Here is a 53,710-nt window from a genome sequence, read left to right as displayed (position 1 = left end):
GCCTTCGGGCAATGTTTCAGGAACATTGTCGATGCCGGAGGTGCCGAAGGGGCCGCAGCGGCAGATGCGGGCAAAACCCATCCACCCGCCCGGCCAGAAGCCGTATTTCTGGATCGCCTCGTCGGTATATTCCGAGCAGGACGGCATGTGCCGGCATTGGCGGCCGATCAGGCCGGAGAGCGTGAGCTGATAGCCCCGGATCGCCACGTGCGCGATCCGGCGGGGAAGATGGCTCATCCTTATCCCTTGGGGGCTGTCCGTCACTTTCGATCCTCGACCCGGCCCACCGTAACGGAAGGCAACTTTAATTCATCCACTCTCACCGGAGTGTCTCACCCTGTAGATGCATCCAATGGGCCTTCCATTCAACCAACGCTATGTGGCGTAACGAAATACCTCCGATACGATACTGCGTATCATAACAAATCGCCCACTCATGCGGTGAGGCGATCGGGGGCACGAGCAATGACCGTTCATATCGGAAAATTCATCTGGGACATCACCTATTCCTGCCCCTTGAGATGCGGCCATTGCTATTCGGAATCCGGACGCCGGCCCGTGCGCACGCTGGATCGCGACAATGCCATGCGTATCGTCGATGTCATCCTTGCGGCCCAGGCGAAAAAGGTATCGATCAGCGGCGGCGAACCCTTGTCGGTCCGTTGGGCGCCCGAGGCCATGAAGCGGATGCACGATGCCGGCATCGCCGTCACGCTGTTCACGAGCGGCTGGTCGGTGACGGAGAGGATGGCCGCCTCCCTCACGGATGCGGTCACGAGCATCGCGGTCAGCATCGATGGCGCCGACGCTTCGATCCATGACACCATCCGCGCCCGTGCGGGCGCCTTCGAGCGCGGAATGAAGGCGCTGGATATCCTTCATCGGGTGAAGGAGGAGCGTAAGGCCGCCGGACAGAGCTGCTTCACCCTCGGGATCGACTACACCCTGACCCGCTCGGGCGCCAGGGAAGAAGATTTGGAGCGTTTCGTGAAGGCGGCGAGCGAGCGCTTCCCGAAGCTCGACTTCATTCGCTTCGGCGCAGTCATCCCATCGGGAATGGCTGCCGAGCGGGAGTTCGAGGCCAATGAGCTTCTCTCGATTCAGGAACTGGTGGATCTCATCGAAGTCGGTCAGCGCTTCAATGCCCGTGAAGGCAACACCATCGACATTTCCGTAACCGATGTCCGCTATTTCCTGCCGCAGCCCGGTGTGAGCGTGGTCGATCTCGACATCCTTCAGATCGAGCCCGACGGGGCGCTGCGCGCCTTCCCGATCTACGAGGCGAAGGTCGGAAACGTGCTGCAGAACTCGCTTGATGTTCTCTGGCCAAAAGTGCGTGAATGGCGCGCCGATCCGTTCGTCATCGAGCAGATGGAATCCGTCCACACCATGGCCGATTGGGCTAGCACGACTCGCATTCTGGATCGGCGCTACGGCTCCACCGACGATCAGGAGCGCATCGCACGACGCGGTCAGCCTGCGCTGGAATTTGAAGCGGAGCTCGAGACGGAACTGGTTTAGACCGGTCCCGAGCGGCTCGCCTCGATCTGATCCAGGGCAGCGACCACCGCGTCGAATGTCAGCAGGATCGAGGCGTGGCGGGCCTTGTAGTCCCGCAGCGGCTCAAGAACCCTCAAGTCCTCCCACTTGCCCTGAGGCGGCTTACCGTTTTCCTTCAGCACGCGGGCTGCCGCCACCCTCACCTCGCGAAGCTCCTCGACCGTCGAGCCGATCACATACTGGCCCATGATGGCGGAGGAAGCCTGGCCGAGGGCGCAGGCCTTCACATCGTGGGCGAAGGCGGTGACGACATTGCCTTCGACCTTCAGATCGACTGTCACCATGGAGCCGCAGAGCTTCGAGCGCGCAGTCGCGGACGCATCCGGCTCGGGCAGCCGTCCGAGGTGGGGGATGTTCGCTGCAAGCTCGAGGATGCGGCGGCTATAGATATCGTTCAGCATTCCGGTCTATGAATGTTACGCATGGGAACGTTCTCCACGTTCTGACCATCCTATATAGAGATCATAACCGAACTCCGCGACAGGGCTGCGTGTTGCCCCAAAACGGAAGACGGAAATGGAAACGCCGGAGGCACCCCGCTTCCGCATAGTACTCGTTGAGAAAAGAGGCTCCACATGAACGATGTGGTTAAGTCCTTGTCCCCGCGTCTGATTCCAGCCGCCGACAAGCCTAATGACCGCCCCTCCCGGGAGGAAGCCGAAGCGGCTGTGCGTACCCTGATCCGTTGGGCGGGCGACGATCCGCAGCGCGAGGGCCTGCTGGAGACTCCCAAGCGCGTCGCCAAGGCGTTCAAGGAATTCTATTCAGGCTATCAGGACGATCCCAAGGACGTCCTGAATAAAATCTTCGCCGAAGTCGAAGGCTATAACGACATCGTGCTCGTGCGCGACATCCCCTTCTACTCCCATTGCGAGCACCACATGGTGCCGTTCTACGGCATGGCCCATATCGCCTATTACCCGACGAAGGGCGTGGTGGGCCTCTCCAAGCTCGCCCGTCTCGTGGAAGTCTATGCCCGCCGTCTCCAGACCCAGGAGACTATGACGGCGCAGATCGCCACCGCCATCGAGCAATTCCTCGAGCCGCGCGGCGTGGCCGTGATGATCGAGGCCGAGCACATGTGCATGTCCATGCGCGGCGTGCAGAAGGCCGGGGCAATGACGATCACCACCCAGTTCACGGGCGCCTTCAACGACGCCGCCGAGCAGGTGCGCTTCCTCACGCTCGTGAGACACGGTAAGGCTTGAGGCGAATCCTCTTGAGCCATTGAGCCTCTCATGTGCGCGTCCTGCCCCAGCATCTTTCCCGCCCCCGGCTCCAAGGCCGATCTTGAAGAAGGGTCGGCCCTCACTCCGCGCTTCGGCGCTGACGGGCTCGTCACCTGCGTGACGACGGATGCGGCGACGGGCGACTTGCTGATGGTCGCACACATGAACGCCGAGGCCCTCGCCAAGACTATCGAGACGGGTGAGGCCTGGTACTGGTCCCGCTCGCGCGGCGAGCTCTGGCATAAGGGCGCGACCAGCGGCCAGATCCAGACCATCGTCGAGATGCGGGTGGATTGCGACCAGGATGCGCTCTGGCTCAAGGTGAATGTCGCCGGCGACGGCGGCTGCTGCCATACGGGCCGCCGCTCGTGCTTCTATCGCAAGGTTGAAACGACAGACGGAAAGCCCGGCCTCGTTCAGGCGTGAAACTCCATGTCATGGCCGGGACAAGGCCGGTGATGACGAAGAGGGTGTCATCCCGGACGAAGCCCAGCGAAGATCCGGGATCGCGTGATGAGAATGGCGCTTGTCACCTCTCCCGAGGGAGAGGTCGGACCGTCAGGTCCGGGTGAGGGGTTACAGCCCTCTCCGGAAAGGTCTCACCCCCTCACCCTCGCTGCGCTCGACCTCTCCCCACCGGGGAGAGGTGATCAGAGCCTTGCTGGTTCAGCCTCTCACCTTGTTGCACCTCCGCGCAAATGAGGGGCTTCCTCATGCCGATGATGGGTTTCCATTCAGAATCGCTTCGCTAAAAGCGGCGGCATGACGAGACGTGATCTTCTTCCGGCGCGGGCGGCCGTCTGCGCCATCTTCTTCGGCAACGGCTTTGCCATCGGCATCTGGGCGGCGCAGCTGCCTCGCTTCAAGGCGGCGCTCAAACTATCGGACGGCGAGCTCAGCCTGGGCCTGCTCGCTTTTTCCATCGGTGCGGTGCTGCTCATGCCGATCGTCGGCTGGGCGATCACGCATGTGGGCAGCAGGATAGCCACTCTCGCCTCCGCTTTCGCATTCACGATCACGCTTTTCCTGATAGGACTTGCGCCCTCCCTTCCCCTTTTCGTTGCCGCCTCGTTTCTGGCCGGCGCCTGCAACGGCACCATGGACATCTCCATGAACACCAACGCCACCGTGGTGGAGAAGGCCTGGGGCGCAGCGATCATGTCATCCTTCCACGCCTTCTTCAGCCTTGGCGGTCTTGTGGGAGCGGCCGTCTCGGGCCTGTTGATCGCCCTCAACCTGTCGATCGTCTCGACCCTGCTCGTCGCCTGCGCCCTCATGGGCTTGCTGTTTCTCGTCGCCGCTTTCGGCATGATGAGCGAGGCTGAGCGGACGGGCGGCGAAGGTCATGGCTTTGCCCTGCCGCGCGGTTCCGTCGTTCTCGTCGCGGTGCTCGCCATGTTCTGCTTCATCGTGGAGGGCGCGATGGTGGATTGGACGGCGATCTATCTGGAGACTGTCACGAAGATCGAGCCCGAGCGGGCCTTCGTCGGTTTTGCCGCCTTTTCGCTCACCATGACCTTCTGCCGTTTCCTGGGCGACGCCGTCGTCCGCCGCCTGGGTCGCGGACGCACCATGCAGCTTGGCGGCCTGCTGGCAGCGGCAGGGCTCTCATTGGCAACCCTCCTGCCGTATCCGGTCACGGCAACCCTTGGCTTTGCCCTCATCGGGCTTGGCCTCGCCAATCTCGTGCCGGTGCTGTTCAGCACGGCGGCGCAGATTCCCGGCGTCGCCCCGAGCGCCGGTGTCGCGATGGTGGCGACGCTCGGCTATGGCGGCTACCTCATGGGGCCGCCGCTGATCGGGTTCGGCGGCGATATCGTCGGGCTTCGCGCCATGCTGGCCCTGCTGATCCTGTTCGCGCTCATCATCAGCATTTTGTCGCAACGGGCCCTGCGCACCTCAAAGGTTCAGTTTTCCGAAACGCGACTCTGAGCATCGGACCCAAAAGTGGAATGCACTTTTGGGATCAATCCGATGCTCGATTTATAAGCTAGCGCATCATTGTAGCGGAAAACCGGGTCCACTTTTCCGCCTGATGCGCTAGGTGAAACTTAAGGGCTCCATTCATGCGGCTTTCACAAGCTTGGCGCATGAATGGCATGAACGGCCTTGGAGTTGAGCGATGTTGTGGGACGGAATTGCCCGGCGCAATGCCGGAGCTGGGGGCGGAGGAGCCGTGGAAGAGATCAAGCCGCCTGTCGAGCGGGACGCTCGTCCGAAGGTGAAGATCGGCCTTGCCCTCGGCGGCGGCGCGGCGCGCGGCTGGTCCCATATCGGCGTGCTCCGCGTTCTCGAAGAGGCGGGCATCGTTCCCGATGTGATCGCAGGCTGCTCCATCGGCGCGGTTGTGGGCGGCTGCTATGCGGCAGGCAAGCTCGACGAGCTCGAAGCCTTCGCTCTCTCGCTCACCAAGCGGCGCGTCATGGGCCTGCTCGATTTTCATTTCAGCGGCGCTGGCCTGATCGCGGGTGGACGCCTGCAGAAGCTTCTCGACCAGGACCTCACCGATCAACGGGTCGAGACGCTGCCCATCAAGTTCTGCACCATCGCTACCGAACTCGTGAGCGGCCACGAAATCTGGCTGACGCGCGGACCGCTCGTGAAGGCCATGCGCGCATCCTATGCCCTGCCCGGCGTGTTCGACCCCGTTCTCATCAAGGGCCGCTGGCTCATGGACGGCGCGCTGGTGAACCCGATCCCGATCACTGCCGCCCGCGCTCTCGGCGCGGACCTCGTGATCTGCGTGAATCTCAACGGCGAAGTGCGCGTGCGCGGCACCGTGATCCAGTCCTACGACGCGGAGCAGAGCGACCAGCAGGAGATCGAGGAAGTCATCGAGGAAGCGCCGCGCAAATGGAGCCTGTTTTCCGCATCGCGCGCCGACAAGCAGCGCAAGCCCAACGCGCCCGGCATGGCGACCGTCATGGTCGATGCCTTCAACATCACGCAGGATCGCATTGCCCGCTCACGTCTTGCCGGCGATCCGCCCGACGTGATGGTCGCGCCCAAGCTCGCGAAGATGGGGCTGTTCGAGTTCCACCGCGCGCAGGAATGCATCGCGCTCGGGCGGCAGGCCACGGAGCGCGCCCTGCCGGATATCCGGGAACTGCTGCAGGAAACGCAGGAAGCCTGATCAGGCCCCACGTGTCATCCCCGCGCAGGCGGGGATCCATCTCCGCTAACAGTGCAGAATAAAGCAGATGGGTTCCGCCGCGCTTTATTCTCTTTCCGTCATGGTTATGGATTCCCGCCTGCGCGGGAATGACAGTGTTGAGGTGCAGGCACCTCATCCCGCACGCACTATCGATGCCGCTCACGCCGTCGCGATATATTCCTTGATCGCCTGGGTCTCGGCCTCGACCTCCTCAACGCGCTGCTTCACCACGTCGCCGATGGAGATGATGCCGACGAGCTGTCCGCCATCGACGACAGGCACGTGACGGAACTTGCGCTGTGTCATCAGCTCCATCAGCTCATTGATGGAATGCCGGCCCGTGCAAGTGACAACCTCCATGGTCATGAAGCGGGAGACGGGCTCATCGAGCGCGCGCGCGCCGCTGGCGGCAATAGCCTTCACAATATCCCGCTCGGAGAGGATGCCTGCCACCGGCTGACGGCCGTCCACCACCACAACGGCACCGATCCTGCGCTCTGACAGAAGCCGGGCCGCTTCACTCAAGGAATGGCTCGCATCGATGGAGACGACGCTGCGTCCCTTCATGGAAAGGATCTGATCGACGTTCATGCTTTTCCTCCCGCTGTGCGGCGCAAAGGCCCGCAGCCTTCGCAACCGCCCGGTTTTCACTCGGGCTCTCCCATGAACGCGGGAATAACCCTACGTCAGTATGAAAGATGATTGAGCGAAACCACGGCACTTTCAAGCCGAGATGCGCCGTCCTCTTGCGGGAATGGGATCGAGCCAGGGAAAAGCGACGAGCCCGATGAGGAAGCCGCCCACATGCGCCTCCCACGCGATATTGCCCTCCATGCCGACCGGCTGGACGAATGCGAAGAAATAGTTGGTGGCGAACCAGATGCCGAGGAAGAGCAGGAACGGCCTGTTGCGGATAAGGTCGGCCAGGGCCTGCCTGGGCCGCTCATGAGGCTGCGCCATCCGTCCCTCCCAATGCCAGCTCGCAGGCGCGAAGATGAACCAGGAGGCCGCTGCCATGAGGCCCGAGACCGCGCCCGAAGCACCGATCATGGGCAGGATCTGCATGGGGTTCATCGCCGCGTAGAGCACTGCGCCGCCGATGGCGGCGAGGGCCGAGAGGAGGAAGAAGCGCTGCGGCCCGCAGCGCCGGACCACCGGGGTTCCGAAAGCCGCCAGCCAGACGCTGTTCAACAGCAGATGCGTCCAGGATCCGTGCAGGAAGGCATAACTCAGCGCGGTCCATGGGCGCCCCTCGCTCAGAAGCTCGCGGGCGAATGCGCCGATGGCGTCCTGCGCCTCTTCCGGTACGCTCTGATGCAGGAGAGCGATGACGTCCTGGCTCTCCACGCCGCCATAGGTCACGGCCCATCGCGCCGGAATCACGGCCCAGTCGATGATGACCTGGAGATCCGCATCCTCCGAGAGGAAGAGCATTCGGAAGGCGTGAATCGCCACCAGGACGAGTATGCTGAGGGTCACGACCGACGGCAGATTGAAAATCGGCTCACGGGGGCCGGATTGACGCAGGGGCATGGACAACTTTTTCATAGGCTGTCAGCATGAGTGAATCAGGGCTGACGCCGGGCGGCGATGATGTCGACTTAGCCTTCTATGTGGTCGCCTGTGCAAGCAAAACCAGATGCTTAGCACGACATGCAAATGCCGTTGAGGAATGCTTTCCTCGACAAGCTTAGCGGTTCAGAATTTTTATTAACCATAATGGAACCGGTTCGACCCGCGACGCGTTAACTCACCTTTTACTTTCCGCTTGAGCCGCAAATGTAACCATGTCAGTTTGGTTAAAAGAACATTAACCGGCTGGTGGGGCATGCGGCAGGATTCTTTCAAAAACGGCTTTTTCAAAGGTTCAAACGGAAAGTTTTCAGTTTCCGTCAATTTTATCAAAGCAGCTTTTATTTCGACCTTGATGGTATTCGCCGGCAGCGCGGTTCAGGCTCAGACCCTGGCGTCCCTGCCCGTGACCAGCAATCCGATCGCCAGCATGGGTGCAGCCAAGCCTCTCGTGGCCTGGTCGAAGTTCTGCGACAGCAACCCCGCCGAGTGCTCCGTCGACGTGACCGAGCCGGAGATCGTCGAGCTGACCCCGCAGGTCTGGAAGACCATCACCTCCGTCAATCAGCGCGTGAATACCTCGATCAAGGCCGTTACGGACCAGGATCACTGGGGTGTTGTCGACATTTGGGGCTTCCCGGATGACGGCCGTGGCGATTGCGAGGACTTCCAGCTCCTCAAGCGCAAGATCCTTGCCGATAGCGGCCTTCCCCGCCGCGCCATGCGCATGACCGTCGTGATCGACGAGCTCGGCGAAGGCCATGCGGTTCTGGTGGTTCGTACCAATCGCGGAGATTACGTGCTCGACAACAAGCACAACTCGGTCCTTCCCTGGACCCGCACCGGCTACGTCTATATCAAGCGCGAGAGCCAGGATCACGTTGGCTGGGTTTCTCTGGGCGGCATCGCCACTTCGCCGACCACCACCGCGAACCGCTAAAACGAACTTGGCGGTTAGGCCGCCAGCTTCCCAAGGAATTCATGCATGAGGCGGGTCATTCGATCCGCCTCATTCCTTTTGCGAAGCGCTTCCAGTTCTCGACATAGCCCCGCGCCGAGCCGCGCAGCTTCTCGATCGCCACCTCGTCCAGCACGCGGATCGCCTTGGCCGGCGCACCCACGATCAGCGAATTGTCCGGAAATTCCTTGCCCTCGGTCACGAGCGCGCCCGCACCCACGAGGCAGTTTCGGCCGATGCGGGCGTGGTTGAGAACCGTCGCTCCCATGCCGATGAGCGAGTTCTCGCCGATGGTGCAGCCATGGAGGATGGCCTTGTGCCCGATGGTGCAGCCCGCCCCGATGGTGAGCGGCGCGCCCATATCCGTGTGAAGCACGGACCCTTCCTGGATGTTCGTGCCCTCGCCGATATCGATCAACTCGTTGTCGCCGCGCAGGACGGCGCCGAACCAGACGCCGACATCCTCGCCCAGCCGCACCTTGCCGATCACATGGGCATCGGGCGCGATCCAATAGCGCCCCTCTTCAGGCAGGATGGGCGCAACATCGTCGAGGCTGTAAATCGGCATCTTTTCAGGTCCGAAAATGAAAACGGCAGAACCGGGAGGTTCTGCCGCGAATGGTGCCGCTTAGTCCTCGAGGTCCGTGTCGAGGATCGCCATGGTGAAGTTGAAGGAGCGGTCTCCGTCCTCGTCGTCGACGAAGAGCACGCCAACGAATTCCTCACCGATGTAAACTTCCGCCGAGTCGGTCTTCTTGGGGCGACCGACAACTCGGATCGAGTGGTTCGCAAAGGTCTGGCGCAGGTAGCGCTCGACTTTCGCCATCTCCGTTTTATCCACTACAGGTCCTTTCTGACTCTTCCGGCCTCAGCCATTGCCATGCCCAGCCAACGCGGGCAAGCGGGGTCGGGTTCTTCTCCCCGTCAGATCCCTTCGGCCTCGGAAAGAACGTGGTTCATGGCCCGCGCCGGCTCATCGCACCCGGCGGTACCGACCACCTTGGCCGGAACGCCCGCTACGGTCGCGTTATGGGGCACAGGCTGCAGCACCACGGAGCCTGCCGCGATTCTCGCGCAATGGCCGACCTCGATATTGCCGAGGATCTTGGCGCCCGCCCCGATCAACACACCATGGCGAATCTTGGGATGGCGGTCGCCCCGCTCCTTGCCGGTGCCGCCCAGCGTCACGTCTTGAAGCATCGACACATTGTCCTCAATCACCGCGGTCGCGCCGACCACGAGGCCGGTGGCATGATCGAGGAAGATGCCGCGCCCGATCCGGGCGGCCGGGTGGATATCGGTCTGGAAGGTGTCCGAGGAGCGGCTCTGGAGGTAGAGCGCGAAATCCTCACGGCCCCGGTTCCAGAGCCAATGGGCCAAACGGTGCGTCTGGATGGCGTGGAAGCCTTTGAAGTAGAGCACAGGCTCGATGGCGCGGGTCACAACCGGATCGCGGTCGAGAACGGCGCTGATATCGGCGCGGAAAGCCTGACCGATGCTCTTGTCCTGCTCCACGGCCTCCAGGAACACCTGCTCGATGATGTCGGCCGGCAAGGCGGCGTGGCCGAGGCGCGAGGCGACCCGATGGATAACCGCCGCCTCGAGGCTCGGCTGATGGAGGATGGCACTGAGAACGAAACCGCCGAGCGCGGGCTCGGCCTGGACGACGGCCTCGGCCTCGCTGCGCAGACGATCCCAGATCGGATCGACTTTGCCGGCAAGAAAATCCGGATTGCCGGACTTCAAGCGGGGTTGCGTCATGATAATCTCCTGCCGGCTCGCGCCATCAACTGCATACATAAGAAGTCCCAGCCCCTTACCATAGACCCCCACACCCATGAATGCCTCTTTTGCGCCGACCAGCCCCAAGCTCACTGCAACCGTCGACGGCCCCGTCGCCACGCTTTCCATCGACAATCCGGCCAAGCGCAATGCCCTCGACCTGGAAATGTGGAGAGCCCTGCCCGGCATCATCGCGGCTCTGGACCAGGACGAGCGCGTGCGGGTGATCGTGCTGCGCGGCGCAGGATCGGAATCCTTCGCCTCCGGCGCCGACATCGCGGAATTCGAAACGGTGCGCGCCAATGCCGAAGGCGGACGCGCCTATGAGGCAATCAACGAGGCGGCGTTCTGGGCCGTCGCCCATTGCTCGAAGCCGGTGATCGCCATGATCCGCGGTTTCTGTCTCGGCGGCGGCTTCGGGCTGGCGCTTTCCTGCGACCTGCGCATCGCATCCGTGAATGCGAGCTTCGGCATTCCCGCCGCGCGGCTCGGTGTCGGCTATCCTCCGGGCGCGATGAAGCTGATCACTGCCGCCGTCGGTGCGCCCGCCGCCAAGGACCTGTTCTACACAGCCCGGCGCATCAATGCCGAGGAGGCGCAGCGCCTCGGCGTGGTGCAACGTGTCGTCACCGATGAGACGCTCGAAGAAACCGTGTTCGCCATTGCGCGGGACATTGCGCAAAACGCGCCTCTGACGATCCGCGCCGCGAAAGCCGCCATCGATGCGAGCATGGGCATCGCGCATCCCGACACCAATCCGGTGGCGCTTGCCGATCAATGCTTCGACAGCGCCGATGCGGTGGAGGGGCGAACAGCGTTTCTCGAAAAGCGGAAGCCCGTTTTTACGGGGCGCTGAATCTCAGCGCCGATAGACGAAATAGCGTCCCTCGGCGACGTTCGTTTGCGATGAGATGTCGGTGCAATTGGGAAGATCGAAGGCGCGGTCTGCCACCAGCAATCCGCCCCGCTGCAGCAGGTTTTCGAGAAGAGGCGAAAGACGTTTCGCCAATTGCCGGTTGGCCTCCTCGTCGCCTGTGCCGATATCGACATGAGCCAAGGCGACGGAGCCTGCGCCGAACCTTTCGGTGAACATCGGCAGGGTCTCGAACACATCGCCCATCATCAGGTATTTCTCGGGCGGAATGCAGTCGGGATGCGCCGCGAGCGCGCGTTCGAACGCGTAGATTTCGCGGTTGGGCAGACGCGAGCGCAGATGATCGTAGGTTCGCCCGTTGCCGAGGCCGACTTCCAGAACCAATCCATGGGCATCGATCTCGCGTGTTGCCCAATCGAGCAGGTCACGCTGCGCCGTCAGCCGCCGGATCACGCTGTCGAGCCTTGTCATCCGCCTCTCCCCTTTCAGGAACAAGTGGGGGAACGAAGCCTCAAATCAACAGAGCATTCCGCATCATCCACCCTTGCGCACGTCATTACCGACCTTGTGCGGGTGACTTTGCTTCAATCATACGCTGACCTCATCCTGAGGAGGTCGCATAAGCGACCGTCTCGAAGGAGGCTCCAGCGCTCTCTGGAACCTCCTTCGAGACGCAGCCCAAGGGCTGCTCCTCAGGATGAGGCTTGAGAGGGATGAAGGACGACCGGTTCGCTCACGGCCTGCGCGCAAGAAACTCCAGCACGCCCTGCTTATGCACCTTGTCGCCGACAGCGAGGTTGTGATCGCGACCCGGAATATCGAGAGCTGTTGCATTCGGCAGAAGCTTCACGAGCTCGGGGCCGGAGCCTGACACGTCATCGTTGGTGCCGACCGACACGAGCGTCGGCAGCGTGATGGATGCAACTTCGTCCCGCGTCAGCGCCTGACGGGAACCGCGAATGCAGGCAGCGAGCGCCTTCAGGTCGCTGCCGGTCTGTTCGGCAAAGGCGCGGAACATGCGCTGCATGGGATCGGTGAGATCGTCCAACGATCGCACCTCCATGGCGTCCGCGATGCCGAGCGGAAGGCCGACACCATCGATCAGGTGAATGCCGAGGCCGCCGAGCAGCGCCGAGCGCATGCGTTGCGGCGCGGCCAGAGCCATATGCGCGGTGATGCGCGCGCCCATGGAATAACCCATCACATCCGTGCGCTCGATGCCGAGATGATCGAGCAGGCGCACGGCATCCTCCGCCATGCGATAGGAATGATAGGCATCAGGATCGTAGAGCTTCTCGCTCTCACCATGCCCGCGATTGTCGAGGGCGATCACGCGATAGCCTTCGCGCGTGAGCGTCTTCACCCACAGCGTGTTGACCCAGTTCACCGCATGGTTCGACGCGAAGCCGTGAATGAGCAGGATCGGTTCGCCCTGCCCCTCGTGAGGAGGCACGTCGATGTAGGCGATGCTGACGCCGTTGGAATTGAAATAGCGCATGGGGATGATGGAGGCTGATGTCGGTTGCCGCGCAACCTAACACCGGCAGGCTCAAATACAATCGCCTTGGGGATGGTGGATGAAGTGGAACGCGTTGACAGCGTCCTCCCGGGGCTGCGCAGCAGAACCCGGGATCGCGCGACGAGAAGGGCGCTTGAACCTCCACTGTCATTCCCGCGCAGGCGGGAATCCATATCCGCTTACGCTGCAGAGTGAGGCGGACGGGAAACTCAGCGCCTTTCCTCCCACTGTCGAGGTTATGGATCCCCGCCTGCGCGGGGATGACAGCGTGAGCGTGGCAGGGAGGTTGCGTATGTTCCGCTTTTGTTCTTGACTTTGGTCCTAAGCTGGGCTATATGTGTTGGTGTCCTGGCTCACCGAGGGGCGCGCTCGCGAGGCGTCGCATGTGTCGGAGCCGGGAACGGTCCCGGTTCGGTCTCGCAAGCCGGGCCGGGAGGCCCATCGTTGCAAGACACGATGTCCGCCTAAAAGAACCGTGCGCGAGGGGCCGTCAGGTTCTTCTCACAATCACAAGCGAACCGGACCGCCTCTCGCGCCTCCCTCAAACCATACCCTCGGAGCCACACGCTCGCGGGGACATTCCCCCATGTCTTTGCCCGCTCGCTCTTTGACATCTCACAAGCCGTGCAAATTCCTGGACAGCAACCATCGCTCGACCACCCTCCGCCCTCATCCTGAGGAGCAGCCGTGAGGCTGCGTCTCGAAGGAGGCTTCAGAGCGCACCGAAACATCCTTCGAGACGGCGCTCACGCGCCTCCTCCAGATGAGGGTGGAGGTTCCAAGGACAGGTATTCCCGAAACCAAGCGCAAAGAATACAGCCCCGCGCAGGGATGAATTTTTGCTCTAGGCGCATCACGCCTCAGTCATTATGGTGCGCGCAAATTTCACGGCTTTAAGAGCGACGGCAATGGCTGACAAAGGCACTCCTCACTTCCACAACGATCCGGGCGTTCCCGTCATTCACGTGGGCTCGAAGGAATTCATGTGCATCGGCGCCAAGCCGCCCTTCGACCATCCGCATATCTTCATCGACATGGGCTATGACACCGAGACGGTCTGCTCCTATTGCTCGACCCTGTTCCGGTACGATCCGTCCCTGAAGGCCGACGAGGCCCGTCCGGCGGAATGCGTCTGGGAACCTGATTTCGCCACTTCCCCATCCTCCCGCTAAGGCCCCGGTGTCGGGTCTCAACATAGCGATTGTCGGCGCCGGCATCGGTGGACTGACGACAGCCTTGAGCTTCGCCCGCCGGGGTCATTCCGTGACCCTGGTCGAGCGGCGCACCGGCTTCAGCGAGGTGGGCGCTGGCCTCCAGCTCTCTCCCAATGCCAGCCGCATCCTGATCAATCTGGGCTTGGGCCCCGCGCTCCGCCGCGTGGCGACGATGCCGGACCGCGTGATCGTGCGCAGCGTCTCCTCCGGCAAGAGAATCGGCGAGATCGCGCAGGGCGCCTATATGCAGCAGCGCTACGGCGCGCCCTATTGGGTCGTTCACCGGGCCGATCTGCAGACCATCCTGCTCGATGCCGTGCGCTCCGAGCCGACGATCCGCATCGTCATGGGCCGCAAGGTCGAGGAAGTGCGCGATGGCGCCGATCATGCCGAGCTGATCTGGACCTCCTCGAACGGCTCGCGGGAAAGCATGAAGGCCGATCTCGTGATCGGCGCCGACGGCGTCTGGTCCAAGGTCAGGCATGTCCTCGGGGACACCTCCCCGCCCGCCTTTCACGGCTATGTCGCCTGGCGCGCGACCTTCGACCGCAAGGCCGCGCCGCAGGAGCTCATCGGCAACGAGACCGGCCTCTGGCTCGGCCCCTCTGGCCACGTGGTCCATTACCCGATCTTCAGCGGCAACCTGATCAACGTGGTCGCCATCGAGAAGACCCGCGAGCCTGTCGAGGGCTGGGCAGCGCCTGGCCGGGCGGAGGATCTGATCGCCCTCTACCGCAATGCGGCCCCTGCCCTCGTCGAACTTCTGAAGAAGCCGCAGGAATGGCTGCGCTGGTCGCTCTTCCGGCATCCCATCAAGCGCCTGTCCCAGGGGCGCATCGCGTTGGTCGGCGATGCCGCTCACCCGGTCCTGCCTTTCCTGGCGCAGGGCGCGGCAATGGCCATCGAGGATGCGGCGACCCTCAACGCCCTCGTGACGCAGCATCCCAACGATCTGATCCGGGCGCTGAAGACTTATGAGGGCCATCGCCTCGAACGCGTCAGCCGGGTGCAGGCCGAGGGGCGCAAGAACGGGCGCATCTACCATTCCGGCGCTCTCGTCGCCTATGGCCGCGACAGGGTCATGCGGCTCATGGGGCCCGAGAACATGTCGAAGCGTTACGACTGGATCTACGGCTTCCGCACATCCGAGTGACATCAGTTGGGGCTGAACCACGCAGCGGACTTGCGCCGCGCGCCGGAGCCCGATAACGCTCAATCCATGCGGACGTGGCGAAACCGGTAGACGCAAGGGACTTAAAATCCCTCGGGCTATGCCCGTGCGGGTTCGACCCCCGCCGTCCGCACCAATTCCGGCCGAAACTCCCCGAAGCGCCGCAAAATTACGTCCCGCGTCATTTCCGACTCTACCCACAATGGCTCGTGTGCTATATTCAATGGTATTAGAGCTGCGCCGTGGTCGGACGTTTTGCGCATCATCGATCACGCCTGAAAATCTGCCCGACAGTGCTTGAATCACCACGTCGGGATTAACCCGCCAGCATCGGACTGGCGTGACCGAGCCTTGAGCGCGACGAGCGGCCGATTCAACGGCTGCAGAGCGCATCAGGCCTGAAACGTAGGGTGCGACGATGACGAACATGCAAGAGCTCAAGCAGCGGATCACCGATACGTGGCGAGACGAGGAAATGTCGTCGTCGGCCTGCTATGGCGTCGATGCCTATGCGCGGCTCTGGCCCTACGTTTTCTTCGTCAATGATTGGGATGTCTGGACCGAGAACGGAAAGGACCTCAAGGCCACAGTCTATTCCTGGCTCAATCGGCAGAACGCAGCGTGGGATTTCTATCACCTGCAGGGCGGCTGGGGTCTCATCGGCTTCAAGGACAAGCATGTTGCCGACCACTTCAAGCTCCGCTGGTCTGGCGCCATCAAGGCTGTCCCCTCCTCTGAAGATGGTTGGAATCCCCATCCCACCAATAGCTGCTTCGCTTACGAATCCGGTGATGAAGAGGCCCAGCCGATCCGCGCACTGAAGCGAGCAAGGCGCTAATTATATTGCCTGGGCAGAATCGCTGCCCTCGCCTGGCGCAGGAAATCTCCATCGACCTGCACTCATTCCTCCGGCGAGATGAGAGGCGAACTGCCTTTTGAGACATGCCGCGCCCCAACTTGCGGCATGTATCCTGGCCAATAGGCCGTTTGGTCTAATTGCCCCTCCTCCATGTCGAGCTTAAACAGAATCCATTCGTAGGGGGTAATTTCAACTCAATTCGATAGTTGTTCTTTAGTGAGACTGTCCGTGATATTTCAAGAACACGGATATTGCCGCGATCAGAGCTGCATCTGATCGCGGCTTTTTCTTTTCTATATCTCAAGCAAACATAAATAATAAGGGCCGCGTCCGCCTTTTTATTGATTGCGGATCACGGCCCTCGACTCATATTGCCCCAACGGCACAGCAAGAACTATCTGATTTGGTCTCCGGCAATCAATGCCGAAAGACCATCGATCAACTCCAAAGGATAAGCCCTTTGGAGGTACTACTTTTGAAATGAACTCCGCCTATGGTCAGATTGATCGAGAATTATTACCTACAACCCACGATCCTTTTATTTTGCCCCTACGGATCGCAACTTCAGCGCCCCTCACGGGGCGCTTTTTCTTTCATGGACATGTTGAACCCAAGGGCATGCACGTCGCGCAGCTGGGCTGCTAAAAGAAAGAACTTGGCGGAAGAGGCAAGCGAAGCCCATCGCTGCTTACCGATTGCTCCAGACTTTGAAGGCCATGATCGAGGTGAAGATCGGCCAGCCGAAGGCAGCGATCATAATATGGTCGAAGCCGACATCTTCTTCAGCGTCGATGGTGCTGGACACAGCCAGGAGCAGGATGACCCCGCAGAGATAGACCGTCAAAACTTCACGCATACTTTTCAGGCCCCCGCCCCGTTTTTCTAAAGCAGAGCTTGTGAAGCAAGGACAAGCGGAAACCAATGCGACGGGCGGTCGCCTCACGTAGCGACACGAGCACCAACTCAGCCGGACGAGCGGCGCGAAAGACTCGTCCTGAGGCAAGTCGGCTACCTCGGACGCGTCAAAAAGACCATTTTTTCCAGAACTTTAAGTGCAACCCAAAGCGCCCTCGACCGTTTTCCGCCTCAAGACGCGTCGTTCAAGGGAGGGAAGAATGCCAAAGCGGCTCCACCAAGCCGATGGATCGCCTTATTCTGCGAACAGGCTTGGTGGCTGGAGCATCGGCTCCAATGGGCTGACTTCGTCAGGTCAAAACGAACTGCTCAAGCAGATCGGCCGTCAGCTTCAGAGCGATTATCAGAGCGTTCTGAACGAGCCTGCACCCGATCGGATCAAGGACCTGCTAAAACGACTCGAAGCCAAGACCCGCTCGCTGGACGAAGATCCTCTTGATGAGGAGCAATAAGCCTCACAATTAGGCCCGCGGGGAGCGCCCTGCGCGTTGTCCGGACCGGGACGGCTGCTTCCGGCTTGCAGGCTCATGAGCTGTCGAGCGCGGAATGAGGTTGTAGAGCACGAAGCCAGCGAGGAGCCCTGCGCCCAGCAAAATCAACGGGTGCGACCGGGCCGTCCTGGCGGCTCCGTATACCGTCTTCTCCATAGAGCGCATGTTCATCGACGGCATCATTGTCGACGGCTCTTTCATAAGACGCTTTGCGCGTCGGAGATTGGCGGTTCTGGTGTGTATTTCCAGATCGTATCCCTCGTCGTCCTCATGGCGATGCAGCGCGATGCTGTTGCGGGCGAATCCGCCGGAGACAAGCCGGTCAACAGCCTGGCTAGCGGCTTTGCGAGAGGGAAACGTTCTGGTGGCAACACTCGTCTGCGACATCAGCAAAATCCTTTCTGCTGACGCCAATTCCTAACATGCGCCAAGGTTCCAGCAGAGGCTGCGCTGCGTTTGGCCAGAACCTCAGTTCTGGCGATAGCGCTGCGCCGCCCTCTCCGCCTCCATCAGCACTTCGAGCGCTCTCCAGGGCTTGGGCATGAAGCGCACGTCTCGCGGCACGTCCTGAAGCCCTTCCTCGGGCGGCAGACCCGACGTCAGAACAGTGCGGACCCACGGCCACTTGATCCGGACGGTGCGTGCAAGATCCACACCGCTCATCAGGCATGGCAGCCTGATGTCGGCGAAGAGAAAGGCGACCTCTTCGCCATGCTGGCGCAGATAGTCCAAGGCTTCCTCCGCACTGGCGGTCTCGACGACGCGCAGATCCGTTTCCTCCAGGAGTGCGGCTGCAAATCCCCTGACGTCGAAATCATCCTCAACGATCAGTGCAATACGACGCGTATCGAGTTTCTGTCCCATGCAGCCCTCTCCTCTGCCTGTTCCGCTCTCAGCAATTCAACAGCTCGACCGTCCTGGCCGGCACATGGCTTACATCCCTGCCCTGCTGCAGGCGGCAGGTTTGCCGAACGCAATCTTTGCTACATCGATTGCCGCCACTTGGCTTACAGGCCCGACTGAAGGCAGCAGCAAGACCCTTCAGGCGGAGCCAGGATGAACTCCGACCAGAAGAGCCATTCATCACAGAACGGTGAGGAAGGCTGTGTGTTTCAGCTTGGCCGCCGAGAAAACCATTAGCGGAGTTTTTCAGCTTGGAGGAACCGGCGGATAAGCTGTAACTTTAATGTCTAAGAGCTGCTTCACAGGCGGGATCCGGGCGTGTTCAAGGAGAGCCAGCTACATCAGGAGTTTCTTGACCTGGAGAAGGCCATGCGGCTCCTCGATATGCAGCTGGCCGACGCTCTTCAGAGAATCCGTCACAGCTCTTCCACCGACATTATCGCGCAAGCCAAGCAGGATGAGACGTTCTTGCTGGGCGAACTCGACCGGCTGATGACCCGGATGCGGGCGATAGAAGGGCAGTTACTCCAGTTTCAGAAGACCGCGACACGCCATTGATGGCTTTAAACAAGGGAAAATGAGTTGCCTTGTGCGGGAGCGCACCTCCTCCCATGAGCCGGAGGTTCATGGTGCGAATACTCTTTAGAGGAACCGCTTAAGGAGAAGAGCCATGGTCTTCCGGCGCTCTCATCTTTCAGGCCTCATGACCTCTCGGGACGCTGAATCCCGTCCGCGCCCACGTATCCCCTTTATAGCGGCTTTTGTCGGCGCACTTGCGTTGATGAATGTCGCGTCGGCCGTGCTTGGGATGATCAAATAAACCACGCTGCCCTCGTGGCAGGGTGCTTGCCGCCATGGGCTGCAGGGCAGCCTTCGACTGCCCTGCAAGCGAGAATAGAGACCGTCGTTAGCGCAGACCCAAAAAGGACAGGATCGCAAGAACGACTACGATAGCGCCGATAATCCAGATAATGTTGTTCATGACGATGTTCTCCTGACGAGGCTTTAACGCTATGCCAACCGCCAGCGTGAGCGTTCGTTCCCTTGACGGGAATGCCGTCAGTGCATCCACCATGTCCCATTGGGATCAATTGCAGATCGTCTCCTCCGACGACGTGGCCCTACCGAGCGGGTCCACCTGTTGCCTCACTCCCGTTCGACAATTTTCACGTCCGACGCCGCGCCCTGTATCGGCATAAACGCGGTTCTCGTAGACGCGTCCTGACTGGTAGCCGGGACCGAACCGATACTCGCCGTAGACAACATCAGCGGAGGCCGAACATGCGGCGAGACCCGAGCCGAAGCCAAGAGCCAGGAGAGGAATAATGAAGGCGCACCTTGTCTGGTGGCGACGAGCAACGATCATCCTTCGGCTCCATCAGTTGCAACGCAAACCAAAGGCGCAATCACCTCGGCGAGAGATCATCCGAACAGCCTGGCAATTTCACGGCACGCTGCGTACGCGTGACCTTTGGAAGTCTGTGGCAAGTGGTCTTTTCAATCGACAAAAAGAAAACCCCGGTGTTTCCACCGGGGTTTCCTCTAACCAATCGGGTTAAACCGATTAGAAGTCGCGCTGAACGCGGATGCGGCCTTCCCAGGTGTCGCCCGAGCGGGTGTCGACGCCACGCGGGTCGAGGTTCGAGTAGAGAACCTCAGCACCGATATCGAGACCGGAAACCGGCGACCAGATCAGGTTGGTACCAACACGCCACTCGTTGAAGTCCGGGCTGACGCCGCCGAAGTAGGCATCGGCAGCTGCGCCGTACTCAATGCGAGCGTACGAACCGAAGACGCTCTGGCGAACGTCCGGGGTCCAGTAGTGACGCAGGCCACCGGCGATCGACCAGCCCTGGGCGGTGTCGATTTCGCCATCGACGTCGTAGAAGGCGTCGACGACAGGACGAACAGCAGTGCCAGCCTGAGCCGACGGGTCAAAGCCGAGGTAGCCGAGAGCGCCGTCAGCGTAGGTGGCAGCGATCCAGAGAGCGTCGCCAGCAGCCAGCATCGGCAGGTTGACGCCGATCTGAGCCGTCACAGCAAAGCCGTACTCGGTGTCCGGAACGACCAGGTCAGCGACACCAGCGACCGGGATAGCAACGCTGCGGATCTGGTGAGCAGCACCGGCGAGCATCGCGGAGCCCCAGGTACCGGAGTAAGCCAGCTGAGCGACGACGTCGGGCGTGCGCTGACCGGCGCGGAGGAAGTCGGGAGCGGCAGTGTCCAGATCGAAGTCGTTACCGGCATAGCGGCCTTCTTCGAGCGACAGCGAGGCCGAGAAGCCGTTGCCGAAGGAGAAGGTGTAGGCGAACAGGTTGACGTTCGGAGCGTCCGAGAAGCGGAGCGTGCCGAAGTGCTCGGTCGGCAGGTCGCCGTTGTCGAAGAACGACAGGGCGCGACCGGCGGTGAGGCCGCCGAACTGCACAAAGGCCTGATCGACGTTGGCCGAGGTGGACGAGAAGCCGTAGGAGCCAGTGTCGCGGGTCATCTCGAAGCGGACGAACGTGCGCAGCAGGCCGTAAGCCGTGGCGGTACGAGCGTCGAGCTGGATGCGGCCACGAGCGCGGAAGCCGATCGAGTTGTCGGCACGGCTCTCGGGCTCTACGTAGAGAGCCTCGGCGCGTGCACGGCCGCCGACGCGGAGGCAGGTTTCCGTGCCGGGGATGTAGAAGAAGCCTGCGCCGTAGGTGGAGCAGACACGAACGTATTCAACAGCAGCAGCCTTCTTTGCGGGAAGATCAGCAGCCTGAGCACCGGCAACGGCGGCGAGACCCGCAACCGAACCGAGAAGAAGGCTCTTAACGAGCTTCATGGTTGTATCTCCAAAATTCTTAAGCCTGAGTCCTGGACCCAGATGCAATCGTGACAATAACGACCGATCCGATTCAGGCAATCATGTCACTCGAAGCACTTGCCTATGTAGCAGCCCGAATGCCCAAGAAATAGGCAATTTGAGGCTCTCAGCAGGTCTTTCCAAAAGGGTGTGTCATATTCTCAACACTATTGGAGAGGGTCGGTTGACAATATCCCCGCTCGTGTTGGCGAAACGACTTTCAAGCCCGAAGGAATGCTTCGAACTCAATCATCAAAAAAGTCCAAATCCTCACTGACACAGCGATAACCAATGGGGCATTGGGGCGTGTCCCGGGTCGGCACGAGGGCAAGTTCAACCCCTTCATTGAACTCACAGAAGCCGCGATCCCGCACGAAGCGATCATAGGTGTAGGTGCCCGTGCTCAAGACCGCCGCGCCTCTCGACAAGATAACCCGCTGCGCCTGGCCGCATGTCATGTTCAGCGTCGAGGGCCGCTGTTGCGCATGGACGCCCGCGCCGCAGCCAAGAAGGGCCAACACCAGAGCAAGTCTTCTCATCATCCGATCCGTCACTGCGCCGCTCTCGGCAAGCGGCCGAGAGAACAACGCGTGAGCAAGATCTTTGTTACGACGGATGGGAGGGATATCCTAAAGAGCTGGCGCTCAGAGCATGGCCTGCAGGCGGCGCGCCATTTCCACGGTAGCGGGATAATCGGTCTTGCCTGAGCCGAGCACCGGAATCCCTGAGACGAGAATGGCCTTGGGCACCCACAATTCGGGATATCCCTGGCTCTGCGCATGGGCGAGAAGTGCATCCCGGTCCGCATCCGGCTTGTCGGTGACGAGCACGATCTGCTCCCCTTTCCTAGGATCAGGCAATGCAACGACCACGTGATTGGAATCGGGCCATAATTGCTGGACTGTCGCCTCGATGGCGGCCAGGGAAACCATCTCGCCGCCGATCTTGGCGAAGCGTTTGGCGCGCCCGCGGATGGTGACGATTCCGTCCACGACCGTGACGATGTCGCCCGTGTCGTGCCAGTCATCGATGGGCGGCTTGATACCGGCAGGCGATGCAGGATCGAGATAGCCCTTCATCACATTGGGGCCACGCACATAAAGTCGGCCACCTTCGTGGATGCCCTCCACAGCCTCGAGCCGCCACTCGATCCCTGGCAGGAAGAAGCCGACGGAGCCCGGATGGTTCAGGTGCGGAAGATTGCAGGCAATCACCGGCGAGCACTCGGTGGCGCCGTAACCTTCGACGATCTCAGCGCCATGCTGAGCCCAGAGCCTCCGCGTCTCCGTCTTGACGTGCTCCGCACCAGCGATGACGAGCTTCACGCTTGCCAGATCGTTCTCACCGGCGGCGCGGGCATAGCCTTGGAGGAAGGTGTCGGTGGCCAGCAGAACCGTCGCACGCGTTCCGGCGATCAGCTTCGGAATCTGCCGGTAATGCAGCGGGCTCGGATAGAGAACCGACTTCATGCCGTTGAGGATGGCTGTGAGCAAGCCCGCCGTCAGGCCGAAGGAATGAAAGATCGGCAGCGGATCGAAGAAGACGTCGTCAGGTGTCAGCACATCGCCCGCGAGTGCCTTCACCTGGTAGGCATTGGCGACGAGATTGGCGTTGGAGAGAACCACGCCCTTGGGCACGCCTTCCGAGCCCGAGGTGAAAAGCACTACGGCCGCATCGTCAGGGTTTGTTTTCGTTTGCCCATGAACTCGGCGCGCCATCCACGACTCTATGAGCCCCTTGAGCTTGTCGAAGCTGGTGAGCGTCGCGCGCACATCCTCGAGCCAGAGGATCTGCCTCCCCTCGCCCAAGGCCCCCACGATGTCGTCGAGCTTGCCCTGTTCCACGAAGCGGCGGGAGGTAACGATGGTCTTGATCCCGGCGATCTCGCAGGCGGCTTTCAGGTTCTTGATGCCCGCCGTGAAATTCAGGAAAGCGGGAACGCGCCCGAAGGCGTTGAGGCCGAACAGCGTCACCGCGATGGCCTGCACGTTCGGCAGCAGAACGCCGACCGTCTCACGCTCCTGCGTCAGGGTTGTGAGCTTGCGCCCGAGAACCAGCGAGCCGAGGACGAGCCGCCCAAAGGTGATGGGCTGGCGCTCAAGATCCTCCAGGGCGACCTTGTTCCGTCCGAACGTATCGCGGGCATCGAGGAGCGCGGCGAACAGGGTTTTGCGCGTGCGCGCAACATCGAATTCCGACACGGGCGCTCCTTGCAATGCTTTAGCCCGCCGAACCTTCGCGGATCGGGGCCTGATAGGCCAAGCCCATATCCCACGGGAAATAGATCCAGGTATCCTGGCTCACTTCCGTGACGAAGGTGTCGATCAGCGGACGTCCTGCGGGCTTCGCATAGACGGCCGCGAAATGGGCGTTCGGCAGCATGTCGCGAACGATCTTCGCGGTCTTGCCGGTGTCGGTGAGATCATCGATCACGAGCACGCCTTTGCCCTTACCGTCGCCGAGGGCCTTGATCGACGGCGCGATGTCTTTCAGCACCTGCAGATCGCCCTGGTTCTTGTAGTCGTGATAGCTCGCAATGCAGACGCTCTCGATGAGGCGCAGATCGAGTTCGCGGGCCACGATGGCCGCAGGCACGAGACCACCGCGGGTGATGCAGATGATCGCCTCGAACGGACCGGCAGAAGCCAGGCGCCATGCGAGAGCGCGGCAATCGCGATGGAACTGATCCCAGGAGACGGGGAAGGCTTTGGGTGAGGTGGGAGACATCGGCCTGCTCGTTTGTCTGATGGATTAAAGGGGAGCCCGGTCGCCCTTCAGGCGAACGAGCAATGCTTGAATGTCGGCGGCGGCTTTCGCGACCTCGGCGGGGTCCTTGCCCCGCACGACGATCTGATTGCGAAAACCCGCCGTCGAGAAAGACGGATAGGAGCCTATGGAGACGCCCGGATAGGCGGCGGCGATCTCGCTCAAGCCTGCGGCATAAATGCCCTCGGCAAGCCCTTCGGCCTCGATGGTCTCGATGATCATGCGCGCGCCGGTTTTCAGCGTCGGCGCGATGTTGTCGAGCATGACCTGCATGATCGACGGCACGCCCGCCATCACATGGACATTGCCGATCCTGAAGCCGGGCGCCTTGGAAATCGGGTTCTCGATGAGGTCCGCCCCCTCGGGAATGCGGGCCATGCGCATGCGGGCCTCGTTCAGTTCCTCCGGCGTGTAGCGTTCCTGAAGCATGGCGACGGCACGCGGATCGTGGCCGATGCCGACGCGGAAGGCCTTGGCGATGCAATCCGCCGTGATGTCGTCATGGGTCGGGCCGATGCCGCCGGTGGTGAAGAGATAGGTATAGCGGGTCCGGAGCGCGTTGACGGTGGAGACGATCTCCTCCTCCACGTCGGGCACCACGCGCACCTCGCGCAGGTCGATGCCGATGCCGGTCAGATACTCGGCAATGTAGCCGATGTTCTTATCCTTGGTGCGGCCCGTGAGAATCTCATCACCGATGATGAGAAGGGCGGCTGTGACGGAGACGGCCATGCGCATCGATCCCTTTTAAGGGCCTTTAGCTCCAGAAACGGCAATTCTCAAGCAAGGGTTCGGTTGAAGGCAAGGCTTCTCCCCTGCTACGGGAGGTCTTTCTGCTTAAGTGATGGATTGAATGCGTTTTCAGGAAACCCTGCTCACCGGCCGCCTCATCGAGCGCTACAAGCGCTTCATGGCCGATGCGGAACTCGATTCCGGCGAGATCGTCACGGCCCATTGCGCCAATCCGGGCGCGATGATGGGGCTGAAGGAGCCCGGCAGCCGGGTCTATCTCTCCCGGGCCTCGAACCCGGCCCGGAAGCTCAAGTATAATTGGGAATTCGTGGAGGTCGCGGCCGGCGGCGGGCCCTTCCAGCTCATCGGCATCAACACCTCCCGCCCCAATCTCCTCGTGGCCGAGGCCCTGGCCGAGGGGCGGCTTGCCCCCTTCGCCCATTACGACCGCGTCCGGCCGGAGGTGAAATACGGCAGGAACAGCCGGGTGGATTTCCTGCTGGAGAAGGACGGCGAACCGCCCTGCTATCTTGAGGTGAAGAACTGCCACCTGATGCGGGAGGCGGGCTTTGCCGAGTTCCCGGATTGCGTGGCGGCCCGCAGCGCCAAGCATCTCTACGAGCTCGCCGACATGGTCGAGACCGGTGCCAGGGCCGCCCTCGTCTACGTGATCCAGATGGACGCGAACCGCTTCGACGTCGCCCGCGACATCGACCCTGCCTACGACAAAGCCTTCCGTCATGCCCTCGCAGCGGGGGTGGAATCCTATGCCTATGTCTGTCGGATCACGCCCGAGGAGGTCACCATCGACCGTCCGGTGGAGATCATCACGCCCCGCTAAAGCCTGCTCAAGCCCGTTCGAAGACCAGGTTCATGCGGGTCTGGAGACTCTGGCGATAGCCCTGGCTTTCCAGGAGCTTGCGCACATCCACTTGCCAGCGCTCGGGCACGTTGGGGATGATGAAAAGCGAGGGATGGAGCCTGGCAGGGGCATCCCGGAAGAACGGGTCGAGGATCAGGTCCTCGGCGCCCTCCACGTCGAGCTTGACCGCATCGACATGCGCAAAGCCTTCCCTCTTCACGAGGTCGAGCAGCGTCACGGCCGGAACGCGGATCGTCTCCGTCTGGCTCGAATTCACGATCTTGAGGCTCGCCTCGCCCTTGTTCAGGGGGTCGAGAAACAGGGTGAGCTCGCCGGTCTTGTCGGCGACCGCGCAATCCACGGCTTTGATCGTGCCGAAGGGATTGAGGCGAATGTTGTGGATCAACCGCTCGAAGATCTCCGGCTGGGGCTCGACCGCCAGGATCCGGGAGGAGGCCTTCACCTTCCGGGCGACCAGGAGAGCGTACCAGCCTACATTCGAGCCCACATCGATAAAGGTGAACTCGTCCCGGTTGCGGGCGGCGATCAGCTTGATCTCGTCGAGGTCGAAATATTGCGGCGTGAACAGGATGCGCCGCTCGCAGACGTTCTTGTAGGGAACGATCCGCATCCTAACGCCGAAGGTCTCGAGGTCGATGGGCTGGTCCTTGAGGGAACGCGTGACCACCCGGCGCAGCATCATGGCGATGCGGCGGCCGACCCAGCTGCCCGGCAGACCGCGCGTGCGATCGATCACCCAGCGGGTGAGGCCTGTAGGCGCAAAGGTCCCGAAGGGACGGGGATCATTCATTACGGACGTATCCAAAGCCACCAAACCGGGATGAACAGGGTTGCTCATGACACCCCTGAGGCTTATTCGCAAGCCATTGCAGAGGGTCTTGCTTGCGCCGGGCAAGATGATCCTTACATTCGGGCTGAAAGCAAGGATCGAGAATGACCGAGACCGAGATCGTCGAGCGCAAGCGCTCAGGGGATATCCCGCTTCACGGCCCTGCGGATTTCGAGGGCATGCGGCGGGCCGGGCGCATGGTCGCCGAGTGCCTGGACATGCTGGGCGAGCACGTGAAGCCCGGCGTGACGACGGAAGACCTCGATAAGCTCGCCTTCGACTTCATCCGCGACAATGGCGCCTATCCAGCCTGCCTGCACTATCGCGGCTATACCAAGACGATCTGCACCTCGATCAACCATGTGGTCTGCCACGGCATCCCTAACGACAAGCCCCTGCGGGACGGCGACATCATGAATGTCGACGTGACCCTGATCCTGGATGGCTGGCACGGCGATTCGAGCCGCATGTACTATGTGGGCGAGGTGCCGCGCCGGGCGCAGCGCCTGTGCGAGATCACCTATGAATGCCTGCTGCGCGGAATTGCCGCCGTAAAGCCGGGCGCCACCACCAACGATATCGGCCATGCCATTCAGGCCTATGCCGAGGCCGAGCGCTGCTCGGTGGTGCGGGATTTCTGCGGTCACGGCATCGGCAAGAGCTTCCACGCCTCCCCCACGATCCTCCATTATGTGGAGCCGGCCTATAACGTGGTGCTGGAGCCGGGGATGTTCTTCACCATCGAGCCCATGATCAATCTCGGGAAGCCGCAGGTGAAGGTGCTCTCCGACGGCTGGACCGCCGTGACCCGAGACCGCTCCCTGTCGGCCCAGTTCGAGCACATGGTCGGCGTAACGGAAACCGGCGCCGAGGTGTTCACCTACTCGCCGAAGGGCTTGGATAAACCGCCCTACAATCTCGGCTGATCGAACAAGCAACTTTGTATCCCGAGGCAGCTCAGCTAAGGATTCGTCGTTCCATCTTCCGAGAGCGGCGATTCCCTGCAACATGAGCGGCGACGACACTCCCCACTATCATGGCCATCGCGACCGCCTGCGCGCCCGCTTCACGGAAGTGGGCGGCGATGCGCTGCCGGATTACGAGCTTCTGGAACTCCTGCTCTTCCGTTCCATCCCGCGCCGGGATGTGAAGCCCATGGCCAAGGAATTGATCAAGCGCTTCGGCACCTTCGCCGAGGTGCTTACCGCTTCCCCTGCCCGGCTGATGGAGGTGGACGGCGTCAGTGAGCGCGTCGTCACCGATCTCAAGATCGTGGAAGCCTCCGCCCGCCGCCTCGCCAAGGGCGAAGTGGCCAAGCGCCCCGTCCTGTCCTCCTGGACCTCGGTGATCGATTATTGCCGCACGGCCATGGCCTTCATGGACAAGGAGCAGTTCCGCCTGCTCTTCCTCGACAAGCGCAATGCGCTGATCGCCGATGAGGTGCAGCAATCGGGCACCGTGGACCATACCCCGGTCTATCCCCGCGAGGTGGTGAAACGGGCGCTGGAGCTTTCGGCCTCAGCCCTGATCCTCGTGCACAATCACCCCTCCGGCGATCCCACGCCCTCCGCCGCCGACGTGAAGATGACCAAGGAAATCATCGACGTGGCGAAGCCCTTGGGGATTACCGTCCACGACCACATCATCGTCGGCCGCGAAGGCCATGCGAGCCTGAAAGGCCTGCGTCTCATCTGAGCTTGGCGTCAGAACCAAGCCGGCCCAGTCGCGTTACACTCTCACTCAAAAACGCGATTGGAGAGAACAGATGAAAACATTGCTGATGGCAGGCTTGCTTGGCTCCACCCTCTTGGCCACGGGCGCATTCGCTCAATCCGAACAGACTCACTCCAATCAGCCCTCCCAGGCTGCCAATTCCTCGCAATTCATGACCCAGCTTCCGGCCGGTTCCATGCTGCTGTCCGATCTGATGGATGAGGATGTGATCGGCCCCGACAACAAGGATATCGGCGATGTCGAGGATGTCATTCTCGACCGGAACGGCAAGGTTGCCGCCGTCGTGATCGAGGTCGAGGAAGGCATCGGCGACCGCACGGTGGCTTTGCCTCTGAACGCCTTTCAGATGATGCCCGATGCGGAAACGACGGGCTCGGTGCAGAACTCGAACCAGAACACAGGCTCGTCCAACACCAATATGTCCGGCGAGATGCGGCTGATGCTGAACATGCCCGTCGACCAGCTGAAATCCGCACCGGAATTCGACGATAACGACTAAGGCCCGACAGAGGGTTTAGGCGGTGCCCGGCCCAGTGCCGGGCATTCGCATATCCGCTTAGAAAACGGTCTCCAGTCCCGTGAAGACAGCGTAGATGAAGCCCAGGCTCAAGGTCATGCCGATGGAGCCGATGATCAGACCGCCGACAATCACGAGCCCGTCCCGCTCCACCAGTCCGAGGCCCACGAGACACACCGCAAGCCCCATGGGGATCTGCCCCACGAAGGGCGGCGCGAAGAGAAGGCCGAGCGCCATCACCAGAACGATAGCCCCCATGATCCGCATGGCGAAAGGCGTGTCGAGAAAGGTCATGCGCGGACGCGAAAAGCGTTCGAGCTTGCGGAAGGTGGGCATCGCCCGCGCCACGGCCCGCTCCACATCCGTGTGAGCGAGCGAACGGTTCAGGAGCTGCCTCGGCAGCCAGGGGGCCTCGCGTCCGAAGATGATCTGAATGGCGACCAGCGCCAGAAGCAGGCCGCAGACCAACGGGATCGGCGGCGGCATGGGCAGGCAGTTGGGCAGGCCGAGCAAAACGATAAGCAGCGCGAAGGCACGGTCCTGTAGAACGGCCATGATGTCGCGCACGGTCAGACGTTCGCCCGGCTGTGAGGCAAGGGCGAGAAGGATTTGCGATGTTCGAGCGTTGGAGAACAAGGAGCCCTTGCCGGTTCGAGGCGACGTGCTTCTCTAAACGAGTTGAGGCCTGGGGCCAAGGCTCGTCCCACATTTCTCAATGAATGTTGATCTCCTCGGAGACGAGCCGAAACTCGGCGGGGCGGATTAGCTGTGCATGAGTCACGGTGACTGAATGAAGCGGCCCGGCCAGTTCCCGCTTCCAGAAATCAAGAAATTCGATGAGCACCGGGAAGCGAGGGGCAAGATCGTAATCCTGCCAGATATAGGTTTGCAGGAATGTGGGATGGTCCGGCATCCGATAAAGTATCTGGGCGGTCGTCAGCCCGTAGCCTTCCATTTGGCGAATGAAATCCTTGGATGCCATGCGAACTCCCTCTGCAGTCTTGAGAGGCCGGCATCCACCCAACCTTGAGGGCGATGTCCTGCCCTACGCTCAAGGCTAAATCTCGAGTCCGTTTTCCGGTTCCACAAGACGCCGGAGAGGTAGTCGCACGGTTCAGAGAGGCCCGATCTGTTTATGGAAATAGGTCGTCGGACAGAACCCGCCCTGCGGCCAGAGAGCGAAGTTCGGAATGACGCCGACGCGCTCCCAACCGAGGCGCGCATAGAGACGCTCCCCATCGCTTCCGGTCACCGTATCGAGCACGAGCACGCTCTTGCCGGCCTTGCGCGCGGCCTCCTCGGCGGCAAGCATTAGTGCTGCGCCAACGCCGCGCTTACGCGCATCTCGATGAACGAGCATCTTCGAGATGTCGCCGCGATGCGGCTGGTTCTCCGGCTGCTTGAGAACCACCTGCACGGTGCCGACGATTTCGCCATCGCTCTCCGCCACGAGGAGAATGCGCTCGCCCGCCGCCACCCCATCGGCGACGCCCCGCCAGAACGTATCCGCCTTGTCCTGAGTCATGGGCAGCATGAAACTGACGGAGGCGCCGCCCTCCACGCAATCGATCAGGACCCTCGACAACGCACCGATTTGCTCGACGGATTCCTTCGGTGAGAGCGTGCGGATCGTGACGGCCTCACTCATGAGAACCTCCTCGGCGATTGGACAACGCGGCGTCGGTGGCGAGCGCCACCAGGTACCGGGCGGGCTCGCCCGACAGGTTGCGGAAGATCGTCGGCTGCTCGATGTCCATGCACAGGCAATCGCCCGCGAAGAGCCGGAAGGTCTTCTCCCCGAGGCCGATCTCGATTTCGCCTTCGACGATCCAGATCTGCTGGCTTACCCCCACCGAGCGGCGACCCGTATCGTAGGCCACGCGCGCGCCTGCCGGCATCACGACTTCGACAAGCTCGAGGGGAGACGGAAAGCCGGGCGGCGACAGGTTGCGGCGTACATAGCCGCTGTCGGGATCGCGCCAGATCCGTTGCTCTGAGAACCGGGAGAGAGGTGACGCCTCCGGGCTGTCCTGTTCGGCAAACAGGGAGGCGAGCGTCACGCCGAGGCCTGCCGCGATCTTGTCGAGAACCACCGCCGTCGGGCTGCTTTCCCCGCGTTCGATCAGGGAAATCATGGAGCGGCTGACGCCGGTGCGGTCCGCCAGCGCATCGAGAGTCAAACCTTGCTCCACGCGCAATCCTCGCAGGCGTCGGGCGAGATGGGCATTTATATCGGAGGCTTCTTCCATTAAGATAGAATGCATTTCCACCATATTGGAGTCAACGGACAGGCTCGCCGGATTTCGTCCAAAGGCTAGTTAGACCCTGGCTTGCAAGAAGGCCGATCCTGCCCTCTTGTGCGCCGACCGGCAAAAAGGAGATGACCGGGAAAATGCGCTTCGCCTTTGCCGGAATCGATTTTCTCGGGGATGTGTTCGAAACCCTGATCGCCAAAGGCTGGCAGCCGGTAAAGCTGTTCAGCCGTCCATGCGACAGCATCTACGACTTCAATGACGTCACGGTCGCCCGCGCCCGTTCTTTGAGAATCCCGGTTCAGATGGTGCGGATCGCACCATCCGATCTTGCGGGCCTGAAGGCGTTGGGCTGCGAGGCGCTCGTGGTCGCGGGCTATCCCTGGCTCATCAAGGGCTGGGAGCACCATGTTCCCTATGCCTTCAATTTTCACCCATCCCCTCTGCCGCAGGGGCGCGGACCCTACCCTCTGTTCAAAGCCATTCTTGATGGCGTTTCGAATTGGGGAGTGACGGCCCATGTCCTGGAGCCGGCCTTCGACACAGGCCCCATACTGGCGCAGAAGAGCTTTGCGGTAAGCCCGCAGGAAACCCACGACACCCTGCTCGCCAAGTGCCAGATGGCTGCCAAGGAGATCGCGGGGCAATTGGCGGAGAAGCTTCCAAGCCTCTGGGATGAGGCTCAGCCGCAAGGCCCCGGCACCTATTGGCCCCGCATCACGCAAGCTGACAGGACGATCGACTGGACGGGGAGCGTCGAGAGTGTGCTCCGTACCATCCGCGCTTTCGGCTCTATTGAGACCTTCGCGCAGGTCGATTCCCGCTATCTTTATGTGTGGGAGGCCACCGGCTGGACGGAGCCGCATGGCTACAAGCCGGGCGCCCTCGTCCACAAGCACCGCAAACACCTCGTGGTCGCAACCCGAGATGGTTTCGTGCAGATCACCGGTTGGAGCCCTTATTCGCCGGGACCGGCGCGAGGGAAATAGTCGTCAGCGCCGTTTCTTCAGCAGCTTCCAGGCCTGTCGGAGAAGAACGATATTCCGGATGAGCTTGAGCATGAACGAACCTCCAAAAGCATATGCTTTTAAAGGCAAATTCACGCAGAAGGTTCCTAAGCCTCCCGCGGCCTTGAAGCTTCAAAGGTCGCGGTAGAGCCGCCCGTGATAGACCAGAGCGGGCCTCGGCTCGCCAAGGCGAATGTTCATGATCTCGCCGATGATCACGTGATGGGTGGCAACGACACGGGCTTCGCTCAGACGGCAATCGAAGGAGACGAGGCTTGTGGCCAGCACTGGCGCTCCCGTCACGAGCTTGGTCCACTCGCCCTTGGAGAAGCGGTCGGGGCCCTGCAGAGCGGTGCGGCCGGCAAAGACATCCGCCAAGACCTGATCCTCCGCAGCCAAGGCGTTCACGCAGAAGACGCCGTTGGTCAGCAGCGCCTGCGCCGAGCGGGCGGCGGTGTTGACGCAGACCAGGAGCGAGGCCGGATCGTCGGTGACGGGGGTCACGGCGGTGGCGGTAAAGCCCGCGATCCCGGACGGCCCGTCCGTGGTCACCACATGGACGGCTGCGGCAACACGGCTCATGCCCTCGCGGAAGAGGACGGAATCGAGGCCTGACGCGCTGGTTTCGGCGGATGCGGGCGGAGCGGGAGTCTTCAACATGTTCTTCCAGGAAGCCTCTCCCACTCTTTCGAGCGGAGCACAAGGTGTAGCGTGCATATGGGGCCAGCATGCAGGCTTTGGAAGCCGCCCCAGCATCCTGCTTCTTATTGGACCAAAGTTTGCCGGATATTCAGCCAACTTGCCCTTTGGTAAGCACAACGGTCCGTTGTCGAACGAAAAACCGTTTGCTAGAGACCGGCTTAGCCGACGTATCGGCTTGGCCTTGCACACGCATCGTGCTTTGCTGGGCCTTTCCCGAGCAAGACCCGCATCCAGAGGGCTAAGGGTAGGACATGGAAATTTTTGTGCAGCAGCTCATCAACGGGCTGACGCTGGGGTCGATCTACGGCCTCATCGCCATCGGTTACACGATGGTCTTCGGTATCATCGGCATGGTGAACTTCGCCCACGGCGACGTCTTCATGCTCTCCGCTTTCATCGCGCTCATCTTCTTCCTGATCCTGACAACCTGGCTTGGGATCTCCTCGGTGGTGCTGGCGCTGTTCATAGTGCTGATCATCGCCATGGTGCTCACCTCGCTCTGGGGTTGGGCCATCGAGCGGGTCGCCTACCGCCCCTTGCGCGGTTCGTTCCGCCTGGCGCCGCTGATCTCGGCCATCGGCGTCTCGATCTTCCTCTCCAATTTCGTCCAGGTCGCACAGGGTGCGCGCAACAAGCCGACGCCTCCCATGATCCGCGACGTAATCGTCCTGTTCCAGGGTGAGAGCGGATACAATGTTGCAATCTCCTACAAGCAGATCATCATCATGGTCGTGACGGCCGTGCTGCTCACGATCTTCTGGTACGTGGTGCAGAAGACCTCACTCGGCCGCGCCCAGCGCGCCTGCGAGCAGGACCGCAAGATGGCGGCCCTTCTCGGCATCAACGTGGACCGCACGATCTCGCTCACCTTCGTGATCGGCGCTTCGCTGGCGGCGGTCGCTGGCACCATGTATCTGCTGTATTATGGCGTCGTGAGTTTCAACGACGGCTTCGTGCCGGGCGTGAAGGCCTTCACGGCAGCCGTTCTCGGCGGCATCGGCTCCCTGCCGGGCGCCGTTCTCGGCGGCCTGATCATCGGTCTCATCGAGACCTTCTGGTCGGCCTATTTCTCGATCGAGTACAAGGACGTGGCTGCGTTCTCGATCCTGGCCATCGTCTTGATCTTCATGCCCTCCGGTATCCTCGGACGGCCTGAAGTCGAGAAGGTTTAAGGAGCTAGACGAGCATGAACGCTCCTTCCATCACCTCTTCGGCCCAGACCCAGGCCGCAACGAAAACCTTCGACCTGAAGGCTGCCCTCGGGGATGCCTTCAGGACCGCGCTGATCACCTTCGGCCTGTCCATTCCGATCCTGTCCTTCAAGACGGAGCAGAATGGCGCCGACCTGTTCCTGCGCTCCCGCTGGGATTTGGCGCTGATCATCACGGCCCTCGTGTTCGGCCTGCGGCTCGTGCTTCATGCCTTCACGGCGTCGCGCTCCTATCGCCAGGCGACTCCCAGCCCCAAGCAGGCAACGGAGCCGGTCCATGCCGAGCCGAGCGCGTTCCAGCACGTCTCGAAGTTCGCTATCCCCTTCTTCCTGGGTGTGGCTCTGGCCTTCCCGGTGCTGATCTACTTCGTCCAGGGCGGCCTGAATGAATCCCGCTACTGGATCGATCTCGGCATCCTGATCCTCACCTACGTGATGCTCGGCTGGGGCTTGAACATCGTGGTGGGCCTCGCAGGTCTTCTCGACCTGGGATACGTCGCCTTCTACGCGGTCGGCGCCTATTCCTATGCCCTGCTCTCCACCACCTTCGGATTGTCGTTCTGGATCTGTCTGCCGCTCGCCGGCATTCTCGCCGCCTTCTGGGGCATGATCCTCGGCTTCCCGGTACTGCGTCTGCGCGGCGATTACCTCGCCATCGTGACGCTGGCCTTCGGTGAGATCATCCGTCTCGTTCTCATCAACTGGACCGACCTGACGAACGGCGCTGCCGGCATCTCCTCGATCCCGCGCGCAAGCTTCTTCGGCATTCCGTTCACGGCAGGCGAAGGCGGCTTCGCGCAGACCTTCGGGCTCGAGTTCAATGGTATGCACAGGATCATCTTCCTGTACTATCTCATCCTGGTGCTCGCGCTGATCACCAATTTCGTCACCATGCGCCTGCGCAAGCTGCCCGTGGGACGCGCCTGGGAAGCGCTGCGTGAGGACGAGATCGCCTGCCGCTCGCTCGGCATCAACACCACGAACACCAAGCTGACGGCTTTCGCCATCGGCGCCATGTTCGGCGGCTTCGCGGGCTCGTTCTTCGCGGTCCGCCAGGGCTTCGTCTCTCCGGAGAGCTTCAACTTCCTGGAATCGGCGATCATCCTGGCCATCGTGGTCATGGGCGGCATGGGCTCCCAGATCGGCGTCGCCATCGCGGCCATCGTGCTGGTCGGCGGCCCCGAAGTTCTGCGTAACCTCACCTTCCTCAAAGCGATCTTCGGAGAGGGCTTCGATCCGAACGAATACCGCCTGCTGATCTTCGGCATGGGCATGGTGGCAATGATGGTCTGGCGTCCGCGCGGACTGATTTCGGAACGCGACCCCTCGGTTGTCTTGAAAGAGCGCAAGGCCATTTCCGGCTCGCTCGTGAAGGAAGGACACGGCTAATGCGCTGGCTTCAGGATCCCATCCTCGACGTACAGCATCTCACGATGCGCTTCGGCGGCCTCGTCGCCGTCAACGACCTCTCCTTCCAGGCCGGGCGCGGCGACATCACCGCGCTCATCGGTCCGAACGGTGCAGGCAAGACTACGGTCTTCAACTGCATCACCGGCTTCTACAAGCCGACGGAAGGCATGCTGGCCCTGCGCAAGCCCGACGGCTCGCACCTGCTGCTGGAGAGGCTTCCGGGCTTCGACATCAACTGGAAGGCCAAGGTCGCCCGCACCTTCCAGAACATCCGCCTGTTCTCCGGCATGACCGTGCTGGAGAACCTGCTGGTGGCTCAGCACAATCCGCTGATGATCGCCTCCGGTTTCACCTTCCTCGGCGTGCTCGGCATCGGCGGCTACCGCAAGGCGGAGAAGGAAGCGATCGAGAAGGCGAAGTTCTGGCTGGAGAAGACCCGCCTCCTCCACCGCGCCGACGATCCGGCCGGCGACCTTCCTTACGGCGACCAGCGCCGTCTGGAGATCGCCCGCGCCATGTGCACGGACCCGCTCCTGCTCTGCCTGGACGAGCCCGCAGCCGGCCTCAACCCGCGTGAGTCGCTGGAGCTCAACGAGCTTCTGCTCTCGATCCGCAAGGATCACGGCACCTCGATCCTCCTGATCGAGCACGACATGTCCGTCGTCATGGAGATTTCGGACCACGTGGTGGTGCTGGATTACGGCACCAAGATCTCGGACGGCCTGCCCGCCGAGGTGAGGAACGATCCCAAGGTCATCGCCGCCTATCTTGGGGTGGCGGACGAGGAAATCGAGAAGGTGGAAGCGGAGATCGGCGCATGACCGCTGGAGCTAGCATTCAACAGACCGCAATCGATGCGGGCCGTCAGCCGCTGCTCAGCGTGCGTGGCGTGAAGACCTATTACGGCAACATCATCGCTCTCAAGGGCGTGGACATGGACGTCCACGAAGGCGAGATCGTCACGCTGATCGGCGCCAACGGCGCCGGCAAGTCGACGCTGATGATGACCATCTTCGGCAACCCGCGCGCTCGCGAGGGCACGATCACCTATGCGGGCCGCGACATCACCAAGATGCCGACACACGAGATCGCGCAGCTCTCCATCGCGCAATCGCCGGAAGGCCGCCGCATCTTCCCGCGCATGACCGTGTTCGAGAACCTGCAGATGGGCGCCTCGATCAATGGCATGGCGCATTTCGACCAGGATCTCGAGCGGGTCTGCACCCTGTTCCCGCGCCTGAAGGAACGCCTGCAGCAGCGCGGCGGCACCCTCTCCGGCGGCGAGCAGCAGATGCTGGCCATCGCCCGCGCTCTCATGAGCCGGCCGAGGCTGCTCCTCCTGGACGAGCCGTCGCTGGGCCTCGCGCCCCTGATCGTGAAGCAGATCTTCTCGATCATCAAAGAGCTGAACGAGAAGGACGGCATGACCGTCTTCCTCGTGGAACAGAACGCCTATCACGCCCTCAAGCTCGCGCATCGCGGCTATGTGATGGTGACGGGCAACATCACCATGAGCGGCACCGGCAAGGATCTGCTGAACGATCCGCAGGTCCGCGCGGCCTATCTCGAAGGGGGACACTGATGCAGGGCATTCTCTACGAAGAGCCTTCGATCTGGCTCTTTCTTCTCATCACCGTGATCATGGGCGGCTGGGCCGCCTGGATGACCGGACGGGCCATCGCCATCACCTGGAAGCCCTTCTGGACGCTCATCGCGTACCTGTTCATCCTCGGTGCGGCCGTGCGCTTCATCCACTTCGCCTTGTTCGGCGGAACGCTGCTGTCGATCCACTACTATGCGGTGGACACAATCGTGCTGCTGGTCATCGGCGCGCTGGGCTTCCAGTACCGCCGCGCCCGGATGATGACCACGCAATACCGCTGGCTCTACGAGCGTTCCGGCCCATTCTCCTGGCGGGAAAAGGCGTCTGCTACCAAGGGCTAAGCGATAAAGATTCCCAGGTGACAAGTGCCTAAAAACCGGCATGATGCGCCTTGGATGACGGGTTTACCGTCAAACCGGCCCCACGAGGAAGAGGGGCCTATAAAACCACCCAGAGGAGTGACCTCATGAAAAAAATGCTGTTGACCGGCGTGGCGCTTGGTCTTGGCCTCGCCTTCTCCAGCGCTGCCAGCGCCCAGATCAAGATCGGCGTTGCTGGCCCCATCACCGGCCCGAACGCGGCTTTCGGCGCTCAGCTGAAGAACGGCGTCGAGCAGGCTGTCGAGGACATCAATGCCGCTGGCGGCATCAATGGCCAGAAGCTCCAGGTCGTCGTCGGCGACGACGTGTCCGACCCCAAGCAGGGCGTGTCGGTGGCCAACAAGTTCGCTGCTGAAGGCGTGAAGTTCGTTGTCGGCCACTTCAACTCCGGCGTGTCGATCCCGGCTTCGCAGGTCTATGAAGAGGCTGGCATCGTTCAGGTGTCGCCCGCTTCCACGAACCCGACCTACACCGAGCGCGGCATGTGGAACACCTTCCGTACCTGCGGTCGCGACGACCAGCAGGGCGGCGTTGCCGGCGGCTACCTCGCCGACAAGTTCAAGGGCAAGAAGGTCGCGGTCATCCACGACAAGACCCCCTACGGCAAGGGCCTCGCTGACGAGACCCAGAAGGCCATGAATGCAAAGGGCCTGAAGGAAGTCGTGTACGAAGGCATCAACCCGGGCGAGAAGGACTACTCCGCGCTTGTGTCGAAGCTGAAGCAGGCTGCGGTTGACGTCGTCTACTTCGGTGGCCTCCACACGGAAGCCGGCCTCATCATCCGCCAGATGCGCGATCAGGGCCTGAACGCCCCGCTCATGTCGGGTGACGGCATCGTGTCCGCCGAGTTCACCTCGATCGCCGGCCCCGGCGCCGAAGGCACCCTGATGACCTTCGCTCCGGATCCGCGCAAGAACCCGAACGCGAAGGAAGTCGTGGCCAAGTTCAAGGCCAAGAACTACGAGCCCGAGGCTTATACCCTCTACTCGTATGCCGCCGCTCAGGTTCTCGCTGAGGCCGCCAAGCAGGCCAACAGCACCGATGGCAAGAAGGTTGCCGACGCCATGAAGGCCGGCAAGCCCTTCAAGACCGTCATCGGCGATCTCACCTTCGACAAGAAGGGCGACATCACCCGTCCGGACTACGTCATGTACGTTTGGAAGAAGGGCGCTGACGGCAAGATCGATTACACCGGCAACGAGCTGAACATGTAATCGATTGGCCTGAAAGCCAACCGAACAGACCCGCCCTGGCGACAGGGCGGGTTTTTTCATGGAAGTATTCCGGAGCCCTCATGCCCGCCCTCACCTTGCAGCTTCTTGAGAGCCCCTACGCCGTTTGCCGCCTGCCCGCAGGAGCATCCGCGCCCTCGCCTGTGCCGGGAGCCTTCTCGCTGCTGATCCAGGCCGCCGAGGAGACGACGCTGGTCTGCCCGCTCGATCAGGCTCCTCAAGGAGCCGAGGTCGATGCCGGCTGGCGCTGCTTCCGCATTCTCCAGGTCTTCGATTTCAGCGTCCCAGGCATCCTGGCCTCGGTGCTGGTTCCGCTCGCGCAGGCAGGCATCGGCATCTTTGCCTCGTCCACATTCAGCACCGATTACGTGCTGGTGAAAGCAGGCGATTTGGACCGGGCGATGGAAGCTCTCAACGCAGCCGGACACTCGGTCAAGGCCTAACCCAACCTTCCCAATGCCGGAAACGTCTCCAAAAGCCAGAACGACATGTTGGTGATCCAGCCGGTGAGGAAGGCGATGCCGGTGAGGATCATCAGAACGCCCATGGTTTTCTCGACCAGGGCGAAGCGGGAGCGCATGCGTTTGAGAAGCGCAACGAAAGGCTTCATGGCGAAGGCCGCGAGCAGGAAGGGAATGCCGAGTCCGACCGAATAAGCGGCGAGCAGCGTTGCTCCATACAGGACGCTGTCCTCCGATCCCGCTACCGCCAGAATGGCCGCGAGAACCGGCCCGATGCAGGGCGTCCAGCCGAAGGCGAAGGCAAGGCCCATCACATAGGCGCCCCACAGCCCCACCGGCTTCTCCACGGAGAAGCGAGCCTCGCGATAAAAGAGGCCGATCCTGAACACGCCGAGGAAATGCAGGCCCATCACGATGATGGCGATACCGGCGATCGTGCTCAGCACGTCGAGATATTGCCGGATCACCTGCCCCAGCGCCGAAGCGGTCGCACCTAGCAGCACGAACACGGTCGCGAAACCGGCCACGAAGAGCAGCGCGGCCAGGATTGCCCGGCGACGCACGGCCCGGTCATCGCCCGCATGCAGCTGGTCGAAGGTCGTGCCCGCAAGGAACGATAGATACGGGGGGACCAGCGGCAGAACGCAGGGGCTCAAGAAGCTGATGAGGCCGCCAAGGGCTGCTGCTGGAAAGGATACGCTGAGCATGAGGCCTTCTAGCCTTTTCTAAGGTTTGGAGAAAGCTGGTGGACGCAGGCCTCTCCTGCTTGTGAAGCCTGCCATTTTAGGATTGCCTTACGACATGACAGCTTTGCGCAATCTCATCACCGACGTCGCGGGCCTTCGGGTCGGCAATGCCCATGACGAAGCCCTCGCCTCAGGCGTCACGGCCGTGCTCTTCGACGAACCGGCCATCGCCTCCTATGCCGTCAATGGCGGAGCGCCCGGCACGCGAGACACGGACCTTCTGGAGCCGGACAAGGTTGTCCCCGGCGTCAATGCCATCGTGCTCTCTGGCGGCTCGGCCTTTGGCCTCGACGCGGCAGGCGGTGTGCAGGGATATCTGCGGGAGAAGGGCATCGGCTTTGCCGTGGGGCCTGCCCTCGTGCCTCTCGTGCCGCAGGCAATCACCTTCGACCTGCTCAATGGCGGCGACAAGGAATGGGGGCGGTATCCCCCCTATCGCGAGCTGGGCTACGAGGCCGCCAAGGCGGCAGGCCTCGGCTTCGCCCTCGGCACGGCAGGCGGCGGCTATGGAGCCACCACGGTCGATCTCAAGGGAGGCCTCGGCTCTGCGAGCGCGGTGACGAGTGCCGGCCATACGGTCGGAGCCCTCGTCATCGTCAATGCCCTCGCCTCCACTCTGATTGGGGATGGTCCGCATTTCTGGGCGGGAGCCTACGAGGAAGGCAATGAGTTCGGCGGCCTCGGCTTCCCCGCTCGGATCACGCCTGAGATGCGCAAGCTCAACTGGAAAGGCCGTGCGCAGGATACGGCCCCTCCCATCTCCACCACCATCGCGCTGATCGCGACGGATGCCGTACTGACGAAGGCTCAGGCCAAGCGGCTTGCCGTCATCTCCCATGACGGCCATGCCAAGGGCCTTCGCTTCGCCCACGCCCTCTATGACGGCGACACGATCTTCAGCGCGGCGACGGGCAGGAAGCCCCTGACGAACCAGGATGCGGATTTCATCGAGATCGGCGCGCTCGCCGCCGATTGCCTGGCGCGCGCCATCGCGCGCGGTGTCTATGAGGCGATTGCCCTGCCCTTCGCGGGTGCGCAACCGGCGTGGCGGGATCGCTTTGGCAAGGACCGTTAGAACGAGAGCGCAGCCGACCTGCCACTGAAGCTGTATTCCGGGTCGTCTCCGAGCCGATGCAGGAAGCTCGCCATACGAGCCTCTAGCCTGTTTTGCGTGTGGCCCAGAGTGCGGTCGAGAGTGGCCTGAACATTCTCGGTCGAAGCCAGAAGCGCCGCGGCGAGGCGTGGAGAAGTACCCGCAATCCGCCGCGCCCAACGATGAGCCTCACCGGCATTGATGGCAAAGCGCGTCCTTACCAGATCCATGAGCCGGTGCTCGGACTCGGCGGGCCGGATCATCAGCAACGTACTGTCAAAGCCGAACAGATCTTGAGCCGTTCCACGCATCGGAATCAGGTAAGCGACCGCCGGTCCGTGCTCCTCGGTGGCTGGGAGGGAAATCGGACCGCGCAACTGATCGAACAGGCCAGCCGTGATCCGCTCCAGGTTCTCGCACAAATTGCGTTGAGCGTTTTCGTTCGTGAAGACAACGCGATCGCCGGCTCTCACATTCACCTGGGAAAGCCTTGTCTCCATGGCTTGATTGCAGGCCAGAAGACGGCCGCTCCGAGCAAGCACCGCAGCGGGAACATCCATGAACTGGAGCGCCGCAACCGTCGAACGAGCCTGCCGCACCGCAAGATTCGAGAACAGTAAGGAGGCGCGTGCGAGGTGAGAACGGAGGAGATTGAGCCGCGCCTTGCCTTCGGGATTCAACGTTCCCTCCTCATGGCGCCGCTCGAAGCGCATGCAGACGAGACCGCCGCTGGGGATCTTCATGATGGCGCCGGCAGACCATCCGCCGCCGCGCGGACGATGGAAGTCCCGGTACATGGGAATGGAATCGACTTCGCCGGGCCTGAAAATATCGTGCTCGTCGAAGAACTGCAGGCGCTTGCGCTGGAGACCGCGCATGATCCAGGGATTTTCCTGATACCAGCCGTCTTCATACCATTCGGTCAAAACGGGCCTGTAGTAATCCGTGGCCAGCCAGGATCGCCCGCCTCGCCCGTCGGCGGCGGCGATAAAGCCTCCCTCGGCTCCCGCAAGAACTGAAATCTGGTCGAGAACCTGAGGCCAGCGCTCATGAATGACCGCAGCTTCATAGATGTCGCTGACCAGCGACCGGTTGCCCCCGAGCATTGATGCCACCCCTTAATATTAGGGTAGATCATAAACATTATACCTCTTCATTCAAGCAGCTTCCCCTCCAAACGAATAGGATAGCTGTCTTGTGAAGTGTGCTCTGGAACCGTTGGGAGGGACCGTCTTAGAAGCGTTCCACCCGATAAGGCTTCGGATCGACCACGGTGTGCTGCTCGCCCGTGATCATCTCAGCGAGCAAGCGTCCGGTCACGGGACCGAGGGTCAGGCCGTGATGGGCGTGGCCGAAGCCAAACCACAGGTTCTTGTGGCGTGGAGCCTTGCCGATGATCGGCATCATGTCCGGCGTGCAGGGGCGCATGCCCATCCAGGGATGAGGATCGACCCGCTCGCCGAGGGGGAAGAAATCCTTGGCGATGGGCTCGGCCCGCTGGAGCTGGACCGGGCTCCTGGGCGCATCGCGATTGGCGAATTCCGCGCCCGTGGTCAGGCGGATGCCCTTGGACATGGGAGCCAGGAAGTAGCCGCGGTCGAAATCGAGGGTCGGCTTATTGAGCACTGCATTGCCTTCCGGCTTGTAGTGCATGTGGTAACCGCGCTTGACCGCGAGCGGCAGGTTGTAGCCCAAGCGTTTCGTGACGACGTCGGCCCAGGGGCCGAGCGCCACGACGACTTCGCGGGCCTCGACCGGGCCGTTCTCGGTCTGCACGCGCCAGCCGGTGGAGGTTTCCTCAAGCGTCTTGGCATCGCCAGCCGCCAGTTCACCGCCGAGGCGCTCGAACAGGCCCACATAGCCCATGGTGAGCAGGTGCGGATCGGATACGGAGGCAGGATCGGTCCAATGGATACCACCCTTGGTCTCCACCTTCAGATGGGGCTCGCTCTCGGCCACGCCCTTGGTGTCGAGGGCGTTGAAATTCACGCCGAAATCGCGCTTCACGGCCTCGGCATCGCGGAACTGCGCGTCGCGGGTCTTCTCGTCTCGGAACACCTTCAGCCAGCCGGTCGGACGGATCAGGCCCGTGGAACCTGATTCCTCGGCCAGAGCCATATGCTCAGTCACCGAGTTCTCGATCAGCGGCGCATACATCCGCGCGATCGCCTTGTGCTGGGCCGGACGGGAATGCATCCAGTACTGCCACAGGAACGGCGCCAGCTTCGGGATCGCGGACCAATGGTAATGGGCGTCGATGGTGTTGTTCAGGGCGTAACGCAGAAGAGCGCCGAAATCGTGCGGGAAGCCATAAGGATAGACGCCTTCGCGCTGGATCAGGCCCGCATTGCCGAACGAGGTTTCCTCGCCGGGCTTGCGCTTGTCGATCAGGAGAACCGAACGGCCGCGCTTCTGCAAATGCACGGCAATCGACACACCGACGATGCCGGCGCCGAGAACAATCACATCCTTACGCATGAAATCCTGCCCTGTGTTCTTGTTGCTCCCCGGAGAGAGCGGGCCCTGCCCCTTTTTCAGAGCGAGTCTTACTCCCGTTCCGTTGGGGCCGTCCATGTCTTTCGCGCGACCAAAACGCCTCTCCCCAACCAAGTGGTCTTAGAATGGTTCATCGCGGCGCAAAGGACCGTTGCCGCCACGGCAAGCCCGTGCTACCGGCCCTTTTCATGACACGCCCCCTGCTCATCGCCCCCTCCATTCTCGCTTCCGACTTCTCCAAGCTCGGCGAGGAAATCCGCGCCGTCGACGCCGCCGGCGCTGACTGGATCCATATCGACGTGATGGACGGCCATTTCGTGCCCAACATCACCATGGGCCCGGACATCGTGAAGGCGATCCGCCCGCACACGAAGAAGATCTTCGACGTGCATCTGATGATCGCCCCGGTGGATCCCTATCTCGAAGCCTTCGCCAAGGCGGGCGCGGATATCATCAGCATCCATGCGGAAGCAGGCCCTCACCTGCACCGCTCGCTCCAGACCATCCGCAAGCTCGGCAAGAAAGCAGGCATCGTGCTCAATCCGGGCACCCATGAGGCTTCCATCGAGCCGGTCCTGGACGATGTGGACCTGATCCTTCTGATGACGGTCAATCCCGGCTTCGGTGGACAGGCCTTCATCCCCTCGGTCTGCCCCAAGCTGCGGCGGATCAAGGAGATGGTGGGCGACCGCGACATCGACATCGAGATCGATGGCGGCGTGACCGCCGAAACGGCCCCTCTCGTGGCCGAAGCGGGCGCCAACGTGCTGGTCGCCGGCTCCGCGACCTTCAAGGGCGGCCCCGCCGCTTACGCTGCGAACATGGCGGCCATTCGCGAGGCTGCCGAGAAGGCGCGTTGAGATCGACGGGCTATCGTGCTACCGCGCGGGGCATATCCCCCGCGTGGAAGTGAAAAGCGATGATCCCTCGTTACAGCCGTCCCGAGATGGTGGCCATCTGGTCGCCGGAAACCAAGTTCCGCATCTGGTTCGAGATCGAGGCTCACGCCACGACGGCGCTGGCCAATCTCGGCGTCGTGCCGAAGGAAGCCGCCGAGATCGTCTGGGAGAAGGGTTCCAAGGCGACCTTCGACGTGGAGCGCATCGATTCCATCGAGCGCGAGGTCAAGCACGACGTCATCGCCTTCCTCACGCATCTGGCCGAGATCGTCGGCCCAGAGGCCCGCTTCGTCCACCAGGGTATGACCTCCTCGGACGTGCTCGACACCACCTTCAACGTCCAGCTCGCCCGCGCCACGGACATCCTGCTGCGCGACATGGACGAGCTGCTCGCCGCCATCAAGCGCCGCGCCATCGAGCACAAGATGACGCCGACCATCGGCCGCTCGCACGGCATCCATGCTGAGCCCACCACCTTTGGCCTCAAGCTTGCCCAGGCCTATGCCGAGTTCGAGCGCTGCAAGATCCGCCTCATCGAAGCCCAGCGTGAGATTTCCACCTGCGCGATCTCCGGCGCGGTCGGTACCTTCGCCAATATCGACCCGAGCGTGGAAGAATACGTGGCCGAGCAGATGGGCCTCCAGGTCGAGCCCGTCTCGACGCAGGTCATCCCCCGCGACCGCCACGCCATGTATTTCGCGACGCTCGGCGTCATCGCCTCCTCCATCGAGCGCCTGGCGACGGAAGTGCGCCACCTGCAGCGCAGCGAAGTGCTGGAGGCGGAAGAATTCTTCTCGGCGGGCCAGAAGGGCTCCTCGGCCATGCCGCACAAGCGCAACCCGGTTCTGACCGAAAACCTCACCGGCCTCGCCCGCATGGTCCGCGCTTATGCCATGCCCGCCATGGAGAACGTGGCCCTGTGGCACGAGCGGGATATCTCCCACTCCTCCGTCGAGCGCATGATCGGCCCGGACGCCACCGTGACCCTCGACTTCGCGCTGGCGCGCCTCACGAATGTCATCGACAAGCTCGTGGTCTATCCTGAGAACATGCAGAAGAACCTGGACCGCCTCGGCGGCCTCGTTCACTCGCAGCGCGTTCTGTTGGCGCTGACCCAGAAGGGCGCCTCCCGCGAGGACGCCTATCGCCTGGTCCAGCGCAACGCCATGCCGGTCTGGCGCGGCGAAGGCGACTTCCTCACACTACTCAAGAACGATGCCGATGTGGCGAAGTACCTGAAGCCGGAGGAAATCGAGGTCTGCTTCGACCTCGGCTACCACTTCAAGCATGTGGATACGATCTTCACGCGGGTCTTCGGTTCCGCAGGAGCATAGCTCCTAGACTGGACATTTTTGCCTAGCGCCCAAAATCCCTGTGCCGGAGATCAACGGCACGGGGATTTTTGTCCATGCTGTCAGAGAAGATCCTCGCCGCCGCCTTCACGCGCGCCGTGAAGCGGGGCACCCTCACGATGAAGACCGCCAAGGGCCAGACCCTCACCTTCGGCGATGGCGGGCTCCCGGAAGTCGCGATCCGGTTCACGGACACGGCGGCCCAGACGGCCCTTTGCCTCCACCCCGAACTGAAGCTCGGCGAGCTGTTCACGGATGGCAGGCTCGTGATCGAGAAGGGTGACATCCTCGGCCTGTTTCAGCTTCTGCTGCAGGACACGCGCGGCGAACTCAACGAGCTTCCCCTCCATCGCCTGCGCAAGATCCGCAATTGGCTGACCAAGCGCGGCGAGAACGATGCCAATCGCTCGAAGCAGAACGTGGCTCACCATTACGATCTCGACGGGCGGCTCTATTCGCTCTTCCTCGACAGCGACAAGCAATATTCCTGCGCCTATTTCGATCATCCCGACGCGACACTTGAAGAGGCGCAGGCCGCCAAGAAACGGCACATCGCGGCAAAGCTCATGGTGGATCGCGGCCACAGCGTTCTCGACATCGGCTCCGGCTGGGGCGGCATGGGGCTTTATCTGGCGCAAGCGGCGGGCGCAGGCTCCGTGAAGGGCGTGACCCTGTCGGAAGAACAGCTCGAAGTATCCCGCAAGCGGGCTGCAACCGCGGGGCTGAATGAGCGCGTGAAATTCGAGCTCGAAGATTATCGCGCCACGACCGGCAGCTTCGACCGCATCGTGTCGGTGGGCATGTTCGAGCATGTAGGCTTGGCGTCCTACGACGAGTATTTTCAGACCTCACATCGTCTTCTCAAGGACGATGGCGTGATGCTCCTGCACACCATTGGGCGATCAGGCACGCCCTATCCGGTCAATGCCTGGATTGCCCGTTACATCTTCCCCGGCGGGCATCTTCCGGTTTTGTCCGAGATAATGCCTGCCATCGAACGCGCAGGCTTGGTAGTGACGGATATCGAAATCCTGCGCCTGCATTACGCCTACACGCTCAAGGCCTGGCGCGAGCGCTTCCTGGCCCAGCGTGAGGAAGTGCTCAAGCTCTATGACGAGCGCTTCTGCCGGATGTGGGAATGCTACCTCGCCATGTCGGAATCCGCCTTCCGCTGGCAGGATGCGGTGGTGTTCCAGCTCCAGCTCGCCAAGCGCAACGACGTGGTGCCTTTGACCCGCGACTATATCGCCGAGCGCGAAGCAGCATTGAAGCAGGCCGAGACATTGGAGTTCAAGCGCAGCGCCTGATCGGTCAGACCGGATCGGGATGTCCATCCAAACGCATCTGGAACAGGAAGTAAGTTGGCGAGCAATAGCCCCAATCCTTCCTGATCTCCGATGAATCCGGCAGATTGTCCGGCAGTGCCTGACAGGCGTAATCCTCGCGGCAGTAGCGATCCTTTCCACAGACCTGCCGGTTCTGCCGCACGATGCTTTCATCGAGGCAGGATGTGAAATCGCCCGTGGCGGCGCATTGATCGAAAGCGGCTCCTCCACCCATGCCGCAGATTTCGTCCGGCACAGCGCCGTTCTTGAAACGGTCGAAGAGAAGATCGTGAGGCGAGCAGCGCCTGTAGTTCAAACCGCCCGGAACACCGAGGCGAGGCTCCAGGCAAAGATGCTTCGTCGAAGCGAGCCCCCCACTTGCACCGCGATCCTGGCTTATCGAGAGACCGTCGTTGTAGGGCTTCTGCGCATTCTTGATCCGCCCCGACAAGCAGGCGAGCCCTGCGCTGATATTGATGCGCCGCTCCGGCACGCATTGCCCGAACTCCACCGCCATGCGGTCGTTCTCCGCAATCGACGCGCAGACCGTGCCTCCCCGACAGTTCCAGGGCGAGCCCAAATGAGACGCGGAGGATGAGACGATGCACGCATTCGCGAGGTTAGCCGGTTGATAGGAAGGCTCGCCCCTCGTCCAATTGGCGCTCGGCGCTGCGGAGAGAGGGCGGAAGCGGTTTGGCTCACGCCCCGAAGACAAGGCCGCGATATAGGCCTCCCTACGCTTCGTCTCCGCGAAGTAATGCGGCGACGTTCCCTGCTTGACGCGGTTGTGCTGCAAGGCCCGGTCATCATCGAGACCGAAGAAATGGAATCCCGCCGTCGCACCCGATTGATGGCAGCCCGTGCAGCTTCCGTTGTCGAGACGTGCAAGCACGCCTTCTGCCGAGCGGACGAGCCTTGTCCGTTGCAGCGGCAAGCGCCCGAGCTCGCTGGGAGTGAGCAGGTCCGAGAACGGTTGATTGGCGATGCGCGCGCTGCCGAAGGTCGAGTAGCTCAGTGCCTTCGTTGCGAGGAATTTCTCCGGGATCTGATAGACGCCGAGATCGATCGCCGGAATGTTCGCCTTGATATACGCAATCAGCTCCTTGCGCAGGGCATCGTCCTGCTTGATGCGCTCGAGATCTGGCGTGTTTTCGAGTGTATGAGGAACGAGATCAAGCTTGCCGTCGGTGACGACAGGCTTGAAGATCCGCATGAGATAGATCGCCTGCCCTCCAAGCTCCGTCTCCATTTCGGAAGGAAGACGCACGACTTGCGCATTCACTTCGATCTGCTTGAGGCGCAAGCGCTTTCGGTCGAGCAGGCCCGCCATCAGCCAGTCCAAAAACTCTTCGTTGCGCGTGAAATCGCGTTCCGGCACAGCGACTCTCGCGGCTTGCGCACAGCTCTGGAATGCGGAGCGCGGACGCTCGTATACGACGTTCAAATTGAACGGCATGCGTGAGGCCGAGGGCGTGGCAGCACCGGCTATTCGCGAGAGCCAGCCAGCCCTCATGCGATAGCTCAGACGATAGATGAGGCGCACCTCGCCGCAGCTCTCCTGGGGTCTCGTGACCTCGGCGAAGTCCTGCCTGTCCTGACGATTGACGATGCCCACGAGCCGGAACTGCGCATAAGGCGAGCGCAGCCAATCGAGATTGAGCACCCGGCCTGCATTCCACCGCACATCCCGGTGCAGCTCCCGGCCATTCGCCTTCATCTCGGCTTGCAGGGCCTCGACATCGCGGGACAGATGTCCGCGCATCGCCTGGAAGGCAGGGCTCAGGTCGGACAGGCCTTCCGTCGTCCAGGCCTCGGGCTTGTCCAGCACGTGGCCGAAGCGAAAGTCTCTGCGCTCGATTACGGACAGCAGGGTCGGGTCTTGGACGTCGACCAGCACCTGCCCCTTCCGAGGAAGCAAGGGCTCAGCGGCCTGAGAGACCGGAGACCCTATCAACAGAAGCAGTCCAAGGATCAGCGAAGGAATAAGTCGGGGCAGCATCCCTGCAGCTCTCACTTTGAAACCAAGCAGCCCTGCTCAGGAAAGCGGTCATCGTGCAACGTTGTTCATTTGCAATACAGAAAGCTGTGCGGTTGCACCAGCCGGAACGGATCGAATTGAGGCGGGACGCTTGAAGATACCCCTCCGGACAGCTACCTCCGGATCATGAAAACCTCCGATTGCGACATCCTCATCGTTCCCGGCTACACGAATTCGGGCCCCGACCATTGGCAGAGCCGTTGGGAGCGCCAGCTCTCGACAGCCTGGCGGGTCGAGCAGGAAAACTGGGACGCGCCTAACAAGGATGCCTGGATCGCGCGCATCGCCGAGGACGTGAAGCGCGCCAAGAAGCCTGTCGTGCTGGTTGGGCACAGCCTCGGCGTCCTCGCCATCGTCCATGCCGCGCCATTGCTCTCTAAGGACAAGGTGCGGGGCGCCTTCCTGGTCAGCATGCCCGATGTGGAGCAGCCCGACTTCATCCCCGCCATCGACCGCGCCTTCGCGCCGATCCCGCGCGATCCTCTGCCCTTCCCTTCGGTTCTCGTCGCCAGCCGCACGGACCCGCATTGCGCTTATGAGAAGGCCGAGGACATCGCGTATTCCTGGGGCTCCGCCATCGTCGATGCCGGTGATGCCGGGCACCTGAACACGGAAAGCGGCCACGGTCCCTGGCCGGAAGGTCTCATGCGTTTTGCAGGGTTCCTGAAACGCCTGGGCTAGCTCTCGCCACAGTGGATTATGTGGGCCCCCTGATTTTGCTCCCTCCGACCTCATCCTGAGGAGCCGCGAAGCGGCGTCTCGAAGGAGGATCCAGAGCATGCTGAAACATCCTTCGAGACGGCCTTGCAGGCCCCCTCAGGATGAGAGTGGCGTGTTTTTGGCGGAATAGCCGTGAGTTAACGCCCTTTAATCCCACATGACGAAAAGTTCATGCGGCAGTCATCCGGCCGAGAGCAGGATGGGAGCAATCTCTCATCATCGGTGTTCAAGGAGGATACCCGTATGAAGAAAAAGATTGCCACCCTCGCGACTGCGGCAGCCATGATGGTCGGAATCGGCACCTATGCCTTCGCTCAGGCCCAGGCTCCCGCCCCCACCACGCCTCCGGCCGCGCAGGATCAGCAACAGCCCCGCCCTCGCATGTCGCAGGATGACTTCAACCGCTTCGTCGATGCTCGCATTGCAGGCATCAAGGCCGGCCTGAAGCTCTCGGGCGATCAGGAAAGGCTTTGGGGGCCGGTGGAAACCGCCATCCGCAACGCCGCCAATCAGCGCTATACGCGCATGACTCAGTTCCGCGAGAACCGCGAGCAGCGCCGTTCGCAGGACTTCATGCAGCGTTTCGAACAGCGCAGCACCATGCAGACCGAGCGCGCTCAGACTTCTGCAGCCATCGCAACGGCTCTGCGTCCGCTCTGGAACACGTTCAACGAAGACCAGAAGCGCGTCGCTCCGCGCCTCATGCGTCAGGCCATGAATGATGGCATGGGCTGGCGTGAACGTGGCGGACGTCACGGTCATCATGGCCGCCGGGCCGAGATGCGCCAGCACGGCATGATGGGTCAGGGCGGAACAGGTCCTGCCCCACAGCAGCAGTAATCGCCAAACAAAAAGGCCGCCCAATCGGGCGGCCTTTTCAGTTTTATATCGCAGCTATTAGCGCGAATAGAACTCGATCACGAGGTTCGGTTCCATCTGCACCGGATACGGCACCTCAGAGAGGGTCGGGATGCGGGTGAAACGAGCCGTCATCTTGGAGTGATCGACTTCGATGTAGTCCGGAACGTCACGCTCGGCGAGCTGCGACGCAACGACTACGACTTCGAGCTGCTTGGACTTGTCCTTCACCTCGATCACATCGCCAGCCTTCACGAGATAGCTCGGAATGTTCACGCGGCGGCCGTTGACCTTCACGTGACCGTGGTTGACGAACTGACGAGCGGCGAAGGGGGTCGAAACGAACTTCGCGCGATACACGATGGCATCGAGACGGCGCTCGAGCAGACCGACCAGGTTCTCACCGGAATCGCCCTTCTGACGAATGGCTTCCGCGTAGTAGCGGCGGAACTGCTTCTCGGTGATGTTGGCGTAGTAGCCCTTCAGCTTCTGCTTGGCGCGGAGCTGAGTGCCGAAGTCGGACATCTTGCCCTTGCGGCGCTGGCCGTGCTGGCCGGGGCCGTATTCGCGGCGGTTCACGGGGCTCTTCGGGCGGCCCCAGATATTCTGACCCATACGACGGTCAAGCTTGTGCTTGGCCTGAATGCGCTTCGACATCGCTGTTCCTCTTTGTTGTCGAATTTGCGAGGAACGCGCCCTCCTCTTCCCCCAAGGTTCTCTAGAGGGACGACAGGCCGACCAGAAGCCGGGCCACGGGAGCGTAAAAAGTTACGCGGCCCAGGAGGACCGCGCGACTGGGTGGGATGTATGGGAAAACGAGGGAGAAGTCAATCAAGCTCCCAAGGCAGTCATCCCGGACGAAGCGCAGCAAAGATCCGGGATCGCGAGACGAGAATGGCGCCTCATCCTGATGACGATCCCGGGTTCTGCTCCGCAGCCCCGGGATGACGCTTAAACTATCCCTGAAGAAGCGGCATATCCTCTATTAGGACTGCGGGCAAACCCTTGGCCGTCAAGGCTTCGCGGAAGGCTGAGGTGATCCCCGCCCCGCTCGTGAAGACCGCAATCGCCTCGTTCTCGTCGGCCTCGTGCCCCGGAACGGGCGGGCCGATGAGCTGGGTCACCCGGCGGGCGATGGCCGGTGCCGGGTCGATCCAGGTGACGGGCCAGGGCGCGAGCTTCTGGAAACGGGGCAGTAGCAGCGGGTAATGGGTGCAGCTCAGGGCCACCACGTCGGTGCGTCCACCCTCGCCTTCGACGAAGCATGGGAGCAGCTCGTCGAGCAGCTCCGCGTCCGAGACCGGGTTTCCGGCCAGCTCCGCCTCGGCAAAGCCTGCGAGACGGCGCGAGCCCACTAGATTGACACGGCAGCCGCCCGCATAGGTATCGATGAGGTCGCGGGTGTAATCCCGCGCCACCGTGCCGGGGGTGGCGAGCACGGTCACATAACCGGTCTTGGTCGCCAGGGCTGCCGGCTTGATGGCGGGAACGGTGCCCACGAAGGGAACAGAGAACCGCTCGCGCAGGGGCGGCAGCACGGCGGTCGAAGCCGTATTGCAGGCGATCACCACGAGTTGCGGATCATAAAGGCCGATCAAGCGCTCCATGACGGCGAGAACCCGGGCGGTCAGCGCCTCCTGGCTCAACCGCCCATAAGGAAAACCGGCATCGTCGCCCGCATAGACGAAGCGTGCATCGGGGCGCGCTTTCAGCACCTCGGAGAAGACCGTAAGGCCGCCGAGGCCGGAATCGAAGACGAGGATCGTGGGAACGGGAGACGGCATGACAGCCGGGTTATAGGACGCTCCGGCAAGAAGATCGATACGCATCAGCGCACCTATTATGAACGCAACTGCTTGATGAAGCTGTTCAGTCCGCCCTCTTTGGTCTCGGTGGGAGCAAGATTGATCTTGCGCCGGGGGCCCTGCTCGTCCTGTTTCTCCTGGCCTTCCACCTTCGGCGTCTGGGCCGAGAGGCGGCGCACCGGCCAGCCGTCGCTCCAATTGCCCATGTCGATGAACTTGGGGTCTCGTGAGAGCACAGAAGCATCCTTGCCGGCGAAGGCCACCTCCGCCGCCATCTCGAAGCTCTTCCAATAGGCGAGATAGTCGAGGGTGTCGGTGCCGTTATTGCCGAGTTGCTGGGTCAGGATGCTTTGCGGACCCGACAACGACATGTCGGCGCTCCATTTCCAGGTGTTCTTTACCTTGGGATCCTTCGGCGGGTCCGGCTGGAGCTTGATGGCGGAGGCATCGTAGTCGGCCTTGGGCGAGCCAGGCGAAGCCAGGTTCGCGGTCAGCGCCGGATAGCCGTGATCGTCGGAGCTGGCGCGCATGAACAGCTTGCGGGTGATCGGCACGCTGCTCGTGGCCTCGAAGAGACGGCGGGAGGCACGGTCGATGGGCAGATGTTCGCGGTCGCCGCTCATGGCGATGATGAGGGTCGAAGGATCGACCGTCGAGAGATCGCGCAGCATGATGCCGCGCTCCTTCTCGTTCGATGCGATGCCGCCGGGCATGAAGCCGAAGACGAGCTTCGGCGTCGCGCCGCCCTTCGCATTCGCCGCCACGTTGAGGGCAATCGGCATGCCTGCGGAATGGCCGATATAGGCCACGCGGTTCAGATCCGGCTTCGCCTTCTGGTCGCTGTTCAATTGCGACAGGGCATCGTTGAGCAGGGTTTCCGCCAGGAGCGAGGCATCGGCGGGGCGGGAGCGGTTCACTTCCTGGAAGCGCGGGAAGATGACGAGATAGCCCTTGCGCGCCAGGTGATCGATGAAGCCGCCATAGAGGGCCGGATTCACGGCTCCCCAGGAATGAAAGAACACGACGACCGGGCGGCCTGCCGCAGGCTCGTCGTTGCCATAGAAAACATAGGAACCCGAGCTGACGGTACCGATGCCGGTCTTGATCACCTCGGCGATCTTGTAGTCGGCCGCGCCTGGCCCCTTCTCCGGCCGCTGCGGCGGCGAGGCCGCGAAAACCGCAGGCGCGGCGAGGCACGAACCGAGGAGAGCAAGGGCAGTCAGCGAGCGGCGCATGGCGATCTCAGATCAAGGTGTTCGGATGCAGGGCGCATCCGGAAACACTAGAGCAGAAGATCTTTAAGGCTTTCTCAACCGGCGTCCTTCCGCCAGTGCGCGAATCGCCCCACGCAGGGTGCGCACGTCCTGCTCCGTCATCTCGAGACGGTGAAAAATGTCCCGCATATTGCGAGTCATGGTCGGTTTCTTGTCTTCCGGATAGAAATTCACCGCTTCCAGCTCGTCTTCGAGATAGTCGAAGAAAGAAGTAACCATCTCGCGAGATGCCGGCGGCGAAATCCTCTCGCCGGAAAACGGCAGCACTCCGCCGGTGGCGAGCTTGTACCATTCATAGGAGACGAGCAGCACCGCCTGCGCCAGGTTCAGGGACGAGAATTTGGGATCGACC

The 53,710-nt window shown here is 61.9% G+C and carries 62 protein-coding genes and 1 tRNA gene (2 of these 63 cut by a window edge); 31 read left to right on the top strand and 32 right to left on the bottom strand.

What is annotated here, in order from left to right; translation table 11 throughout:
- Window positions 1-237, bottom strand: the 5' portion of a protein-coding gene (yidD, locus tag MJ639_RS13820) for a membrane protein insertion efficiency factor YidD (RefSeq protein ID WP_243373845.1). The gene continues 93 nt to the left of window position 1, outside the view; the window shows 237 of its 330 coding nt (coding positions 1-237); the start codon lies at window positions 235-237; its stop codon lies beyond the left edge, outside the window.
- Window positions 238-465: 228 nt separating this feature from the next.
- On the opposite strand from yidD, the gene MJ639_RS13815 reads away from it, so the two are divergent.
- Window positions 466-1,521, top strand: a complete 1,056-nt coding sequence (locus MJ639_RS13815; protein WP_243373843.1) for a radical SAM protein — start codon at window positions 466-468, stop codon at window positions 1,519-1,521.
- Here MJ639_RS13815 and MJ639_RS13810 read toward each other — a convergent pair.
- Entirely contained in the window at window positions 1,518-1,961 is a 444-nt protein-coding gene (locus tag MJ639_RS13810; protein WP_243373841.1) for an iron-sulfur cluster assembly scaffold protein, read from the bottom strand. The genes MJ639_RS13815 and MJ639_RS13810 overlap by 4 nt on opposite strands.
- Window positions 1,962-2,135: 174 nt before the next feature.
- On the opposite strand from MJ639_RS13810, the gene folE reads away from it, so the two are divergent.
- The 4 genes from folE to MJ639_RS13790 all read left to right on the top strand — a co-directional run bounded on the left by folE (window position 2,136) and on the right by MJ639_RS13790 (window position 5,922).
- A complete protein-coding gene (gene folE / locus MJ639_RS13805; protein WP_243373839.1) occupies window positions 2,136-2,768 on the top strand; it encodes a GTP cyclohydrolase I FolE in 633 nt (210 codons plus the stop codon).
- Between the two features lie 30 nt (window positions 2,769-2,798).
- Complete coding sequence (gene hisI / locus MJ639_RS13800; protein ID WP_243373836.1) at window positions 2,799-3,215, top strand: phosphoribosyl-AMP cyclohydrolase; 417 nt, start codon at window positions 2,799-2,801, stop codon at window positions 3,213-3,215.
- Window positions 3,216-3,551: 336 nt separating this feature from the next.
- Complete coding sequence (locus tag MJ639_RS13795; protein ID WP_243373831.1) at window positions 3,552-4,721, top strand: MFS transporter; 1,170 nt, start codon at window positions 3,552-3,554, stop codon at window positions 4,719-4,721.
- A gap of 190 nt (window positions 4,722-4,911) precedes the next feature.
- A complete protein-coding gene (locus MJ639_RS13790; protein ID WP_243373830.1) occupies window positions 4,912-5,922 on the top strand; it encodes a patatin-like phospholipase family protein in 1,011 nt (336 codons plus the stop codon).
- Window positions 5,923-6,102: 180 nt separating this feature from the next.
- On the opposite strand, the gene MJ639_RS13785 is transcribed toward MJ639_RS13790, so the two are convergent.
- Together MJ639_RS13785 and MJ639_RS13780 are read right to left on the bottom strand one after the other, a co-directional pair.
- Window positions 6,103-6,534 carry a CBS domain-containing protein gene (locus MJ639_RS13785; protein ID WP_243373828.1) on the bottom strand — a complete coding sequence of 144 codons (432 nt, stop codon included), beginning with the start codon at window positions 6,532-6,534 and terminating at the stop codon, window positions 6,103-6,105.
- A 132-nt stretch (window positions 6,535-6,666) separates the two neighbouring features.
- Window positions 6,667-7,476 carry a rhomboid family intramembrane serine protease gene (locus MJ639_RS13780; RefSeq protein WP_243373826.1) on the bottom strand — a complete coding sequence of 270 codons (810 nt, stop codon included), beginning with the start codon at window positions 7,474-7,476 and terminating at the stop codon, window positions 6,667-6,669.
- 394 nt (window positions 7,477-7,870) lie between these two features.
- Between MJ639_RS13780 and MJ639_RS13775 the strand changes: the two genes are divergently transcribed.
- Window positions 7,871-8,455 carry a transglutaminase-like cysteine peptidase gene (locus MJ639_RS13775; RefSeq protein ID WP_243373824.1) on the top strand — a complete coding sequence of 195 codons (585 nt, stop codon included), beginning with the start codon at window positions 7,871-7,873 and terminating at the stop codon, window positions 8,453-8,455.
- Between the two features lie 55 nt (window positions 8,456-8,510).
- Here MJ639_RS13775 and MJ639_RS13770 read toward each other — a convergent pair whose 3' ends face one another.
- The 3 genes from MJ639_RS13770 to cysE form a co-directional block, all read right to left on the bottom strand.
- Window positions 8,511-9,041 (bottom strand): gamma carbonic anhydrase family protein, encoded by a 531-nt coding sequence (locus MJ639_RS13770; RefSeq protein ID WP_243373822.1) that lies wholly within the window; start codon window positions 9,039-9,041, stop codon window positions 8,511-8,513.
- Window positions 9,042-9,101: 60 nt separating this feature from the next.
- On the bottom strand, window positions 9,102-9,314 hold the full coding sequence (locus MJ639_RS13765) for a DUF3126 family protein (protein ID WP_027315475.1): 213 nt from the start codon (window positions 9,312-9,314) through the stop codon (window positions 9,102-9,104).
- An 83-nt stretch (window positions 9,315-9,397) separates the two neighbouring features.
- Window positions 9,398-10,234: a serine O-acetyltransferase gene (cysE, locus tag MJ639_RS13760; RefSeq protein ID WP_243373821.1), complete on the bottom strand. Its 837-nt coding sequence runs from the start codon at window positions 10,232-10,234 to the stop codon at window positions 9,398-9,400.
- Window positions 10,235-10,310: 76 nt separating this feature from the next.
- Here cysE and MJ639_RS13755 point away from each other — a divergent pair, with 76 nt between their 5' ends.
- On the top strand, window positions 10,311-11,111 hold the full coding sequence (locus tag MJ639_RS13755; RefSeq protein ID WP_243373820.1) for an enoyl-CoA hydratase: 801 nt from the start codon (window positions 10,311-10,313) through the stop codon (window positions 11,109-11,111).
- Window positions 11,112-11,114: 3 nt separating this feature from the next.
- On the opposite strand, the gene MJ639_RS13750 is transcribed toward MJ639_RS13755, so the two are convergent.
- Window positions 11,115-11,600, bottom strand: a complete 486-nt coding sequence (locus MJ639_RS13750; RefSeq protein WP_243373819.1) for a class I SAM-dependent methyltransferase — start codon at window positions 11,598-11,600, stop codon at window positions 11,115-11,117.
- Between the two features lie 262 nt (window positions 11,601-11,862).
- Complete coding sequence (locus MJ639_RS13745; RefSeq protein ID WP_243373818.1) at window positions 11,863-12,627, bottom strand: alpha/beta fold hydrolase; 765 nt, start codon at window positions 12,625-12,627, stop codon at window positions 11,863-11,865.
- Window positions 12,628-13,556: 929 nt separating this feature from the next.
- On the opposite strand from MJ639_RS13745, the gene MJ639_RS13740 reads away from it, so the two are divergent.
- The 4 genes from MJ639_RS13740 (at window position 13,557) to MJ639_RS13725 (ending at window position 15,871) form a co-directional block, all read left to right on the top strand.
- Window positions 13,557-13,820, top strand: a complete 264-nt coding sequence (locus MJ639_RS13740) for a zinc-finger domain-containing protein (RefSeq protein WP_243373816.1) — start codon at window positions 13,557-13,559, stop codon at window positions 13,818-13,820.
- A 7-nt stretch (window positions 13,821-13,827) separates the two neighbouring features.
- Window positions 13,828-15,015 carry an FAD-dependent oxidoreductase gene (locus tag MJ639_RS13735; RefSeq protein ID WP_243373814.1) on the top strand — a complete coding sequence of 396 codons (1,188 nt, stop codon included), beginning with the start codon at window positions 13,828-13,830 and terminating at the stop codon, window positions 15,013-15,015.
- A gap of 68 nt (window positions 15,016-15,083) precedes the next feature.
- Window positions 15,084-15,169: transfer RNA gene (locus MJ639_RS13730), tRNA-Leu, on the top strand.
- Between the two features lie 282 nt (window positions 15,170-15,451).
- Entirely contained in the window at window positions 15,452-15,871 is a 420-nt protein-coding gene (locus MJ639_RS13725) for a hypothetical protein (protein WP_243373813.1), read from the top strand.
- 709 nt (window positions 15,872-16,580) lie between these two features.
- Here the strand turns inward: MJ639_RS13725 and MJ639_RS13720 are convergent.
- The gene (locus MJ639_RS13720) at window positions 16,581-16,748 is read right to left on the bottom strand and encodes a hypothetical protein (protein ID WP_243373811.1); all 168 of its coding nucleotides are present in this window, start codon (window positions 16,746-16,748) and stop codon (window positions 16,581-16,583) included.
- 259 nt (window positions 16,749-17,007) lie between these two features.
- Here MJ639_RS13720 and MJ639_RS13715 point away from each other — a divergent pair, with 259 nt between their 5' ends.
- On the top strand, window positions 17,008-17,259 hold the full coding sequence (locus MJ639_RS13715; RefSeq protein ID WP_243373810.1) for a NepR family anti-sigma factor: 252 nt from the start codon (window positions 17,008-17,010) through the stop codon (window positions 17,257-17,259).
- Window positions 17,260-17,766: 507 nt separating this feature from the next.
- Here the strand turns inward: MJ639_RS13715 and MJ639_RS13710 are convergent.
- Window positions 17,767-18,162, bottom strand: coding sequence for a response regulator (locus MJ639_RS13710; RefSeq protein WP_243373809.1), 396 nt, complete (start codon window positions 18,160-18,162; stop codon window positions 17,767-17,769).
- 357 nt (window positions 18,163-18,519) lie between these two features.
- Between MJ639_RS13710 and MJ639_RS13705 the strand changes: the two genes are divergently transcribed.
- Complete coding sequence (locus MJ639_RS13705; protein ID WP_243373808.1) at window positions 18,520-18,759, top strand: hypothetical protein; 240 nt, start codon at window positions 18,520-18,522, stop codon at window positions 18,757-18,759.
- Between the two features lie 349 nt (window positions 18,760-19,108).
- Here the strand turns inward: MJ639_RS13705 and MJ639_RS13700 are convergent, their stop codons facing one another.
- The 7 genes from MJ639_RS13700 to MJ639_RS13670 all read right to left on the bottom strand — a co-directional run bounded on the left by MJ639_RS13700 (window position 19,109) and on the right by MJ639_RS13670 (window position 24,532).
- Window positions 19,109-19,276: a hypothetical protein gene (locus tag MJ639_RS13700; protein WP_243373807.1), complete on the bottom strand. Its 168-nt coding sequence runs from the start codon at window positions 19,274-19,276 to the stop codon at window positions 19,109-19,111.
- Window positions 19,277-19,288: 12 nt separating this feature from the next.
- Entirely contained in the window at window positions 19,289-19,567 is a 279-nt protein-coding gene (locus MJ639_RS13695; protein WP_243373806.1) for a hypothetical protein, read from the bottom strand.
- A gap of 198 nt (window positions 19,568-19,765) precedes the next feature.
- Complete coding sequence (locus MJ639_RS13690; RefSeq protein WP_243373804.1) at window positions 19,766-21,013, bottom strand: porin; 1,248 nt, start codon at window positions 21,011-21,013, stop codon at window positions 19,766-19,768.
- Between the two features lie 266 nt (window positions 21,014-21,279).
- On the bottom strand, window positions 21,280-21,576 hold the full coding sequence (locus tag MJ639_RS13685) for a hypothetical protein (RefSeq protein ID WP_423790797.1): 297 nt from the start codon (window positions 21,574-21,576) through the stop codon (window positions 21,280-21,282).
- Window positions 21,577-21,678: 102 nt separating this feature from the next.
- The gene (locus tag MJ639_RS13680; protein WP_243373803.1) at window positions 21,679-23,235 is read right to left on the bottom strand and encodes an AMP-binding protein; all 1,557 of its coding nucleotides are present in this window, start codon (window positions 23,233-23,235) and stop codon (window positions 21,679-21,681) included.
- Between the two features lie 19 nt (window positions 23,236-23,254).
- A complete protein-coding gene (gpt, locus tag MJ639_RS13675) occupies window positions 23,255-23,761 on the bottom strand; it encodes a xanthine phosphoribosyltransferase (protein ID WP_243373802.1) in 507 nt (168 codons plus the stop codon).
- A 24-nt stretch (window positions 23,762-23,785) separates the two neighbouring features.
- Window positions 23,786-24,532: a competence/damage-inducible protein A gene (locus MJ639_RS13670; RefSeq protein WP_243373801.1), complete on the bottom strand. Its 747-nt coding sequence runs from the start codon at window positions 24,530-24,532 to the stop codon at window positions 23,786-23,788.
- Window positions 24,533-24,653: 121 nt separating this feature from the next.
- Between MJ639_RS13670 and sfsA the strand changes: the two genes are divergently transcribed.
- The gene (sfsA, locus tag MJ639_RS13665; RefSeq protein ID WP_243373800.1) at window positions 24,654-25,373 is read left to right on the top strand and encodes a DNA/RNA nuclease SfsA; all 720 of its coding nucleotides are present in this window, start codon (window positions 24,654-24,656) and stop codon (window positions 25,371-25,373) included.
- 7 nt (window positions 25,374-25,380) lie between these two features.
- Here the strand turns inward: sfsA and MJ639_RS13660 are convergent, their stop codons facing one another.
- Window positions 25,381-26,205, bottom strand: a complete 825-nt coding sequence (locus tag MJ639_RS13660) for an FkbM family methyltransferase (protein ID WP_243373799.1) — start codon at window positions 26,203-26,205, stop codon at window positions 25,381-25,383.
- A 143-nt stretch (window positions 26,206-26,348) separates the two neighbouring features.
- Between MJ639_RS13660 and map the strand changes: the two genes are divergently transcribed.
- From map to MJ639_RS13645, 3 genes are all read left to right on the top strand, one after another.
- Window positions 26,349-27,170, top strand: a complete 822-nt coding sequence (gene map, locus MJ639_RS13655; protein ID WP_243373797.1) for a type I methionyl aminopeptidase — start codon at window positions 26,349-26,351, stop codon at window positions 27,168-27,170.
- 82 nt (window positions 27,171-27,252) lie between these two features.
- The gene (radC, locus tag MJ639_RS13650; RefSeq protein WP_243373795.1) at window positions 27,253-27,939 is read left to right on the top strand and encodes a RadC family protein; all 687 of its coding nucleotides are present in this window, start codon (window positions 27,253-27,255) and stop codon (window positions 27,937-27,939) included.
- Between the two features lie 70 nt (window positions 27,940-28,009).
- Window positions 28,010-28,477 (top strand): PRC-barrel domain-containing protein, encoded by a 468-nt coding sequence (locus tag MJ639_RS13645; RefSeq protein WP_243373793.1) that lies wholly within the window; start codon window positions 28,010-28,012, stop codon window positions 28,475-28,477.
- Between the two features lie 57 nt (window positions 28,478-28,534).
- On the opposite strand, the gene MJ639_RS13640 is transcribed toward MJ639_RS13645, so the two are convergent.
- The 4 genes from MJ639_RS13640 to MJ639_RS13625 all read right to left on the bottom strand — a co-directional run bounded on the left by MJ639_RS13640 (window position 28,535) and on the right by MJ639_RS13625 (window position 30,744).
- Complete coding sequence (locus MJ639_RS13640; protein WP_243373791.1) at window positions 28,535-29,131, bottom strand: exopolysaccharide biosynthesis protein; 597 nt, start codon at window positions 29,129-29,131, stop codon at window positions 28,535-28,537.
- Window positions 29,132-29,207: 76 nt separating this feature from the next.
- Window positions 29,208-29,477 (bottom strand): usg protein, encoded by a 270-nt coding sequence (locus MJ639_RS13635; protein ID WP_243373789.1) that lies wholly within the window; start codon window positions 29,475-29,477, stop codon window positions 29,208-29,210.
- 132 nt (window positions 29,478-29,609) lie between these two features.
- Window positions 29,610-30,143, bottom strand: coding sequence for a GNAT family N-acetyltransferase (locus MJ639_RS13630; protein ID WP_243373788.1), 534 nt, complete (start codon window positions 30,141-30,143; stop codon window positions 29,610-29,612).
- Window positions 30,136-30,744: a helix-turn-helix domain-containing protein gene (locus tag MJ639_RS13625; protein ID WP_243373786.1), complete on the bottom strand. Its 609-nt coding sequence runs from the start codon at window positions 30,742-30,744 to the stop codon at window positions 30,136-30,138. Before MJ639_RS13625 ends, MJ639_RS13630 begins: the two co-directional genes overlap by 8 nt.
- Window positions 30,745-30,887: 143 nt before the next feature.
- On the opposite strand from MJ639_RS13625, the gene MJ639_RS13620 reads away from it, so the two are divergent.
- Entirely contained in the window at window positions 30,888-31,736 is an 849-nt protein-coding gene (locus MJ639_RS13620) for a methionyl-tRNA formyltransferase (protein ID WP_243373784.1), read from the top strand.
- A gap of 150 nt (window positions 31,737-31,886) precedes the next feature.
- On the opposite strand, the gene MJ639_RS13615 is transcribed toward MJ639_RS13620, so the two are convergent.
- Complete coding sequence (locus MJ639_RS13615; protein WP_243373775.1) at window positions 31,887-32,414, bottom strand: flavin reductase family protein; 528 nt, start codon at window positions 32,412-32,414, stop codon at window positions 31,887-31,889.
- Between the two features lie 293 nt (window positions 32,415-32,707).
- Here MJ639_RS13615 and MJ639_RS13610 point away from each other — a divergent pair, with 293 nt between their 5' ends.
- The 7 genes from MJ639_RS13610 (at window position 32,708) to MJ639_RS13580 (ending at window position 38,734) form a co-directional block, all read left to right on the top strand.
- Window positions 32,708-33,628, top strand: coding sequence for a branched-chain amino acid ABC transporter permease (locus MJ639_RS13610; RefSeq protein WP_243373773.1), 921 nt, complete (start codon window positions 32,708-32,710; stop codon window positions 33,626-33,628).
- Between the two features lie 14 nt (window positions 33,629-33,642).
- On the top strand, window positions 33,643-35,055 hold the full coding sequence (livM, locus tag MJ639_RS13605; protein ID WP_243373771.1) for a high-affinity branched-chain amino acid ABC transporter permease LivM: 1,413 nt from the start codon (window positions 33,643-33,645) through the stop codon (window positions 35,053-35,055).
- Entirely contained in the window at window positions 35,055-35,897 is an 843-nt protein-coding gene (locus MJ639_RS13600; RefSeq protein WP_243373769.1) for an ABC transporter ATP-binding protein, read from the top strand. Before livM ends, MJ639_RS13600 begins: the two co-directional genes overlap by 1 nt.
- Window positions 35,894-36,658 carry an ABC transporter ATP-binding protein gene (locus tag MJ639_RS13595; RefSeq protein ID WP_243373759.1) on the top strand — a complete coding sequence of 255 codons (765 nt, stop codon included), beginning with the start codon at window positions 35,894-35,896 and terminating at the stop codon, window positions 36,656-36,658. The genes MJ639_RS13600 and MJ639_RS13595 overlap by 4 nt, the downstream gene beginning before the upstream one ends.
- Window positions 36,658-37,020, top strand: coding sequence for a DUF6867 family protein (locus MJ639_RS13590; protein ID WP_243373757.1), 363 nt, complete (start codon window positions 36,658-36,660; stop codon window positions 37,018-37,020). Before MJ639_RS13595 ends, MJ639_RS13590 begins: the two co-directional genes overlap by 1 nt.
- Before the next feature lie 125 nt (window positions 37,021-37,145).
- Complete coding sequence (locus MJ639_RS13585; RefSeq protein ID WP_243373754.1) at window positions 37,146-38,273, top strand: branched-chain amino acid ABC transporter substrate-binding protein; 1,128 nt, start codon at window positions 37,146-37,148, stop codon at window positions 38,271-38,273.
- Between the two features lie 80 nt (window positions 38,274-38,353).
- Window positions 38,354-38,734, top strand: a complete 381-nt coding sequence (locus tag MJ639_RS13580; RefSeq protein WP_243373752.1) for an ACT domain-containing protein — start codon at window positions 38,354-38,356, stop codon at window positions 38,732-38,734.
- Here the strand turns inward: MJ639_RS13580 and MJ639_RS13575 are convergent.
- Window positions 38,731-39,459, bottom strand: coding sequence for a cytochrome c biogenesis CcdA family protein (locus tag MJ639_RS13575; protein WP_243373750.1), 729 nt, complete (start codon window positions 39,457-39,459; stop codon window positions 38,731-38,733). The genes MJ639_RS13580 and MJ639_RS13575 overlap by 4 nt on opposite strands.
- Window positions 39,460-39,562: 103 nt before the next feature.
- Here MJ639_RS13575 and MJ639_RS13570 point away from each other — a divergent pair, with 103 nt between their 5' ends.
- Complete coding sequence (locus MJ639_RS13570) at window positions 39,563-40,573, top strand: P1 family peptidase (RefSeq protein WP_243373911.1); 1,011 nt, start codon at window positions 39,563-39,565, stop codon at window positions 40,571-40,573.
- Here MJ639_RS13570 and MJ639_RS13565 read toward each other — a convergent pair.
- Both MJ639_RS13565 and MJ639_RS13560 read right to left on the bottom strand, forming a co-directional pair.
- Entirely contained in the window at window positions 40,570-41,697 is a 1,128-nt protein-coding gene (locus tag MJ639_RS13565; RefSeq protein ID WP_243373748.1) for a hypothetical protein, read from the bottom strand. The two genes, MJ639_RS13570 and MJ639_RS13565, sit on opposite strands and share 4 nt — an antisense overlap.
- A 127-nt stretch (window positions 41,698-41,824) precedes the next feature.
- The gene (locus tag MJ639_RS13560; protein ID WP_243373745.1) at window positions 41,825-43,069 is read right to left on the bottom strand and encodes an NAD(P)/FAD-dependent oxidoreductase; all 1,245 of its coding nucleotides are present in this window, start codon (window positions 43,067-43,069) and stop codon (window positions 41,825-41,827) included.
- A gap of 206 nt (window positions 43,070-43,275) precedes the next feature.
- Between MJ639_RS13560 and rpe the strand changes: the two genes are divergently transcribed.
- The 3 genes from rpe (at window position 43,276) to MJ639_RS13545 (ending at window position 46,645) form a co-directional block, all read left to right on the top strand.
- On the top strand, window positions 43,276-43,947 hold the full coding sequence (gene rpe, locus MJ639_RS13555; RefSeq protein ID WP_243373909.1) for a ribulose-phosphate 3-epimerase: 672 nt from the start codon (window positions 43,276-43,278) through the stop codon (window positions 43,945-43,947).
- A 59-nt stretch (window positions 43,948-44,006) separates the two neighbouring features.
- The gene (gene purB, locus MJ639_RS13550; protein ID WP_243373743.1) at window positions 44,007-45,320 is read left to right on the top strand and encodes an adenylosuccinate lyase; all 1,314 of its coding nucleotides are present in this window, start codon (window positions 44,007-44,009) and stop codon (window positions 45,318-45,320) included.
- 74 nt (window positions 45,321-45,394) lie between these two features.
- Window positions 45,395-46,645 carry a cyclopropane fatty acid synthase gene (locus MJ639_RS13545; RefSeq protein WP_243373735.1) on the top strand — a complete coding sequence of 417 codons (1,251 nt, stop codon included), beginning with the start codon at window positions 45,395-45,397 and terminating at the stop codon, window positions 46,643-46,645.
- 4 nt (window positions 46,646-46,649) lie between these two features.
- Here the strand turns inward: MJ639_RS13545 and MJ639_RS13540 are convergent, their stop codons facing one another.
- Window positions 46,650-48,560 carry a hypothetical protein gene (locus MJ639_RS13540; RefSeq protein WP_243373733.1) on the bottom strand — a complete coding sequence of 637 codons (1,911 nt, stop codon included), beginning with the start codon at window positions 48,558-48,560 and terminating at the stop codon, window positions 46,650-46,652.
- Between the two features lie 267 nt (window positions 48,561-48,827).
- Here MJ639_RS13540 and MJ639_RS13535 point away from each other — a divergent pair, with 267 nt between their 5' ends.
- Window positions 48,828-49,382, top strand: a complete 555-nt coding sequence (locus tag MJ639_RS13535) for an RBBP9/YdeN family alpha/beta hydrolase (protein WP_243373731.1) — start codon at window positions 48,828-48,830, stop codon at window positions 49,380-49,382.
- Between the two features lie 282 nt (window positions 49,383-49,664).
- Window positions 49,665-50,261, top strand: coding sequence for a Spy/CpxP family protein refolding chaperone (locus MJ639_RS13530; protein ID WP_243373722.1), 597 nt, complete (start codon window positions 49,665-49,667; stop codon window positions 50,259-50,261).
- Between the two features lie 57 nt (window positions 50,262-50,318).
- Here MJ639_RS13530 and rpsD read toward each other — a convergent pair whose 3' ends face one another.
- From rpsD to MJ639_RS13510, 4 genes are all read right to left on the bottom strand, one after another.
- Window positions 50,319-50,936 (bottom strand): 30S ribosomal protein S4, encoded by a 618-nt coding sequence (gene rpsD, locus MJ639_RS13525; RefSeq protein ID WP_243373720.1) that lies wholly within the window; start codon window positions 50,934-50,936, stop codon window positions 50,319-50,321.
- A 299-nt stretch (window positions 50,937-51,235) separates the two neighbouring features.
- Window positions 51,236-52,108, bottom strand: coding sequence for a glutamate racemase (gene murI / locus MJ639_RS13520; protein ID WP_243373710.1), 873 nt, complete (start codon window positions 52,106-52,108; stop codon window positions 51,236-51,238).
- Window positions 52,109-52,119: 11 nt separating this feature from the next.
- The gene (locus tag MJ639_RS13515) at window positions 52,120-53,319 is read right to left on the bottom strand and encodes an alpha/beta hydrolase (protein ID WP_243373703.1); all 1,200 of its coding nucleotides are present in this window, start codon (window positions 53,317-53,319) and stop codon (window positions 52,120-52,122) included.
- Between the two features lie 63 nt (window positions 53,320-53,382).
- Window positions 53,383-53,710 carry the final stretch of an RNA methyltransferase gene (locus tag MJ639_RS13510; RefSeq protein WP_243373701.1) on the bottom strand. It continues 407 nt past the right edge of the window, so the window shows 328 of its 735 coding nt (coding positions 408-735); the start codon falls outside the window, past its right edge; the stop codon is at window positions 53,383-53,385.

Source organism: Microvirga solisilvae (assembly GCF_022808595.1).
In the GTDB taxonomy this organism is placed as follows: domain Bacteria; phylum Pseudomonadota; class Alphaproteobacteria; order Rhizobiales; family Beijerinckiaceae; genus Microvirga; species Microvirga solisilvae.
Note: the sequence above shows the minus strand (reverse complement) of the source record. Positions and strands in the feature narration are given on the sequence as shown.

Coding starts and splice junctions, on each gene's coding strand:
- MJ639_RS13815 (WP_243373843.1), top strand. CDS start 466: ATGACCGTTCATATCGGAAAATTCATCTGGGACATCACCTATTCCTGC.
- MJ639_RS13810 (WP_243373841.1), bottom strand. CDS start 1,961: ATGCTGAACGATATCTATAGCCGCCGCATCCTCGAGCTTGCAGCGAAC.
- folE (WP_243373839.1), top strand. CDS start 2,136: ATGAACGATGTGGTTAAGTCCTTGTCCCCGCGTCTGATTCCAGCCGCC.
- hisI (WP_243373836.1), top strand. CDS start 2,799: ATGTGCGCGTCCTGCCCCAGCATCTTTCCCGCCCCCGGCTCCAAGGCC.
- MJ639_RS13795 (WP_243373831.1), top strand. CDS start 3,552: ATGACGAGACGTGATCTTCTTCCGGCGCGGGCGGCCGTCTGCGCCATC.
- MJ639_RS13790 (WP_243373830.1), top strand. CDS start 4,912: ATGTTGTGGGACGGAATTGCCCGGCGCAATGCCGGAGCTGGGGGCGGA.
- MJ639_RS13785 (WP_243373828.1), bottom strand. CDS start 6,534: ATGAACGTCGATCAGATCCTTTCCATGAAGGGACGCAGCGTCGTCTCC.
- MJ639_RS13780 (WP_243373826.1), bottom strand. CDS start 7,476: ATGCCCCTGCGTCAATCCGGCCCCCGTGAGCCGATTTTCAATCTGCCG.
- MJ639_RS13775 (WP_243373824.1), top strand. CDS start 7,871: ATGGTATTCGCCGGCAGCGCGGTTCAGGCTCAGACCCTGGCGTCCCTG.
- MJ639_RS13770 (WP_243373822.1), bottom strand. CDS start 9,041: ATGCCGATTTACAGCCTCGACGATGTTGCGCCCATCCTGCCTGAAGAG.
- cysE (WP_243373821.1), bottom strand. CDS start 10,234: ATGACGCAACCCCGCTTGAAGTCCGGCAATCCGGATTTTCTTGCCGGC.
- MJ639_RS13755 (WP_243373820.1), top strand. CDS start 10,311: ATGAATGCCTCTTTTGCGCCGACCAGCCCCAAGCTCACTGCAACCGTC.
- MJ639_RS13750 (WP_243373819.1), bottom strand. CDS start 11,600: ATGACAAGGCTCGACAGCGTGATCCGGCGGCTGACGGCGCAGCGTGAC.
- MJ639_RS13745 (WP_243373818.1), bottom strand. CDS start 12,627: ATGCGCTATTTCAATTCCAACGGCGTCAGCATCGCCTACATCGACGTG.
- MJ639_RS13740 (WP_243373816.1), top strand. CDS start 13,557: ATGGCTGACAAAGGCACTCCTCACTTCCACAACGATCCGGGCGTTCCC.
- MJ639_RS13725 (WP_243373813.1), top strand. CDS start 15,452: ATGACGAACATGCAAGAGCTCAAGCAGCGGATCACCGATACGTGGCGA.
- MJ639_RS13720 (WP_243373811.1), bottom strand. CDS start 16,748: ATGCGTGAAGTTTTGACGGTCTATCTCTGCGGGGTCATCCTGCTCCTG.
- MJ639_RS13715 (WP_243373810.1), top strand. CDS start 17,008: ATGCCAAAGCGGCTCCACCAAGCCGATGGATCGCCTTATTCTGCGAAC.
- MJ639_RS13710 (WP_243373809.1), bottom strand. CDS start 18,162: ATGGGACAGAAACTCGATACGCGTCGTATTGCACTGATCGTTGAGGAT.
- MJ639_RS13700 (WP_243373807.1), bottom strand. CDS start 19,276: ATGGTGGATGCACTGACGGCATTCCCGTCAAGGGAACGAACGCTCACG.
- MJ639_RS13695 (WP_243373806.1), bottom strand. CDS start 19,567: ATGATCGTTGCTCGTCGCCACCAGACAAGGTGCGCCTTCATTATTCCT.
- MJ639_RS13690 (WP_243373804.1), bottom strand. CDS start 21,013: ATGAAGCTCGTTAAGAGCCTTCTTCTCGGTTCGGTTGCGGGTCTCGCC.
- MJ639_RS13685 (WP_423790797.1), bottom strand. CDS start 21,576: ATGATGAGAAGACTTGCTCTGGTGTTGGCCCTTCTTGGCTGCGGCGCG.
- gpt (WP_243373802.1), bottom strand. CDS start 23,761: ATGTCTCCCACCTCACCCAAAGCCTTCCCCGTCTCCTGGGATCAGTTC.
- MJ639_RS13670 (WP_243373801.1), bottom strand. CDS start 24,532: ATGGCCGTCTCCGTCACAGCCGCCCTTCTCATCATCGGTGATGAGATT.
- sfsA (WP_243373800.1), top strand. CDS start 24,654: ATGCGTTTTCAGGAAACCCTGCTCACCGGCCGCCTCATCGAGCGCTAC.
- MJ639_RS13660 (WP_243373799.1), bottom strand. CDS start 26,205: ATGAATGATCCCCGTCCCTTCGGGACCTTTGCGCCTACAGGCCTCACC.
- map (WP_243373797.1), top strand. CDS start 26,349: ATGACCGAGACCGAGATCGTCGAGCGCAAGCGCTCAGGGGATATCCCG.
- radC (WP_243373795.1), top strand. CDS start 27,253: ATGAGCGGCGACGACACTCCCCACTATCATGGCCATCGCGACCGCCTG.
- MJ639_RS13645 (WP_243373793.1), top strand. CDS start 28,010: ATGAAAACATTGCTGATGGCAGGCTTGCTTGGCTCCACCCTCTTGGCC.
- MJ639_RS13635 (WP_243373789.1), bottom strand. CDS start 29,477: ATGGCATCCAAGGATTTCATTCGCCAAATGGAAGGCTACGGGCTGACG.
- MJ639_RS13630 (WP_243373788.1), bottom strand. CDS start 30,143: ATGAGTGAGGCCGTCACGATCCGCACGCTCTCACCGAAGGAATCCGTC.
- MJ639_RS13625 (WP_243373786.1), bottom strand. CDS start 30,744: ATGGAAGAAGCCTCCGATATAAATGCCCATCTCGCCCGACGCCTGCGA.
- MJ639_RS13620 (WP_243373784.1), top strand. CDS start 30,888: ATGCGCTTCGCCTTTGCCGGAATCGATTTTCTCGGGGATGTGTTCGAA.
- MJ639_RS13615 (WP_243373775.1), bottom strand. CDS start 32,414: ATGTTGAAGACTCCCGCTCCGCCCGCATCCGCCGAAACCAGCGCGTCA.
- MJ639_RS13610 (WP_243373773.1), top strand. CDS start 32,708: ATGGAAATTTTTGTGCAGCAGCTCATCAACGGGCTGACGCTGGGGTCG.
- livM (WP_243373771.1), top strand. CDS start 33,643: ATGAACGCTCCTTCCATCACCTCTTCGGCCCAGACCCAGGCCGCAACG.
- MJ639_RS13600 (WP_243373769.1), top strand. CDS start 35,055: ATGCGCTGGCTTCAGGATCCCATCCTCGACGTACAGCATCTCACGATG.
- MJ639_RS13595 (WP_243373759.1), top strand. CDS start 35,894: ATGACCGCTGGAGCTAGCATTCAACAGACCGCAATCGATGCGGGCCGT.
- MJ639_RS13590 (WP_243373757.1), top strand. CDS start 36,658: ATGCAGGGCATTCTCTACGAAGAGCCTTCGATCTGGCTCTTTCTTCTC.
- MJ639_RS13585 (WP_243373754.1), top strand. CDS start 37,146: ATGAAAAAAATGCTGTTGACCGGCGTGGCGCTTGGTCTTGGCCTCGCC.
- MJ639_RS13580 (WP_243373752.1), top strand. CDS start 38,354: ATGCCCGCCCTCACCTTGCAGCTTCTTGAGAGCCCCTACGCCGTTTGC.
- MJ639_RS13575 (WP_243373750.1), bottom strand. CDS start 39,459: ATGCTCAGCGTATCCTTTCCAGCAGCAGCCCTTGGCGGCCTCATCAGC.
- MJ639_RS13565 (WP_243373748.1), bottom strand. CDS start 41,697: ATGCTCGGGGGCAACCGGTCGCTGGTCAGCGACATCTATGAAGCTGCG.
- MJ639_RS13560 (WP_243373745.1), bottom strand. CDS start 43,069: ATGCGTAAGGATGTGATTGTTCTCGGCGCCGGCATCGTCGGTGTGTCG.
- rpe (WP_243373909.1), top strand. CDS start 43,276: ATGACACGCCCCCTGCTCATCGCCCCCTCCATTCTCGCTTCCGACTTC.
- purB (WP_243373743.1), top strand. CDS start 44,007: ATGATCCCTCGTTACAGCCGTCCCGAGATGGTGGCCATCTGGTCGCCG.
- MJ639_RS13545 (WP_243373735.1), top strand. CDS start 45,395: ATGCTGTCAGAGAAGATCCTCGCCGCCGCCTTCACGCGCGCCGTGAAG.
- MJ639_RS13535 (WP_243373731.1), top strand. CDS start 48,828: ATGAAAACCTCCGATTGCGACATCCTCATCGTTCCCGGCTACACGAAT.
- MJ639_RS13530 (WP_243373722.1), top strand. CDS start 49,665: ATGAAGAAAAAGATTGCCACCCTCGCGACTGCGGCAGCCATGATGGTC.
- rpsD (WP_243373720.1), bottom strand. CDS start 50,936: ATGTCGAAGCGCATTCAGGCCAAGCACAAGCTTGACCGTCGTATGGGT.
- murI (WP_243373710.1), bottom strand. CDS start 52,108: ATGCGTATCGATCTTCTTGCCGGAGCGTCCTATAACCCGGCTGTCATG.
- MJ639_RS13515 (WP_243373703.1), bottom strand. CDS start 53,319: ATGCGCCGCTCGCTGACTGCCCTTGCTCTCCTCGGTTCGTGCCTCGCC.